The following is a 57,671-nucleotide window of genomic DNA, read 5'->3' on the forward strand; positions in this document are numbered from 1 at the left end:
CTGTTACTAATCGGTCGAGGGCATAACCAAGGAGAGCTGGAAGAAGTGGGAAATGGATGGAGAGAAAGGAACTATCCCTTGTATGTGGTTTTGAAGGTGCATGAACCTTAGTAAGAAGAGTTCGGAAAAGTGTTCCGGGCTTTTTTGTGTTTGTACGCCATGAGCGTATTTTAATAGATGAAAGCCTTGACATGCCCTGACAGTGGGAAATAGAGTAAAGGGTTCTTGTGGGAAGATATTTAGACATGATAGAGAGTTCGTTTTGTTTACGGGCTCTTTATTTATATTAAAAAAATACCTGAAATTTTAAAGAAGTTCAAAGTAAAAAATGAAATGTGAAAATGCACAAAAATAGTATTAAAAAATAATGATTTTGCACATTTATTTGCAGAAACAAAAGAAAATCATTGACTAATTGGATGAACAGATATATTGTATAAACAAAGAACAGGTTGTACATATACAATATATGTGCAAAATGAATAAAAAGAGGAGGTGTTTGTATGAAGAAGAAACACAGGCGAGCGGTTGCAGCGTCTATGGCAATGGTGTTGGCGGCAACATCAGGAGCAATGCCGGTAATGGCAAAAACAACGACAGATGAAGTGTCTGAACGTGAAACAAGAAACGCGGAACTGTCCATGAACCTGGCAACACAGGGAATGGTACTTCTGGAAAACGAGAATCACGCGCTCCCGTTGGCCAAAAAAGGCAATATTGCTCTGTTTGGAGGAGGAGCTTATGCAACGGTAAAAGGTGGCACTGGTTCGGGTGATGTCAATGAAAGGTATGTAACCAATGTTTGGGACGGATTTAAAAATGCAGGTTACAATGTGACATCAGAAGATTGGCTGAATGAATACAAAAATGTCTATGATGAAGAGACATCCGGCAGCAGCGGCGGAATGTGGGGGTCCCCGAAAGTTCCGGATACAGAGGTGACAGATGCGCAGATTGAGGCTGCAAAGGCGAACGGAACCGATACTGCAGTTTATGTGATTGCCCGCAATTCAGGTGAAGGCAGTGACCGAAAAGCAGAGGCCGGAGATTATTATCTGACGGACATTGAAAAGGCCAATATCCAGAAAATGGCGGCAAACTTTAAAAATTCAATTGTGGTTTTAAATGTTGGCGGAATCATTGATACAAATTTCTTTGATGAAACAGAGGGACTGGATTCCTTGTTCCTGATGTCACAGGCAGGTATGAGAGGTGGAGATGCTGTTGTCAAAGTATTGAACGGCGAAGTGACACCTTCCGGAAAATTGACAGATACATGGGCAGAAAACTTTGAAGATTATGCATCATCCGAAACTTTTGGCTCTGTAGACGGAAAAACTGACCAGGAAGATTATACGGATGATATTTATGTAGGATACCGTTACTTTGATACTTTCAATGTAACACCTAAATACGAATTTGGATATGGAAAATCTTATACAGACTTTGACATGGAAGTTACAGATGTAAAAGCAGATGCAGAAAATGTAGCGGTTACAGTCAAAGTTACCAATGTGGGCAATACTTATTCCGGAAAAGAAGTTGTGGAAGTTTATTTCTCAGCGCCAGATGGAGAGCTGGAAAAACCATATCAGGAACTGGCAGCATATGGAAAGACCGATGAATTGGCACCTGGAGCATCCCAGACACTGACATTGACATACAAGACAACAGAGATGTCTTCTTACTCCATGGAAAAAGCAGCTTATATCATGGAAGCGGGAGATTATGTAGTCAGAGTAGGAAACAGTTCCAGAAATACATCTGCTGAGGCAGTGATCACGCTGGATGAAACAACTACAACAGAGCAGCTGAGCAATCAGAGGATTCAGGATGAAGAGATTGAAATACTTTCCAAGGAAGGGATAACGCCATATTCCTATGAAGGTGAGGAAGAAGAGATTGCAGCGGCTGACAGGTTTACAATTTCAGCAGCAGACGTTCAGTCTGTAAATAATGCGTCTGAATATGATGACGAGAGCATCATATCTTATGTGTACGAGGACAGTGATTACGAGGCAGTAGATCAGGATGCATTTCCAAGATATACAAAAGAACCGGATGGAAGGAATAATACAAGTCCTTCTTTAAAGATTGAAAAATATGAGGAGAAAATACAGACAGTTGAAAAAACGAAAGACAATCCGACACTTCTGGATGTATATCAGGGAACAGTGAGCATGGAAGAATTCCTCGCTAGTCTGAGTCCAGAAGAGATGTCCTATATTGTAGAGGGAGTCGGCTGGGGCGGAAGTTCTGAACCAGTTATCGGGGCACAGGCAAACTCTGTAGAAGGAGCAGCTGGAGAGACGACAAGCAACTACTATGAGACGAGAAAAATTCCAAATATCGTGCTTGCAGACGGACCTGCGGGTATCCGTATTACACAGCAGTATGAAGAAAACGGAACAACGTATTACCAGTATTGTACAGCATTCCCGATCGGCACACTGATCGCACAAAGCTGGGATAAAGAGGTGGCAGAACAGTTTGGTAAAGCGGTTGGTGAGGAGATGACAGAAATGGGTGTTACAATGTGGCTGGCGCCAGGTATGAACATCCACAGAAATCCACTTTGCGGACGTAACTTTGAGTATTACTCAGAAGATCCATTGGTAGCCGGAATGACAGCAGCATCTGTGACTTCAGGCGTACAAAGTTACCCTGGAATCGGTGTGACTTTGAAACATTTTGCGGCAAACAATCAGGAGGATAACCGTAATGCAGTAAACAATACGATTACTGAGAGAGCCTTCAGAGAAATCTATCTCAAAGGTTTTGAGATTGCAGTTAAAGCGTCAAACCCGATGGGAATAATGACCTGTTATAATCTAAACAACGGATGGCCGGGAGCAGACGATTATGATCTTTGCACAGATATCCCAAGAGGAGAATGGGGATTCAATGGTCTTATTATGACAGATTGGGGCGGCGGACAGTCCACACCAGTAAACTCCATGCACGCAGGAAATGATCTGATCATGCCAGGCGGATCCTCAGTTTCCATCAGACAGGCAGTAGAGGATGTAGCTCCGACATTTGCAGAGGATGGATATGTAACAGTTACTCAGGGATGGGGCGGCTCAACAGAAAACTGGAATGATTTTGTTTTAAGTCCGGAAGGACAGACAGAAATCAAAACAGAAGTAACTGCAGAAGGAGTCAATGAAAAAGTAATGGACAAAATCAACGAAGGGACTGCTTACATTACTACAAGACAGGATGCAAGCGGAATCAAAACATATGTAAACTACATTGGCGACTATGCAGAAAACAATACATTGCCACTTGGAGATCTTCAGAAGGCAACAAGAAATATTTTGAATGTAATCTTAGACTCTACACAGTTTGAAAAAATGGGAATCGAGAATGATGTCGATGTACAGATCGGTGCATTTACAGAACATGTAGGCACAGATTTATACAATGCAGTAGAAAAATCCGATATCACTGTTCAGGACAAAGTGGTTTCCACAGCAGTTTTGGAATATGCACTGGAACTGGCAGCAAATGCGGACACAGAAGGTGTCATCAGTGCAGTTCTTGACAGATTTAACGCAGCAGTTGAAAACGGAAAAGATATACTGGAAAGAGCACAGGCTGAAGACCCGACAGTCACACAGGCAATGGTTGATCAGAGCTGGAAAGACATCATCACAATGATGCAGTATTTATCTTTCAAACAGGCGGATAAGACAGATTTGGAGAAAGTGATCGCAGCAGCAAACCTGATCGATCTTGAAAAATATCTGGAAGAAGGACAGGACGGATTTACAGCAGCGTTGGCAAAAGCAAACGAAGTTCTGGCAGATGAAGTGGCAGACCAGGATGATGTAGATGCGGCATGGCAGGCTCTTTTGACAGCAATGAGCAATCTGAGAATAAAACCAGATAAGGAAGCCTTGGAAGCATTGATTGCAAGCGTAGCCGGATTAAACGAAGAGGCATACGACGCAGCAAGCTACAGTGCAATGACGACAGCACTCGCACAGGCACAGGCAGTATATGCAGATGACCAGGCAACAGAAGAGGAAGTTGCGGCAGCAGTGACCAATCTTCAGGATGCAGTGGACGGTTTGGTTGCAAAAGCGCAGACCACAACAGCAGAGCAGAACAAGGACAATAAATCAGTGGCAAATGCAGCAGGACCATCCTCTACAGATAAAGCAGCTACAAACAGCAATACGTCAATAACAGATAAAACAACGACAAGTACAGAAAAATCTGCCAAGACAGGCGATACCACAAACACAGCAGCATTGGCAGCATTGGTAGCAATGGGATTTGTGGCAGCAGCTGGTGCAGTGCTCAGAAAGAAAAGATAAACAGCTAATCAAAATAATAAATTTATGATAGGCAGAGCGGACAATATGTCCGCTCTGTTTTTATGCCCGATTGTATAAGAAAGTAAAAAATTTATGCCGGAACTTAGAAGAAAAATAGTCAAAATTAATGATATAATCTTCTTGAATAGATAAAAATTATGCATAATAAATAAAATGCACAGTTTTCAGTGAAAAAAGTAAAAAGGAGGAAAGGTAGGATGAAGAGAAAACAAATAGCAGCCTTTATGATAACAGGGACATTGTTGTGCTCTCCGGTTCTTACGATTGCAGGCGGTATCCGCGCGTACGCTGCGGACAACCAGTTTGCCGGAGAAGAATGGTATGATCAGATTTCCACAGTGGAAGTCAACAGAGAGCCTGCACATGCGACCTTTATGCCGTATGAGTCTGCCGAGAAAGCTCTTGAATATGAAAAGACTGCGCTGGACGACAAGGATGAGAGAGATTCCGCCTACTATCAGAGCCTGAATGGAACATGGAAATTTAAATATGCAGAAAAACCGGCGGACAGAGAAAAGCAGGTTTTTGGAGAGGATGCAAAGGAGTATCAGGAAAATTGGGATACAAGCGAGTGGGACGATATCGAGGTTCCATCAAATATCCAGACGCAGAAAGATGAGAACGGAGATTTCAAGTATGATACTCCGATATACACAAACCAGACATATCCATGGGCAAACTATGAAACCGTGGAGTACCATACGAATGGACAAAACCGGCCGGTAGCGCCGACTGTGAAGAATACAGTGGGACAGTATAAGCGTACATTCACTGTGCCGGAAGATTGGGATGGGAGAGATGTTTTTGTGTCATTCCAGGGAGTGGAGTCTGCCTTCTATCTCTACATTAACGGACAAAAGGTAGGATATGCAGAGGACAGCTACACTGTGGATGAGTTCAATATTACCCCGTATTTAAAGGAAGGGGAGAATACGATCGCAGTGGAAGTGTACCGATGGTCCACGGGAAGTTATCTGGAAAATCAGGATTTTATCCGTTTAAGCGGTATTTTCAGGGACGTTTATCTGTATTCCAAGGATGATGTGGAACTTAGGGATTTCTTTGTCACAACAGATTTGGATGAGAAATATGAGGATGCTACATTGAATCTGGAGGCAAGTGTAAGAAGTTTAAATCCAGAAGTATCAGGAAAATACACTATAGAAGCACAGCTCTATGAGCAGGAAGAAGAGAAGGCAGTCTGGGAAGAGCCTTTGAGATTTGACATTGATGTGGCAGCGGGCAAAACAACACCGCAGGAAAAGGCAGATGACAAAGGGCAGACTGGATCCGGATCAAAATTGGTGGAAAATCCAAAGAAATGGTTTGCAGACACACCGAATCTTTACCGGCTTTTGATCCAATTAAAAGATGAAAATGGAAATGTTATTGAGACTGCATGTCAAAGGATTGGTTTCAGAGAAATCTCAAAAGTGGATATCAATGAGGCTGGACAGGAGCAGGCACAGATCAATGGGCAGAAACTGATGATCCGAGGTGTAAACCGTCATGAGTCTGACCTGCAGGATGGACGTGCAATTTCAAGGGAAGACATTGCCACAGATTTAAAGACTATGAAACAGTTCAATGTTAACGCTATCCGAACAGCGCATTATCCGAATAATCCTTACACATATGCACTGGCAGATGAGCTTGGACTTTACATATGCGATGAGGCAAACATTGAATCTCACAAAGGTTCATTTGAGGGAGGAGCTGACATTCCATCAGGAGAGTCTCTTTGGAACAATTCTGTGATGGACCGCACAAAGAATCTGGTGGAGAGGGACAAAAACCATGCATCCGTCATTATATGGTCACTTGGAAACGAGGCCACCTATTCTACGCATGCCATGGATGAGAACTATTGTTTCTACAATTCCACAACATGGATTCTTGAGAGAGACCCTTCAAGGCTTAGGAAATACGAAAGAGATAACCGTTATACAAAGGGGAACAGAGAAGAATCCATTGTGGACATTTATTCCTCCCAGTACTGGGGTGTCTCCAGTGTGGAAAGCCATGTGGCGAATACAGCAAACAAGGCGCCGTACATTCAGTCTGAGTATGCACACTCCATGGGAAACGGACTTGGAAACTTCAAAGAGTACTGGGATGTATTCCGCGAATATGACAATGCCCAGGGTGGATTTATATGGGACTGGATCGATCAGTCTATTGAGACAAAGATTGAAAATGTGACAACCTATTATGTGAAGAATCCGGATGGAAGTTACTCTGAAGTAAAAGGAGAACTTACGGACGGAAGAGAAAACCAGGGAAAAGCACTGGACGGACATGTATTTATCCCTCAGTCAGATGATCTCAATGCAAACAGTGATGAGCTGACTTTGGCGGCATGGGTACGGTTGGACAGATTAAACGGAACAGACCAGGCAATTATCTCAAAAGGCGATAACAGCTATAACCTAAAGATCAGTAAGGCGGGAAACAAAATTGAATTTTTCGTGGATGGCTGGTCCCAAGGAACCCTGACCGCTGATTTTCCGGAAGACAAACTTGGACAATGGATATATCTTGCGGGCACCTATAAGGATGGAAAATATACTTTGTATCTGGACGGAGAGGAGCTTGCATCCAAAGATATTCAAAAGAGCACTCCAGTGGATACTTCCGGTTATCAGATCGGAATCGGGGATGATCCTCAATATAATGGAAGAGGTTTCCAGGGGCTGATCGATAGTGTGCAGGTATTGAGGCATGCGATGACAAAAGAAGAAGTTGCCAAAGCTTATGAGGATGGTTTCTATGAGCCAGGTGCAGATGAGCTTGTATATGGAATGGACTTTACTGCTGATCAGACAAAAGAAGAAGGTACAGACTACAGGGAAGGCACCTATTTTGGATACGGCGGAGACTGGGGAGAGACTGTAACAGACAACGATTTCTGCGGAAACGGTCTTATGTATGCGGACAGGACTCCGTCACCTGAACTCTATGAAGTAAAGAAGGTGCATCAGGAAGTGTCCTTCTACGATGACGGAGAGGCAAAGGATGGAAAAGTAAGAGTTGTCAATGAATTTTTGGCGACATCTCTTTCGGAATATGATATTACATGGAAACTTCTGGAGGATGATCAGGTCCTGGCAGAAGGTGCGTTAAGTGAAGAACAGAAAAATATAGCACCTTACGAGCAGAAAGAAGTTGTTTTGGAAGGATTTCCGGAAGATCTGCAGGTAACAGGAGGATCTGACTATATTCTGGAAATGAGCGTTGCTTTAAAAGAAGACCAGAAATGGGCAGGGGATTACTCTGGACATGCAGGTGATGAAATCGCCTTTGAGCAATTGGAGTTAAAAGACACAGCAGACAAAGCTCAGCCAGCTATTGAAGTTTCAGATGATGCGCAGATCATGGCACAAGAGGAAGAAAATCTTTATACCGTTTCCGGTACACAAGGAGAGGATACCTTCACAGTGGTGTTTGACAAGGCAACAGGATATATGACAGAGTATACCGTGAATGGAGAGACTCTGCTCACAGAAGGGCCGAAACCAAATTATTTCCGGGCAAGAGTGAGCAATGACCCGAATTTTACGGACGCAATGAGAGATGCAGCCGAAAACTTTGAAGTAGCTGCATTTGAAGTGGATGAAAAAGAAAAAGTGATCAGTATCCATGTAGAGGGAACGATCTCAACCCTGGATTCACCAAACAGTATGGATTATATTATTTACGCGAACGGTGATATCGTGGTGACAAATACGTTCACTCCTGCAGCAAATGAAGCAGTTGGTGAAATTGCGAGAGTTGGTATGAAAATGACGGTTCCTGACAAATATCAGGATGTAACCTATTATGGAAGAGGACCGCATGACAACTATATTGACCGACATACCGGATCCAAGATCGGCGTTTATCGCAGTACGGTGGAGGAGATGTCTGAGGGGGCGAAGTTTACAAGACCTCAGGAATATGGAAACCGAACGGACGTCAGATGGACAGCCCTTACAGAAGGAACAAGCGGAAAAGGTATCATGATCTCAGCAAAAGATACAATGGAGACAAGCGCTTTGCACTATGATGCAGCGGATATCAATCAGGTTTGGAAAAATTTTGGACACCCATATCAGGTTCCAAGAACAGAAGATACAATTGTCACTGTGGATTATGCACAGAGAGGACTTGGAAATGCAAGCTGCGGACCGGGACCACTTGCACGGTATATCCTTGATCCGGGACAGACTTATACACACACCTTCCGCATTTCCCCGATCACAGCGGAGTGTGCCAATGAAGAAGAGTTTGTGGCAAAGAGAATGAAGACAGGAAATCAGAATGTGGACTCTACAATGCCGGTAGCTGATATCAAGATCGGCGGAATTTCCCTGGAAGGATTTACTCCATCCAAAACAGAGTACACCTACCAGATTTTAAATAAGGAAGAGCTTGTGATGCCAAAGGTAGAAGGCGTTCCGGTTTCTGAGGGGACAGAAGTGGAAGTAGTACAGCCGACAGAAGAAAACGGTTATACAGCTACTGTCAAAGCAGTTTCGCCATATGGAATTGAAAAGACCTATACGATCGTATTTGAGATCAAGGATGAGATTTATGTAAGTGACATGGAATGGCTTGTGGATGAATCCGGTTACAGTGCAAATATGAGAGATCAGTGTACATGCGGAAACGGCCTCGGTGTTTGGGTGGACGGGGTACAGACTCCGTTTGAAAAAGGAGTCGGTTCCCATGCACCGTCTGACGTGACATTCAATGTAGAGGGGATGGATGCCACAACATTTAAGGCAGTTGCCGGAATCGGTATGGAGCAAAGCGGTAATGGAAATGTCAACTTTATTGTAAAGGTGGACGGAAAAGAAGTCTTTAGAGCGGACGGCATTACATTCAAGACATCTGTACCAGTGGAAGTGGACATCACAGGAGCAAAGACGGTATCACTTGTGACAGAGACAAACGGGCCGGATTCCAATGACCATGCAGTATGGGCGGACGCAAAAATTGTCCATAAGGAAACACCTGTGGAGGAAAAACTCCGCACAGCAGTACTGGAGTATATGATCCAGCTGGCAGAGGAAATGAAAGAAGAAGGACAATTGGACGGTGTAATTCCGGTTGTAAAAGAAAGATTTGAAAAAGCACTCCAGAATGCAAAAGAGATTTTGGAGAATACCAAGAATCCGGATGGAAATGTAACGCAGGCGCAGATTGATAAAGCCGTGGAAGAGCTTTTGAAAGCAGCACAGTATCTGGAATTCAAAGGTGATAAACAAGACCTTATGAAGGTCCTGGAGCTTGCAAAAGACATTGCAGAAAGAAAGGACAACTATATTCCATCCACCTATGCTGTATTTGAAAAAGAATATGAGACAGCCGGTGAGACAGCAGCAGATGAAAATGCTCTTCAGGACGAAATTGACGAGGCGTGGAGAGGGCTTTTGGAGGCAATGGCAGGGCTTAGGCTGATCCCGGATAAGAGTGCCCTGGAAGAATTGGTGAACAAGGCGGAAACAATAGAACTGTCCTTGTACACAAAAGAAAGCCGGGAAAGATTTGAAAAGGCATTTGCCAAGGCAGCAGAAGTGCTTGCATCCACAGAAACAACCCAGGAAGAAGTGGATGAAAGCGTGAAAATGCTGCAGGCATCTGTTGACGGACTTGAGAAAAATGCAGAAAAAGCTGCATCAGCAGGAGAGCAGAAATCAGATCAACAGAAAGCAGGCAGTACGGATGCAGCAGTCCAAAATGCAGAAAAAGGGAATACGGCCACAAACGTTCAAAAATCAGCTAAGACAGGCGATAACGGAGCAGCGGTACCTTTTGTATTTGCCCTCCTGGCTCTGGCAGGTGCTGTGATGGCAGGAAAAAGGAAAAGATAGAGTAAATTTATAGAAAAGTTGGAAACGCGACGGTCTATTTTGTATAGTCCGTCGTGTTTTATGTGTAAAATATATAGAATAAGCATTAGAAAAATGTGATTATTTGTCAAATATACTGCTTATGCTTGACTTTATAATGGTAGAAATGTTAAATTTAAGTTAATTCAGTTAATCTCACAAGGGGTAAATGGAAAGCGGTTTGACTTTTCCAAGCTTACATTATATGATAGAAAAGATATCGACAGATGAAAGCTTGGGGAGTAAGAGGAAACAGAAAGGCAGGGCTTCTAATGAAAGAAAAGTTTGAAAGTGTAAATCAGGAAAAGCAGCAGCAGATGAACCGCACACTGGTCATGAATTTACTGCGGAAAAAAAGACTGTGCTCCAGAGCGGAGCTGGCAAAACTGACAGGACTTAAGAGAGCTACGATCACAAATATTATCAATGATTTTATTCAACATGATTATGTTATAGAGGATGGTATTTTAGAGGGCGAAAAAGGAAGGCGCTGTATCGGTATCAGGATCAATGGAGAAAAATACAGAATTCTTGGGATCATGATCACAAGACAGTATTACAGTATTGGGATCATGGGACTTTCCGGGGAAGTGTACGAGGAGCGCAAATATTATCTGGATGCCAGACAGAATGCTCATGAGACTATGGAAGATATCAAGCAGAAAAGCAGACAGATGCTGGAGGAATATAAACACACGGATGTGCTGGCAATCGGAATTGCGGTCCCGGGTCCGTACCGGGTGGAGGACGGGGAGGTTCTCTACATCACAAATTTGATTGGCTGGGACGGAGTGATGCTGGCAAAGGATATGAAAGAAGAATTTGATATCCCGGTTTATGTGGAAAATGATGCGAACTGTGGCGCTTACGCACAGCTTTGGTTCCGGGAGGAGGAGCTTTACAAGAACGATATCATTTACATCATAGCAGGACAAGGAGTTGGCTGCGGAATTATATCCAAAGGCGAGCTTTTGAAGGGCAATATGGGGCTGGCAGGCGAGATCGGCCATACAAGTATTAATTTTGAAGGGCCAAAATGTGAATGCGGGAACAGGGGATGTCTTGAAAAATATTGTTCCACGATCGCAGTCATGGAAAAAGTGCAGAAGAGGATTGCAAACGGGGAATACACCATGTTAAAATCAGGATGTTCCTTTGAGGACTTTAAAAATGCAGTCCGCTGCGGCGATAAGCTTGCGCTGGAGGAGTATCGGATGGCATGTGAATTTTTGGCCATTGGTGTGGTGAATATCATCAATCAGCTGAATCCGGAGTATGTCATCATTGGAGATGCGCTGGCGGAAGTGGAATCCCAGCTGATGAGGAGAGTTGTCAACAATAAGGTGAAGGAGCATATCCGCCCTGTCATTTGGGAGAAGACGCAGATTAAGATGAATGATCTGGAGTATAATCCGATTTTGATCGGTGCAGGTGTGGTGGCTGCACAGAAGGTGTTTGAGAATCCGTTTCAGTTCATCAAGGAATAATACGGATAAGGGAGTCGTAAGGGGTAATGAAGTTTGAAGAATTGCGCAGAGAACATATTGTGTTTTCCTATCAGATGAGCCCTGCCGTGGGGATCCGGGGCGAACGTGGAGGATTTTCCGTCACATTGTACGGGAATGGAAATCTTCGCTGCTGTGATTATCTGTTCGGCGAGGAAATGGACACCATGCATATTTTTAAGCTGACAAAAGAGGAGACAAAGGCAATTTACGACTGCATAGAATCATCAAAAGAACGGCTGAGAAAACTTCCGAATGAACTGAACAATGGTTCAACGGGAGGGGATTTAAATGAGTTTGTGTTTTTGGACTATGCCAAAGTGAAGGCATACAATATCCGGCCCAAGACCGCTCAGATGATGAAACAGAAGAGTTTTTCCTACTGTAGACAGTATTGGAAAAATATGAAATGTGAAGATACGATTCTGAAAACCTTTCGGGAGATTTGTCAGGTCCTGCGCAGACATAAGATAAAACTGACCTTAAAGGAGTGCAGGATGAGGCAGGATTACCGGCTGAAAGTGACGTTTCAAGAATAAAAAGGCGCCAATTGGCGTCTTTTTTGTTGTTATTCTATCGGAAATTCCTTTGGACCACCTATAGAACAAAAGTCCTCCTGGCAGTATGCAAACAAAGTGAAGAAAGTTAGATGTTTAATAAATTTTTTGTGAAAAAATATTATGAAAGTGTAAAATATTAAAGTTATTATTGACTAATTAGGTGAAAGTTAATAATATATCTGTTAGATATCTAACTAAATGGAGGTGAGTACATGGACGAAAATCCGGTACAGTTGCTGCAGCAGCTGATGCATCTGTCCGTACAAAAATCTATGAAGATGCTGGAGGAGTATAAGCTGAAACCAGGGCAGGCAGGGGTGCTGTTCCTTTTGGAAAAATATGATAATCTTTCTCAGAAAGAAATTGCGGATAAACTTGGAGTGAAACCGCCTTCCATCACCGTTGCGCTGAAAAAGATGGAGCATCAGGGCTATATTACGCGGAAGGCGGATTTTCATGACCAGAGGATTATAAGGATCCAGAAGACGGAAAAAGGAAGTGCATGTGTGGTGCACATCAAAGAGGTCGCAAGCAGGATGGAGAAGATCATGTGTAAAAACATGAGCAGGGAGGAGATACTTTTGATGAAACGGCTGCTTGTGCAGATGAGGGATAATCTTGTGAATGACAAAGAGATTGGCGGAACTTCCGCAAGGTTAGGCAATTATAAAAATTTTTAGGAGGAGTAGAATATGCGGAATTTATTCAGATTTCTGAAACCGTACGCAGGGGCAGTGGTCGGAATCCTTGTTGTTTTGTTTGTTCAGGCATTCTGTGACTTGTCTTTGCCGTCCTACACATCGGATATTGTCAATGTAGGAATTCAGCAGGGCGGGATCGATACGTCCATACCAGAGCAGATTTCCGTGAAGGACATGGAAAATTTGTTATTGTTTGTGGATGAAGACGGACAAAACACGGTTTTGGAGAACTATAAAAAAGACAGTGAAACTTATAAAGAAGATGCTTATGTTTTAAAAGAAGATGCAGAAAAGAATGAAAAGACAATGGATGAACTTTCCGGTGTACTGGGGAAACCAATGCTTTTGGTGGAGAGTCTTTCCTCCGACAGTGAGCAGAGCAGGCAGATAAAAGAGGGACTTTTGCAGGCAATGCCAAGAGGAGCGGTGTCGGGGGATGCAGATATCTTCGAGATTTTGAAAATGATGCCGGAAGAGGCAAAAGACCAGATGACTTCCGGAATGACGGAGGAGATGTCTGATATGCCGGATACTATGGTGGAACAGGCAGCCACAGTGTATATCAAGCAAGTTTACCGGAATTTGGATCTGGATACAGACCATATACAGACGATGTACATTTTAAAGACAGGTGCCAAGATGCTGGCACTGGCATTTCTGGGAATGGCAGCGAGCATCACAGTAGGGTTTATGGCATCCAAAGTTGCTGCATCCGCAGGCCGCGATATCAGAAAAAATGTTTTCACAAAGGTTGTCGGATTTTCCAATGCAGAGTTCGATAAGTTTTCCACCGCATCTTTGATCACAAGAAGCACGAATGATATCCAGCAGATCCAGCTGCTTTCCGTTATGCTTTTGAGAATGGTACTGTACGCCCCGATTTTAGGTCTTGGCGGAGTGTATAAAGTATTCAACACCAATGTGGATATGTCATGGATTCTGGCAGTGGCAGTGGGGCTGATCATTATGGTTGTACTTGTTCTCTTTGCATGCGTGATGCCAAAATTCAAGATATTGCAGACACTGGTCGACAAGCTGAACCTGGTATCTCGCGAAATATTGACAGGACTTCCGGTCATCCGTGCCTTCCACAGAGAAAAACACGAAGAAGAGCGTTTTGATTCGGCAAATAAAAATCTGATGAAGACAAATCTTTTCGTAAACCGTGCTATGACATTCATGATGCCGGTCATGATGCTGATCATGAACGGAATATCTGTTTTGATCGTGTGGACAGGTGCGCATGGAATTGACAAAGGACAGATGCAGGTTGGGGATATGATGGCATTTATCCAGTATACAATGCAGATTATCATGGCATTCCTTATGATCTGTATGATTTCTGTTATGCTGCCAAGGGCCGCTGTTGCAGCGGACCGTGTGCGCGAAGTGCTGGACAGCAAGACTGCGATCGGGGATCCGGAACGCCCGGAAAAATTTGAAGGAAATGAGAAGGGCATTCTTGTCTTTGACCATGTCTCCTTCCGGTATCCAGGGGCTGAGGAGAATGTGCTCCACGATATTTCTTTTGCAGCAAGGCCAGGGGAGACAACCGCAGTCATCGGAAGTACCGGAAGCGGGAAATCTACGCTCGTTAATCTGATACCAAGATTTTACGATGTCACGCAAGGAAAGATCACACTGGATGGAAAGGATATCCGGGACATCAGCCAGCATGATCTGAGAGAAAGGCTTGGATATGTGCCGCAAAAAGGAGTGCTCTTTTCCGGTACCATAGAGAGCAATATCCTTTACGGAAACCAGAACGGGACAAAGGAAGAGATGGAAGAGGCGGCAAAGATCGCTCAGGCAACGGAGTTCATTGAGACAAAACCAGCCAAGTATGAGGAATACATTTCACAGGGCGGCGCCAATGTCTCCGGAGGGCAGAAACAGAGGCTGTCCATTGCAAGAGCTATCGCAAAACATCCGGATGTCTTTATTTTTGATGACAGCTTTTCTGCTCTTGACTATAAGACAGATGTGACACTTCGAAAAGAGTTAAAAGAGCACACCGCAAACAGTACGGTGATCCTTGTGGCACAACGTATCAGTACGATCCTGCACGCAGAACAGATCATTGTTCTGGATGAAGGAAAAGTTGCCGGAATCGGTACTCACAGGGAGCTTTTGAATAACTGTGAAGTGTATAGACAAATCGCACTTTCTCAGCTTTCCGAGGAAGAGCTGAAAAATGACATGGAGAAAGGAAAGGAGGAGTAAAGATGGCACATCGAGGACGAAATCATGGATTTGGAGCAGGAGCCGGGATGGGCACGGGCGAAAAGGCAAAAGATTTCAAGGGGACTATACGGAAACTTTTGAAATACCTTGGCAATTATAAGATCGGCCTTGTCTTTGTCGTGTTGTTTGCGATCGGAGGAACCGTGTTCAACATTGTCGGTCCAAAGATACTTGGAAAAGCCACAACAGAGATTTTTACAGGATTGGTCGGAAAAGTGTCAGGCGGAGCCGGAATTGATTTTGAGAAGATTGGAAGGATCCTTATCTTTCTTCTTGGTCTGTATCTTATCAGTGCAGCATTTTCTTTCATACAAGGTTTCATCATGACAGGAATCACACAGAAACTGACGTACAAGTTCAGAAAAGAGCTTTCCGAGAAGATCGACCGTATGCCGATGAATTATTTTGATACGAGGACACATGGGGAAATTCTATCCCGCATCACAAATGATGTGGATACGCTCAGTCAAAGTTTGAATCAGAGTGCAACACAGCTGATCACCTCTGTGACGACCATTATCGGGGTGCTGATCATGATGCTCAGTATCAGTCCTCTGATGACAGTTGTGGCTCTTTTGATCCTTCCGATTTCCATGGGGCTGATCTCCATGGTGATCAAACGCTCTCAGAAATATTTCCGCAACCAGCAGGAATACCTGGGCCATGTGAACGGACAGGTGGAGGAAATCTACGGTGGACACAATATTGTAAAGGCATTCAACAAGGAAGAAGAAGTCATCAGGGAATTCAATGAGAAGAATGATGTTCTGTATCAGTCAGCGTGGAAATCCCAGTTTTTTTCCGGTATGATGATGCCGATCATGCAGTTTGTGGGAAATTTAGGATATGTAGGTGTTACCATTCTGGGAGGATATCTGGCCATTAAAAATACGATTGAAGTCGGAGATATCCAGTCTTTTATCCAGTATGTAAGGAACTTTACACAGCCGATCCAGCAGATTGCGCAGGTGGCAAACCTTCTGCAGTCCACAGCCGCAGCATCGGAGCGTGTGTTTGAATTTCTGGAAGAGGAAGAAGAAGACCAGACCGTGGAAAATCCGGTATCTATAGAAGGACTGGAAGGAAATGTGACATTTGAACATGTACATTTTGGATACACGCCGGATAAAATCATTATCAATGACTTCTCTGCCAAGGTAAAAGAAGGGCAGAAGATTGCCATTGTAGGGCCGACAGGCGCCGGAAAAACGACTATGATAAAATTATTGATGAGATTTTATGATGTGAACAGCGGTGCCATCAAAATTGACGGGCATGATATCCGGGACTTTGACAGAGGAGAGCTGCGCAAGATGTTTGGTATGGTTCTGCAGGATACGTGGCTGTTCCATGGAACGATCAAGGAAAATTTAAGCTACGGAAAACTGGATGCAACGGATGAGGAGATAGTGGCTGCAGCTAAGGCTGCCCATGCACACCGGTTTATTCAGACTCTTCCTGGAGGATACGACATGGAGCTCAACGAGGAGGCCAGCAACGTGTCACAAGGACAGAAACAGCTTTTGACGATCGCAAGAGCAATACTTGCGGACCCGAAGATCCTGATCCTGGATGAGGCGACAAGCTCTGTAGATACGAGAACAGAGGAGAGGATCCAAAAGGCCATGGACAATCTGATGAAGGGAAGAACAAGTTTTGTGATCGCTCACAGGCTTTCCACTATCCGGGATGCGGATATGATCCTTGTCATGAAAGACGGGGATATCGTGGAGCAGGGAAATCACGAAGAATTACTTGCAAAAGGCGGATTTTACGCAGAACTATACAATTCTCAGTTTGAGAAAGCGTCCGCATGATCAATATAGAAAAGGTGTTTCGAGGTTTCAAAATCGTACCTCGAAACACCTTTTTTCTAATGATAAATATTTTTGTTTTCGTATTTAGCTTCACTTGTCAGCTGAACACCGAGTTTTTTAAAGATTTTAACATCCACATCTGAAAGCATGACAGAAGTGTGAACCTGGCAGCCCTTCAGTTTAGGAATCTGCTCCAGTGCTTTCTGTGCAGCAGGGCTTGTAGCGGCACTCATGGAAAGCGCGATGAGTACCTCATCCGTGTGAAGTCTTGGGTTATGGCTTCCCAGATAATCTACCTTTAATTTCTGGATCGGCTCAATGGCCTCCGGAGAGATGACATGCAGTTTGTGGTCAAGTCCTGCAAGCTCTTTTAAAGCGTTCAGTACAAGGGCTGCGGATGCTCCAAGAAGATTGGAAGTCTTTCCGCGAATGATACGTCCGTCGTCAAGCTCCATGGCAGCAGCAGGACCATCAGTTTCTTTTGCATACTCAAGAGCAGCGCCCACAACTGCGCGGTCAGAGGTACTGATGTTGGCCTGTTTCATCAAAAGTTCAATCTTGAATGCCTCATCCTCTGTAGCTGTGCCCTCAGCCAGATTGTCAAGGGATGTATAGTATCTCCGGATGATCTCCTGCTTGGATGCCTCCCGGCATGCCTCATCGTCCACAATACAGTTTCCTGCCATGTTGACCCCCATATCGGTCGGAGACTTGTATGGACTCTCACCGTAAATGCGCTCAAAAATAGCGTTGAGAACAGGGAAGATTTCTACATCACGGTTGTAGTTGACCGTTGTCTTTCCGTATGCCTCCAGATGGAATGGGTCGATCATGTTGACATCATTCAAATCTGCGGTGGCTGCCTCGTAGGCAAGGTTGACAGGATGCTTGAGAGGGATATTCCAAATCGGGAATGTTTCGAATTTTGCGTATCCGGCACGTATTCCACGTTTATGCTCATGATAGAGCTGTGACAGGCAGGTCGCCATCTTTCCGCTTCCAGGACCAGGAGCAGTGATGATGACAAGCGGCCTGCTTGTCTCAATGTAGTCGTTTTTTCCGTATCCGTCATCGCTGACAATGAGCGGAATATTGGAAGGATATCCTTCGATGGAGTAGTGGATGTACACTTTCACACCCAGCTTTTCCAGTCGGGATTTAAACAGGTTGGCGCTGTTTTGACCGGTATACTGCGTGATGACCACGCTGCCCACAAACAGACCTTTTTCTGTGAAGACATCGATCAGGCGCAAAACGTCTGAGTCGTAGGTAATTCCAAGATCACCGCGCACTTTGTTTTTTTCGATATCTCCTGCGCTGATGACGATCACGATTTCCGCCTGGTCCGCCAGCTGAAGCAGCATCCGTAGCTTGCTGTCAGGCTCAAATCCAGGAAGAACTCTGGAAGCGTGGAAATCATCGAAAAGCTTTCCTCCAAACTCCAGATACAGTTTGTTGTCAAACTGATTGATTCTTTCGCGGATGTGGGCGGACTGTGTCTTTAAGTATTTTTCGTTATCAAACCCTATTTTCATATGAACCTCTCTTCCTTTTTCTTTTTATATTTTTAGTATAAACATCATACCAACCAGTATACTACAAAATAGAAGTGAATGGCTAGAGGAAAAATGACAGACATTCTTTAGAAAGCTTTAAGATTTTGTGGGTAGATTTTCACAATCTTTTTATTGATTTATACTTTTTCCCTACTTATAATAAGATAGGTAGTGATTCAAATTGAGGAGGATATAATGAGTAACAACCAGTTGAATAACAATAATAACAATAAAGATCCAAAGCGGAAGAACCGTCAAGGATGGGGAGCAGTCATTGCGACAGCACTCCTCACAGCATTGGTTGTCCTTCTTTTATACCAGTTTAGGCAGGACAGCCAGTACCAGGAAATTACATACAGCAAGTTTTTGAGTCTGGTGGATGAAGGCTTTGTGGATAAAGTTCAGCTTGACACCCAGAAAATGGAGATTCAGCTGAAGGACAATGCCTGGCTGGACAGGAAAGGAAACCTGCAGTATACGAATGATGAGAAACAGATAGCGAGAAACAAACGGAATAAAGTTACCTATTATACGGGGATCGTCAAAGACGATACACTCTCCGACAGACTTTATAAAGCAGGGGTTGAATATGGACAGAAAATTCCGGACTCCACATCTGCCATTATCCTCAATCTGCTCGTGAGCGTGGTCATTCCGTTTGCTTTGATATTCTTTGTATTCTGCTTTGCAATGAAGAGGATGTCTCAGGGCGGCGGCATGATGGGCGTTGGAAAGAGCAATGCAAAGATGTATGTGGAAAAAGAGACCGGCGTTACATTTAAAGATGTGGCAGGCGAGGATGAAGCAAAAGAGTCTTTACAGGAAGTCGTTGATTTTCTTCACAATCCGGGGAAATATACGGGTATTGGCGCAAAACTTCCGAAAGGCGCGCTGCTTGTGGGACCTCCGGGAACCGGTAAGACTCTGCTGGCAAAGGCGGTTGCGGGGGAGGCCAAGGTACCGTTCTTTTCCCTTTCCGGTTCCGCATTTGTGGAGATGTATGTCGGCGTGGGAGCATCCAGAGTGCGTGATCTGTTCAAGCAGGCGCAATCCATGGCACCTTGCATTGTCTTTATAGATGAGATTGACGCCATAGGGAAGAGCAGGGACAGCACACTGGGAGGTAATGACGAGAGAGAACAGACACTCAACCAGCTTCTGGCAGAGATGGACGGTTTTGATACAAGCAAAGGTCTTCTCCTTCTGGGAGCGACAAACCGACCTGAGATTTTGGACCCGGCGCTTTTAAGACCTGGACGTTTTGACAGGCGGATCATCGTGGACAGACCGGATCTAAAGGGACGTATCGCGATTTTGAAAGTACACGCAAAAGATGTAAAGATGGATGAGACCGTGGATTTGGAGGCAATTGCACTGGCTACATCCGGAGCTGTGGGCTCAGAGCTTGCCAATATGATCAACGAAGCAGCTATCACAGCAGTAAAACATGGGAGAAACGTGGTCTCCCAGGCAGATTTGTTTGAGGCAGTGGAAGTGGTACTTGTCGGAAAGGAAAAGAAGGACCGCATCATGAGTATGGAGGAGAGAAGAATTGTCTCCTACCATGAGGTGGGACATGCGCTTGTGAGCGCACTTCAAAAAGATTCCGAGCCGGTGCAGAAGATTACCATTGTTCCAAGGACCATGGGGGCACTTGGTTATGTGATGCAGACACCTGAGGAAGAGAAGTTCCTGAATACGAAAAAAGAGCTTGAGGCAATGCTTGTGGGACTTTTGGCAGGGCGTGCGGCTGAAGAGATCGTATTTGACACGGTCACAACAGGGGCATCCAATGATATTGAAAAAGCGACGTCCGTGGCAAGGGCTATGATCACGCAGTACGGAATGTCCGAAAAGTTCGGCCTTATCGGACTGGAATCCATTCAGAGCCGGTATCTGGACGGCAGACCAGTGCAAAACTGCGGACCTGACACAGCAGCTGAGATTGACAAAGAAGTCATGAAGATGTTAAAGAACGCCTATGAGGAGGCAAAACGTCTGTTAAGTGAAAACAGGGAGGCGCTGGATAAAATTGCCGCATTCCTCATTGAGAAGGAGACGATCACCGGAAAAGAATTCATGAAGATTTTCCGCGAAGTGAAAGGGATCGATCCGGATGAAGAAGAGAAGGAAAAAAGGATTGAGATGAAACCGGTTCCGATGAGTGAAACTGCTCCGGAAGAATCTGCCGCCTCCGGGGAGCAGCAGGCAGGAGAAGAATAGGAGCTTTTGGAAACCGAAAATCCATCACAGCAACAATAAAAAGCGTGTTTGGTATTTATCTTATAAGCTGCGAATAAAACAAAGGGCACTGCAGATTGGTTTCATGCAGTGTCCTTTTATGTATGCAAGATGCACAGGAAAAGACAGAGGGAAAACGATGGAATATTTTGATATTGAAGAAGAATTGAAAAAACTTCCCGCAAAGCCGGGAGTATATCTGATGCACGATGAAAAAGATGAAATTATCTATGTGGGAAAAGCCGTAAGCTTAAAAAATCGTGTCAGACAGTATTTCCAGTCCAGCAGGAATAAAGGTGTAAAGATTGAGCAGATGGTGACACATATTCAGAGGTTTGAATACATTGTGACTGATTCTGAGCTTGAAGCGCTTGTTTTGGAGTGTAATCTGATCAAAGAGCACAGACCAAAATACAACACCATGCTCATGGATGACAAGACATATCCGTTTATCAAAGTCACAGTTGGCGAGGCCTATCCGAGAGTCATGATGGCAAGAAGGATGGTAAAGGACAAAGCAAAATATTTTGGACCATATACAAGCGCCGGGGCAGTGAAAGATACCATTGATCTGATCCGAAAACTGTACCATATCCGCAATTGCAGCCGGAATCTTCCAAGGGATATCGGAAAGGAAAGACCATGTCTGAATTACCATATCAAGCAGTGCTATGCCCCGTGCCAAGGATATATTTCGCAGGAAAAATATCAGGAGTCTGTCCAGGAAGTACTCCATTTTCTTAACGGGAATTATGACGGAATTTTAAAGGATCTGGAGGAGAATATGATGGCAGCATCCGAGGCAATGGAATATGAAAAAGCGATCGAGTACAGAGAGCTTTTGAACAGTGTGCGCCAGATTGCCCAGAAACAAAAAATCACAAACAGCAGCGGAGAGGACCGGGATGTACTTGCTCTGGCCATGGACCGGGAAGACGCAGTGGTGCAGGTGTTTTTTATCCGCGGAGGAAGACTCATTGGCCGGGACCATTTTTATATGCGGCGCCAGAACGGAGATGATAAAAGGGAGATCCTGACAAATTTTATCAAGCAGTTTTATGCGGGAACCCCATATATTCCGGCGCAGATCATGCTGCCTTTAGAGGTGGACGACAGGGACCTTTTGGAGGAATGGCTTGGCAAAAAAAGAGGACATAAAGTGTCCATTGTGATTCCCAAAAAGGGGGAAAAAGAAAAACTTGTAGAGCTTGCTCAGAAAAATGCAGCCATTGTCCTCAACACGGACAAGGAAAGATTAAAAAGGGAGGAAGGACGCACTATCGGAGCGGTCAAGGAGATAGGGAAACTCCTGGGGATTGAGGGAATCAAGAGAATGGAGGCGTACGACATCTCCAACACAAATGGATTTGAGTCAGTGGGATCTATGATCGTGTATGAGAACGGAAAGCCAAAGAGGAACGATTACCGCAAGTTTAAAATCAAAAGCGTGCAGGGGCCGGACGACTATGCGAGTATGGAGGAAGTGCTCACAAGAAGATTTTCCCATGGACTAAGGGAGAGAGAAGAAGGAGAGAAAAACGGACATTTCAATGTATTTCCGGACCTTATCATGATGGACGGAGGGAAAGGTCAGGTCAATATTGCCAAAAAAGTATTGGATAATCTGAAACTGCAGATTCCGGTGTGCGGTATGGTAAAGGATGACAGCCACAGAACAAGGGGGCTGTACTACGAGAATAAAGAGATACCGATCGAGCGTACCTCCGAAGGCTTTCGGCTTATCACAAGAATACAGGATGAGGCACACCGGTTCGCAATCGAGTATCACAGAAAACTCCGGGGCGAGGGTCAAGTTCGGTCTGTCCTGGAGGAAATCAAAGGCGTTGGGCCTGCAAGAAGGAAAGACTTGATGCGGAACTTCAAAAGCCTGGAGGAAATCAAAAATGCAAGTGTGGAAGACCTGAAAAAACTGCCGACAATGAATGAAAAATCTGCCAATGAAGTATACAATTATTTTCATTGATGTTATAATAAATGCAGTATGTGCATTGCATATTGGAGCAGTAAAGGAGGACAGGTTATGAACTGTGCAGATGGCGTAGCAATGAAAAAACTTGTGGAAAAAATGAATTTAAAGAACATGACGCCTGAAATTGACTTGGAAGACAAACAGATTCAGGTGCCGGACATCAACAGGCCGGCTTTGCAGCTGACCGGATTTTTTGAGCACTTTGAATCAGACCGTGTACAGATTATCGGATATGTGGAATATGCATTTCTTCAAAGAATGCAGCAGGAGAAAAAGGAAAAGATGTACGATAAACTTCTTTCATATGGGATTCCGTGCATTATTTTCAGCAGAAGTATGCAGCCGGATGAAATCCTTCTGAAAAAAGCAGTGGAGAGAAATATTCCGATTTTCCAGACAGAGAAACCAACTTCCGCGTTTTTGGCGGAGATCATCCGGTGGCTGAATGTAGAGCTTGCCCCATGCATTTCTATTCACGGGGTATTGGTAGATGTTTACGGTGTCGGAGTGCTGATCATGGGCGAGAGTGGAATCGGAAAGAGTGAGGCGGCTCTTGAGCTTATCAAGCGCGGTCACCGTCTTGTGACGGACGATGTGGTGGAAATACGAAAAGTCAGCGATGACACTTTGGTTGGAACAGCACCGGATATCACAAGGCATCTGATCGAGCTTAGGGGCATCGGAATTGTTGATGTAAAGACTTTGTTCGGTGTGCAGAGCGTTAAGGAAACCCAGACCATTGATCTGGTGATCACGCTGGAAGAGTGGGACAAAGAAAGAGAATATGACCGTCTTGGCCTGTCGGAGGAGTACACAGAATTCCTTGGAAACAAAGTCGTATGTCATAATATACCGATCCGCCCAGGAAGAAATCTGGCTATCATTGTAGAGTCAGCGTCTGTCAACCACAGACAGAAACAGATGGGCTACAACGCGGCGGAAGAATTGTACAGAAGAGTGCAGGCAAATCTTGCAAAGAAATAGGAGGAAGAGTGATGAATTATTGTTTTGGAGTTGACATCGGAGGGACAACTATCAAGATGGGATTGTTCCAATTTAACGGAGAAGTGATTGACAAATGGGAGATCAAGACAAGAGTGGAAAATGAAGGAGCAGCTATTCTTCCGGATATTGCGGCATCTGTAAAGGAAAAGATGGAAAAGTATAAGCTGGAAAAAGAGAATGTTCTTGGAATTGGAGTTGGCGTTCCGGCACCGGTTTCTGAAAATGGAATTGTGAACGGAAGTGCAAATCTTGGATGGAAATATAAAGAAGTGAAACATGAGCTGGAAGAGTACACAGACATCAATGTAAAAGTGGGAAATGATGCGAATGTAGCTGCTCTTGGCGAAATGTGGAAGGGCGGTGGCCTTGGAAATAAAAACATGGTCATGGTCACGCTGGGCACTGGTGTTGGCGGCGGAATCATCATTGACGGAAAAATTCTCGGGGGAGCACACGGTGCAGGCGGAGAAATCGGCCATATATGTGTGAATTATGAGGAAGAAGAAAAATGCGGATGCGGCAACAGAGGATGTCTGGAGCAATATGCATCTGCAACAGGAATCACAAGGCTCGCCAATATGCGCCTGAAAAAAGATGATAATCCGTCTAAGTTGAGAGAGACAGAAGTCAGCGCCAAAACAGTGTTTGATGCAGTAAAAGAAGGAGATGCCCTTGCCATTGAAGTGGCGGAAGAGTTTGGAAAATATCTGGGCTATGCGCTTGCCAATATTGCTGTTTTGACAGATCCTTCTGTTATCGTTATCGGAGGAGGAGTTTCAAAGGCAGGAGAGATTTTGTTGACTTTTGTGGAGAAATATTTCAGACAGAGAGTATTTTTTGCAAATGAATCTGTGAAGTTTGCACTTGCGCAGCTTGGAAACGATGCAGGAATTTGCGGAGCCGCAAAACTTGTATTAAATTAAAAACTGTCTATAAAAAAATCACTGTGGACATTTTCCACAGTGATTTTTTTATTTTCTAATGCGTTCCCGTGCCGCTGCTGTCTGTATTATTGTTGTTTTCTGAGTTGTTCTGAGAATTTCCTGAGGAAGGATTCCCGGAGGTATTGTTTTGTGAATGTCCGGATCCGGATGTTGTTGGGCCCTGTTCAGATGAAGAGCCGGATCCGTTTTCCTCCCCATTTTTCTTATCGTCCTTTTCAGAGTCTTTTTTATTTGTATTTTTATTGGAAGAACGATGTCCGCTGCATGTATCAGGTATGGTTCCTGTTGCAAAATATTCTGTTTTGGATGGACAGCTGCTCGTTGCGAGTTCTCCGGTAATCGTGCAGACATTTCTCTTTTCAACAGATGCAGGCATCTCAAAGTCTTTGTGAGGAAGATCTTTATGGATCCGGTCCATAATAGATTTCCAGATTTTGAGATGGAAAGTGCTGTTGGTCAAAGGTTTGTTGTCGTCATAGCCAGCCCACACAGAGCAGGTGTAGTAAGGAGTAAATCCGGAAAACCAGATATCCACATCAGAAGTAGTGGTACCGGTTTTGCCTGAAACCGGCATGCCGCCGTCCAGTTTTGCGCGGCGTCCTGTACCATTGGAACCAGTCACCACATCCTCCATGGCATTGGTCAGAAGCGCTGCCGTGGACTCCTTGATCACAGTTTTTGTCGTAGGATTAGTCTCATTGTCAAGAAGCACTTCCCCGTCGTGATTTAAAACTTTTGTGTACAGAATTGGTTTCGTGTACACCCCGCTATTTGCAATGGCTGCATAGGCTGCCGTCATCTCAATATTGTAAACACCATCGGTGAGCCCCCCCAGAGCCAGAGGCTGATTGATATCAGAGAAAATTTCACCTTGGCGTTCATCGCTGCGGACCAAAGTGGAAAATCCGAATTTTTCCAAATATTCAAATCCAAGTTCCGGCGTAATATCGGTCAGTGTTTTTACTGCAATAATATTTGCGGATTGTTCAATTGCGGAACGAACGCTCATGTTGCCTTTATAGGAATTCCCCCACCAGTTTTTGACAGGAGTTCCGTTTTTGTAAGAATAAGGCTCGTCTTTTATCATAGTTGCCAGTGTGTAATCTTTCACATCCAGAGCGGGTGCATAGGTGGAAAGAATCTTAAAACAGGAACCAGGCTGACGTTTTGATTCTGTGGCGCGATTGTAGCTGCGGCTGCTTGTCTTCTCTCCACGGCCTCCGGTCAACGCTTTCACATGACCGGTATACTGATCCATAACAACAACGGATGCCTGCGGCTGAGGAGTCAGGGTGATAACCTCTCCAAGTACTTCATCGCCATCTTTTACGACCGTGGATTTCCACTCTTCGATCATCGCCCGCGCCTTGTCCTCAGAACTGAACACCAGCCCGTATTTGTCCCCATGGATATCTTTCACATATTTTTTTATGTCAGCCTGACTGTAGTTTATGGTCTCACCATTTGATTTTTTAACAGTGAGGGCATAGGATAGTCCGACCTCCTTCAAAGAAGGATAGTTGCTGTCATTGGAGAGCTCTTCATCGCAGATTTTCTGCATTTGTGCGTCCTGTGTTGCGAAGATAGAAAGACCTCCGCTGTAGACAGCATTGTGCGCTTGTGTCTCCGTATAACCAAGCTGCTCACAAAGATCATCCATCACCTGGTTGGAGAGTGCATCAATAAAGTAGGAATATGGAGATTCCTCCTGAATTTCCGTGTTCACGGTCTGGATTCTGGCGTACACGTCATCTGCAAGAGCCTCATTGAGCTCTTCCTCGGAAATGTATCCTTCCTCATACATGGAATTGAGTACTTTACGTCTGCGCTCAGCATTTTTCTCCGGGTTGGTAATTGGATTGTATTTCCCCGGATTCTGGGTAATGGCTGCGATGGCAGCGCATTCGGACAGATTCAGATCGGAGACATCTTTATTAAAGTAGCGCATGGAAGCGGACTGTACTCCGAGTGTGTTCTGACCAAGGTTTATGGTGTTCATATAATTTTCAAGGATTTCCTCTTTGCTCATCTGTTTTTCAATTTTTAATGCAAGATACTGTTCCTGAATCTTACGCTCCAGACTGTCCCAGAAAGTCTGTTCGTCCACAAAGTTCGGAAATACATTGTTTTTGATCAACTGCTGTGTGATTGTGCTCGCACCCTCAGAAAAGTTACCTTGGGTGATACCTACAAATGCTGCGCGGAGAATTCCATGCAGATCCACGCCATTGTGGCTGTAGAAACGGGAATCTTCAATTGCAACGAATGCATTTTGTAAATCCTTGGGAATTTCGTCAATGGTCTTGTAGATTCGGTTGGAACCCGATTCCACAAAACGCTGGATCTCTTCATTGTCCTGATTGTATACAATGGAGGCGAATCCCTCAGGTTTTACGCTCGCCGGGGTGATATCCGGTGCATCATCAATGATTTTTTTCAAAAAAAGACCGCCAGTGACTCCTCCTGCAACAAAAAGAATGAGGAAAGTGACTAAAATTACCTTAAGAGCACGGACTCCCCTTCGTTTCTTTTTCATTGTTGATTTTGAAGTAATGACACGTTGTTTTTTTGCCGCGCTTTTTTTGCCATAATTCATGGACAGTTACCTCCTTTATACCACGCTATTATAGCAAAGAACAGTTTTGAAATAAAGCGGAATTTAAAAACTTCACAGAGTCTGTGGGAAATCTTAAGAAAATGTTGAGAAAAAGGGAAGGTTCCTGGTATAGTAATAGCAGAGAAAGGATGTAAATATATGGAGAATCGACAAGAATACAAAACCGTCTTCTTTGGAGGCGAAGATGAGATCATAGAAAAGAAATCCCGCTTTATCGCAACTGTGAGGCAGGTTTCTTCCGAGGAGGAGGCCATTGCGTTCATTGAAGAGATGCGCAAAAAATACTGGAATGCCACACACAATTGTTTCGCCTATGTCATCGGAAAGCATGCACAGATTCAAAGATGCAGCGATGACGGGGAACCTCAGGGCACGGCAGGAAAACCGATGCTGGATGTCTTACTTGGGGAGGAGATAAAAAATGCAGCAGTTGTGGTGACAAGATATTTTGGGGGAACATTGCTTGGCACAGGAGGACTTGTGAGGGCCTATTCCAAAGCCACACAAGCTGGCCTGCAGGCAAGTTGTGTTATTACAAAGACGCCGGGATGCAGACTGAACATCCGCACAGACTACACGGGATTTGGAAAAATACAGTATGTCTGCGGGCAGCGAAAACTTCATATTGTGGACACCCAATACACGGATGAAGTGCTGTTGTCCGTTCTTGTACCGGAAGAAATGCTTGGAAACGTGGAGTCAGAGATCACGGAAAAGACAAACGGACAGGCAAAAATGGAGAGGGAAACATTCTGTTATTTTGCAGAGGTGTACAAAGAAATACGCATATTTGAGGATTAAAATATTAATAATATATTACATTCCTTCCGTTTTCTTGAAATCACTTTTCTGTACTGTTAAGATAGAAGTATCAGAATCCATACATTTGTACGCGAGGAAAGGGAGGATGGTTATGAACAGTGAGTTGATCAAAGAATTAAAACATGTAAAGGTCTGCCTTGTGAGAAAAGAGCTCAAAGGGGAAGAATGGGAGGAGCGTCAGCAGGTGCTGCAGAAACTGGAGGATGCGGTCTCATATTTGAATGACTGCACTGCAAAGGAGATTGAATTCTAATGATACAGGCACTGGTATTTGATATGGACGGTCTCATCTTCGATTCAGAGAGGATTGTTCAGAAATCCTGGCAGCTGACAGGTGAAGAGCTTGGTCTTCCAGATATGGGAAAAGTCATCTACCGCACACTTGGATTCAACAGAAAAAGACGGATGGAGTTTTTTCGTGCACATATTTCGCCGGATTTTCCCGAAGAGGAGTTTGCCAGGAAGACGAGAATGTACTTTAGAAAACTGGTGGAAAAAGACGGAGTTCCGGTGAAGAAAGGAATCCGAGGTCTTCTCGGGTATGCAAAGAAGAACGGTTATAAGCTGGCGGTTGCTACTTCCTCCAGCGAGGACTATGCGAAGGAGCTGTTTTTAAAGGCAGGACTGTATATGTATTTCGATACGTTCGTGTACGGGACAATGGTCAAAAACAGCAAGCCGGATCCGGAATGTTACCTTTTGGCATGTAAGGAACTTGAGGTAAATCCAAAGGATGCAGTGGCGCTTGAGGATGCGCCCTCCGGTATTTTGGCTGCCCATGCAGCGGGAATGAGGACGATCGTGATACCGGATCTTGTGGAGCCGCCAAAGGAGTTGGATAAATTGATATGGCATGTGTGCAGGGACGCAGAAGAAGCGCTGATCTTACTGGAAAAAGAAAAAGGGATTGCCCGGTAGTGGGGAATAAGTTATAATAATAAAAAGGAGATGAGCGTATGGATAAAAAGAGAGCGTTTGCGTACATTAACAACTATCAGAAACAAAATTACGACCGTATCACGATTCTTGTTCCCAAAGGGCGGAAGGAAGAATTGACAAAGATATCCAAAGAAAACGGATATCGGACACTGACAGAGTTTATCAATACATGCGTGAAAGAAAAACTGGAAAGAATGGAAGAAGAAAAGTAAGGGGTTACGGCCGTCACATGGATATGTGGCGGTATTTTTATACCATTTTATAAGAAGAATTTATGATGTTCTGGAATGGATGGTGGGAACAGATGCAGATAGATGGAATACAAAAATTGACACTTTTGGATTACCCTGGATATACAGCCTGTACAATTTTTTTGGGAGGCTGTAATTTTCGGTGCCCATTCTGCCACAATGCATCCCTTGTGTACTGGAATGGGCAGCGGGCGGCTATGCGGGAAGATGAGTTTTTTGCATTTTTGGAAAAGCGAAGAGGTATCCTGGACGGTGTTTGTATTTCCGGCGGGGAGCCTATGATGCACCCGCACACAGAATCTTTGATCAGGAGAATCAAAGAAAATGGATACCTTGTAAAACTGGACACGAACGGCAGTTTTCCGGAGAAACTCGGGAAATTTTTGAATGAAAGACTTTTGGATTATGTGGCCATGGATATCAAGAACTCAAAAGAAAAATACAGAAAAACAGCCGGTGCTGCAGATTTGGATCTGGGAAGGATAGAGGAGAGCAGAGGGATTATCATGGATTCAAAAATATCGTACGAATTTCGAACAACGCTTGTAAAGGAACTTCATCAGATGGAGGATGTGGAGGAGATGGCAAGGTGGATAGCCGGAGCAGATGCATGGTATCTGCAGGAGTTTGTTGATTCCGGGGATGTATTGATGGAAGGCTTGCACGCACACTCAAAAGAATGGATGGAGAAGGCGGCTGCCCTGGCTGCTCCTTATGTAGAATGTGTGGAGATAAGAGGAGTGGAATAAAACAAAATATTGTATATAATAAATGTAAAAACAACTATATGTTGTAATTGCGCATTGACATGGGGAGAAATCGGGTGATACAATGGAACTACGGATTTGGACGAAAGGGGTGCGGGAAATCATGTATCAGGTAAGAAAAAGAGATGGTAAGATTGTAGAATTTGATTTAAAAAAAATAGGAACAGCGATCATGAGAGCATTTGAGGCGCAGGGAAAGCAGTTCCATCCAAGTATCATTGATATGCTGGCACTGAAAGTCACAGCGGATTTTGAACCAAAGATCAAAGAGGCTCTAATCGCAGTGGAGGATATTCAGGACAGCGTGGAGAATATGCTCGTGCAGGCAGGGTATGCGGATGTGGCAAAAGGGTATATCCTGTACCGGAAACAAAGGGAAAAGATCCGGAACATGAAATCTACCTTGCTGGATTATAAGGAGATCGTGGACAATTATGTGAAGGCGTCAGACTGGAGAGTAAAGGAAAATTCCACAGTCACCTACTCTGTCGGAGGATTGATATTGAGCAACTCCGGTGCCATTACAGCAAATTACTGGCTGTCGGAAGTATACGATGAGGAGATTGCGGATGCGCACAGAAATGCCGATATTCATATCCATGACCTGTCTATGCTTACCGGATACTGTGCCGGCTGGTCTTTAAAGCAGCTCATCCAGGAAGGGCTTGGAGGGATTCCCGGAAAAATTACATCCTCCCCTGCAAAGCATCTCTCCACACTTTGCAATCAAATGGTCAATTTTTTAGGAATTATGCAGAATGAGTGGGCAGGTGCACAGGCATTTTCTTCTTTTGACACATATCTTGCTCCATTTGTTAAGGCAGATGACCTTACATATGAGCAGGTGAAAAAGTGCATTGAATCGTTCATCTATGGAGTGAATACACCTAGCAGGTGGGGGACACAGGCACCGTTTTCCAATATTACCCTTGACTGGACAGTGCCCGATGATCTGACAAAGCTCCCTGCGATCGTGGGCGGGAAAGAGATGGACTTTACATATGGTGACTGTAAGGAAGAGATGGATATGGTGAACAAAGCGTTCATTGAAATTATGATAGAGGGAGATGCCAATGGAAGAGGTTTTCAGTATCCGATTCCTACTTATTCTATTACAAAAGATTTTGACTGGTCTGAGAGTGAAAATAACCGCCTGCTCTTTGAAATGACGGCAAAGTATGGGACTCCATATTTTTCCAATTACATCAACAGTGACATGGAGCCCAGCGATATCCGCAGTATGTGCTGCAGGTTGAGGCTGGATTTGCGAGAACTGCGGAAAAAATCAGGGGGATTTTTTGGCAGCGGTGAGAGCACCGGGTCTATCGGGGTTGTGACGATCAATATGCCAAGGATTGCCTACTTGTCCGGCAGCGAAGAAGAATTTTACCACAGACTGGACAGGATGATGGACATCTGTGCGCGATCCCTCAATGTAAAAAGGACGATCATTTCAAGGCTTTTGGAGGAAGGACTCTACCCGTACACAAAACGGTATCTTGGCTCCTTTGATAATCATTTCTCCACCATCGGGCTTGTGGGGATGAATGAGGCAGGTCTCAACGCGTGCTGGATAAGGAAGGACATGACGCATGAAGAGACTTGGCAGTTTACAAAGCAGGTGTTGAATCATATGAGGGAGAGGCTGGCGGATTATCAGGAAGAATATAAAGATTTATTCAATCTGGAGGCAACACCGGCGGAGTCTGCAACATACCGTCTGGCAAAACACGATGTGGAGCAGTTTCCGGATATTATCACTGCGGCGAGGGATGGGGGGACGCCTTATTATACGAACAGTTCCCATCTGCCTGTTGGTTACACAGAAGACATGTTTGCGGCTCTGGACATCCAGGATGAGTTTCAGACACTGTACACGTCAGGCACAGTCTTCCACGCATTCCTCGGAGAAAAACTTCCAAATTGGAAATCTGCAGCAGTTCTTGTGCGGAAGATTGCACAGAATTATAAGCTGCCTTACTACACCATCTCTCCAACTTACTCGGTGTGCAGGGAGCACGGATATCTTTCCGGAGAACAGTACGTCTGTCCGCATTGTGGGCAGAACACAGAGGTGTACAGCAGGATAACCGGATATTACAGACCGGTCCAGAACTGGAATGATGGAAAGATACAGGAGTTCAGGGAAAGAAAGGTATATCGGCCACAGGAGGCGTTCTGTAAAAAGACAAAGGCTATGTTGTTTACGACAAAGCGCTGTCCAAATTGCAAAGCTGCAAAAAGATTTCTCGATGAGGCAGGTATTTTGTACCGTGTGGTGGATGCTGAGGAGGAGAAAGACCTTGCAGGCAAGTATCTCATCCGCCAGGCACCGACATTGATCGTTTCATCGGAAGAGCATATTCAGAAAATAGGAAATCTTTCTAATATAAAACTGTTTGCTGGGAACTATAAGAAGGAACACTGTGATTTGGTTACAGAAGAGATGTAGGCTTGTGCGTATAATAGAAACAGAAAATGGAAATCAAAGGAGGAATCCCCATGTATGATATAGGAATCATCGGAGCCGGGACTGCGGGGATGACCGCAGCGATCTACGGACTCCGTGCAGGAAAAAGTGTGTTGCTGATAGAGGAGGGGGCAGTCGGTGGACAGATCGTTGTCTCACCTCATGTGGAAAATTATCCGGGCATTGCGTCCATGAGCGGGAGTGAATTTGCGAACAATCTTCTGGAGCAGGCTATGAATCTGGGTGCAGGGACGCGGTTTACAGCTGTGAAAGCAATACGTAATGAAAAGGACAAAAAAGTAATCGTGAGTGATGAGGGTGAAATCCCGTGCAAAACAGTCATCATTGCAACCGGAGCAAAACATCGTCATCTTGGAGTCAAAAGAGAAGAAGAGTTTGTCGGTGCAGGGGTATCCTATTGTGCAGTGTGTGACGGTGCGTTCTTTAAAGGAATGGATACTGCTGTTGTGGGCGGCGGAAACACAGCGCTTCAGGATGCGATTTTTCTTTCATCCTATTGCAGGAGGGTATACCTTATTCACAGAAGGGATGCCTTCAGAGGGGAGGAACACCTGGTTTCCACACTGAAAGCAAAGGAAAATGTGGAGTTTGTTCTGGACAGTGTTGTGGAGGAATTGAAAGGAGACGACCTTCTAGAGGGAGTCAAGATTAAGAACGTGAAAACAGGAGAGGAAAGGGAACTCTCAGTGGAAGGGATTTTTGTGGCCATTGGTCAGGCGCCTTCCAACGATAGGTTCGCAGATGTGGTAAAACTGGATGGAGCAGGATATGTGTTGGCCAGTGAGGACTGTCATACGTCTGCAAACGGTATTTTTACCGCAGGAGACTGCAGGACAAAGGAAGTCAGACAGCTCACCACAGCAGCGGCGGACGGCGCAGTGGCAGCCATTGCTGCCAGTCAGTATATTGACAGGTATTATAAATAGAGGATATAGAAGAAAAAAGGACTGCTGCCCGGCAGTCCTTTTTGTGTTTTTTGTTTTTACATGGATGTAAAGTTTTCGCGTAAATTTATTTTTGGCACTTCCATCGGATAATCGTTGTTGAAACATGCCATACAAAGAGGAAGTCCTCCGACCATTTCCTGCAAATCCTCGATTTTCATATATCCAAGGGAGTCCGCGCCGATGAGCTCGCAAATTTCTTCCGGAGTGTGTTTGTAGGCGATAAGTTGTTTGTTGGATGGCACATCAGTTCCAAAATAACAAGGATACAAAAACGGTGGAGAGCTTACACGCACATGTACTTCTTTCGCTCCGGCCTGTTTCATCATGGTGATCAGATTTGCCATGGTTGTACCCCTTACGATTGAATCATCCACCAGCACGATACGTTTTCCGCGCACAACGGATTCCAGCACACTCAACTTGATTTTTACACTTGATTCCCGTTCTTCCTGCGTTGGTTTGATGAAGGTCCTTCCGATATAGCTGTTTTTGTGAAAGGCAAGAGCAAATGGGATACCGGACTCCTCTGAATATCCTTTTGCTGCGGCAAGCCCGGAATCCGGAACGCCAACAACAAGGTCTGCGTCCACAGGGTAGGATTTGGCGAGCGCGGCGCCGCCCCGGATTCTGGAATCATAGACGCTGATACCGTCAATCTTGCTGTCCAGCCTTGCAAAATAGATGTATTCAAAAATACAGTGGGCTTTCTTTTCCTGCTGCAGCTCAAGGTTGGAATGAATGCCGCTCTTTGTGATGGTTAAGATCTCGCCCGGATGGATATCCCGGATAAAATCTGCACCAACAGCCGAAAGAGCGCAGCTTTCCGATGCTACAATATAGGTATTATCCCTTTTTCCAAGACAGAGCGGTTTTAAACCGAATGGATCTCTGACCGCGATCAATTTTCTCGGGCTCATGATGACAAGCGCATAGCCTCCCTTGATTTGTTTTGCTGTCTTGAGTACGGCTTCTTCCACAGTTTTGGAATTGATGCGTTCTCTGGCAATGGAGTAGGCAATGACCTCTGAGTCTATGGTTGTCTGGAAGATTGCTCCAGAATATTCCTGCTTGTGGCGCAAGTCCAGCGCATTGACAAGATTGCCGTTGTGTGCAAGTGCCAAAGTTCCTTTGATATAATTCAAAACGAGAGGTTGGGCGTTTTCCAAAGTGGTCGCGCCGGAAGTGGAGTAACGCACATGTCCCACTCCGATATTTCCCTTAAGTTTTCTCAAGTCGCTTTCCTTAAATACTTCATTAACAAGGCCAAGTCCTTTATAGGAATTTACCACACCTTTTGGTCCGTAGGTGTCTGAGACTGCAATTCCGCATGATTCCTGTCCACGGTGCTGAAGGGCAGAAAGTCCGTAGTAAATGGATGAACCCACGTTGTGGCCGTCCAGGTCATAGATACCGAAGACGCCGCATTCCTCTTTTAAACCAGTTTCATAAGCGTTGTATTCCTGCATAGTAAACCTTCCTTTTATTTTAAATTTTATGGATGTTGCTCATTTGCTACTTTGTAATATTAGCAGTTCAAAAAAAAATTGTAAAGGTAAGATTGTGCAAAAAATTGCAAAGGAAAATTTTTTAAAATAATTGTGTACAAATGAAACAAGAGCAGTTAAAATAGAACATTAGAAGAAAGGAATAAAGGTGATGAGATGAAAGCTTTTCTAATATTGGAAGATGGCCAAGTATATACCGGGACAAGCGTAGGTTCCACAAGAGAAATTATCAGTGAGATTGTATTCAATACATCCATGACAGGATATCTGGAAGTAATGACCGACCCTTCATATGCAGGGCAGGCAGTAGCGATGACCTATCCAATGATTGGGAATTACGGAATCTGTTATGAAGACATGGAGTCCAAAAATCCGTGGGTGAGCGGATTTATTGTAAAAGAGTTTTCCGGGATCCCAAGTAATTTCAGAAGTGTAGATTCCATCCATAACTTTTTGAAAAAATACGATATTCCAGGAATAGCAGGTGTAGATACACGTTCTCTTACAAGAATTTTAAGAGAGAACGGAACGGTCAACGGTATGATTACCACAAATGAAAACTATAACCTGGAAGAAATTCTCCCAAAACTAAAGGCGTATAAGACCGGAAAAGTCGTGGAGATGGTTACTTGCAAGGAAAAAGAGGTGTACCCGGGAGACGGGCCGAAAGTAGCGGTCATGGATTTTGGGGTGAAGGACAATATCATTCAGTCTCTCAGAAAAAGAGGATGTCATGTAACGGTATACCCGGCACTTACGCCGGCAAAGGAGATTTTTGCGGACAAGCCGGATGGTATTATGCTCACAAATGGACCGGGAGACCCGAAGGAATGTACTTCCATCATTGAGGAACTTAAGAAAATATATAATTCCGATATTCCGGTGTTTGCAATCTGTCTTGGACATCAGCTGATGGCACTGGCGGCGGGGGCAGATACACATAAAATGAAATACGGCCACCGCGGCGGAAACCATTCTGTAAAAGATTTGAGTACAGGCAGATGTTATGTCTCCTCTCAGAATCACGGCTATGTGGTTGACACGGACAATTTGGATCCAAAGATTGCAGTCCCATCTTTTATCAATGTCAATGACAAGACAAACGAAGGACTTGCTTACACAGGAAAGAATATCTATACGGTTCAGTTTCATCCGGAGGCTTGCCCGGGACCGGAGGACACAGGATTTTTGTTTGACCGTTTTGTAAAGGTGATGAATGAAGTAAAAGTGAATGAATAGACAGAAGAAAAACAGGTGCAGAAAAAAAGATATCTGCACCTGTTTTTGGGTATGATACCAATATAGTATGCACAGGAGGAAGAGAGTAGAATATGAATATTATCATTCCATTCGTCGGAGGTCTTGGAATGTTCATCTATGGGATGCAGATTATGGCGCAGGGGCTGGAAAATGCGGCCGGAAACAGGATGAAATCCCTTCTTGAGGCGTTGACGAAAAATAAATTTTTTGGAGTATTGCTGGGGGCGGTGATCACTGCTGTGATTCAAAGTTCTTCGGCAACCACAGTCATGGTTGTAGGATTTGTAAATGCAGGGATCATGAACCTGTCACAGGCGATGGGCGTTATCATGGGCGCAAACGTGGGAACTACAGTTACAGGATGGCTTGTGTCCAGTGTGGAGTGGGCAAAATTTTTAAGTCCGGCAAACCTGGCTCCGATCGCCATTATGGCAGGTGTCATTTTGATGATGGCCGGAAAAAGGCATTCTTCCAAGGATGTGTCCAGCATTATCATTGGATTTGGAATTCTGTTTGTAGGTATCACGACTATGTCATCTGCAGTGGAGCCTCTGAAGGATTCTGCAGTGTTCCGGGACGTGTTTGTGACACTTGGAACTAATCCCTTCCTTGGAATTCTTGCAGGAGCTGTGGTTACTGCGATCATTCAGAGTTCCTCTGCGTCTGTCGGAATCCTTCAGAGTCTTGCGGCAGCAGGGCTTGTGCCGTTCAGTGCAGCTATTTATATTATCATGGGGCAGAACATTGGTACTTGTGTGACGGCAATGCTTTCCAGTGTTGGGGCAAAGAAAAACGCCAAAGTGGCTGCAAGAATGCATCTTTTGTTCAACATTATCGGGACAGTGATATTCAGCGTGGTTGCCATTATTATTTTCAAAGTTGCATTTCCGCATCTTGGGGAAGGAATGATCACACAGACGCAGATCAGTGCCGCACATACAATTTTCAATATCGGCACAACTTTGATTCTTTTTCCAGTATCAAACTGGATCATTGTACTGGCAAAGAAACTTAGCAGAGTGGAAGAGGAAGAAAATACTGTGCACAGAGCCGTACATTTGGATGAGAGAATGTTGGAGACTCCGGGTCTTGCCCTGCAGTCAACAGTGAGTGAGACTGCCCGTATGGGTGAGCTTGTGAAAAATTCCCTGCACTGTGCAAAAGATGTCATTTTCTCCCTGGACAAAAAGCAAATTCAGACGATCAAAGAAGAGGAGGACATGGTGGACAGGATGTGTGAAGAGATCACAGAGTACACAGTCAAACTCTCAGCAATGACGCTCAGCGAAAAAGAGAATAAACAGGCATCCAGTCTCCTTCAGATCCTTTCCGATATGGAGAGGGTGGGGGATTACTGTGAGAATTTTGCCGAGTTTGCCGAAACGCTTGCTCAAATTGAGTCTGATTTTACAAGGACAGCCAAAGAACAGTTAAAAAGTATGATGGAAGTGTGCGTGAAAAGTTATGATCTTGCGCTGGAAGCGTTTAAAAACAAAGACCGTTCTTGCGCCTTTAAAGTAATTGAGGAGGAGACAAGAGCAGACGATTTGGAGATTACCATGCGCGCCGGTCATATGGAAAGACTGGTAAACAATGAGTGCAGTACGCAGGCGGGCGTTGTTTTTTTGGATGCTTTGGTTTGTATGGAGCGCGTATCAGACCACTCCAGAAATATAGCGGAGGAAATTCTACAGCAGACAAGTTAAAGCGGAAATCAGACAAATAAAATACTCCCCTCCACAGAACAGGTTTTATTGACTTCCTGTTCTGTGGAGGGGAGTATCTTTATTCTTCGATAATCTGGATCTCCAGATAGTCGAAGTCAATGTTGTCCACAAAATTATCTCCGGAAAACCGGGTCTTGTCATGTCTTTTAAACTCATCGATATTGGCATCCAGCCAGATTGGCTTGCTCAGGTCAAATTCATAACAGATTTTTTCAAGGGCAAGAAAAATTTTGTGAGTGCGTGTCTCATTGCTGTCATCACAGACAACGAAATCCTTTACCATGCGGTTGTCTTTCCATATTTTTCCCCATAAGCGGAACAAATGAATCCCTCCTTCGCGATCGGACGTGATCAAACAGTAGTATTATAGCAGGGGAAAGAGGAAAAGACAAATTCAAAATACCTTGCTCTTGATTTTTTGCGTTCATCTGTGGTACAATCGAAAAGCTGACAAGACATCTGTAATAAAACGTGTAAAGGAGTCAGAGATGAAAAGATTAAAAAAATGGGCAAATCATGTATTGATTGACGGATTGAGCGGCATGGCACAGGGGTTGTTTGCCACGCTCATCATTGGAACGATTATCCAGCAGATAGGTACATTTGCGGGGGGAGATTTGGGGAACCTGATATTTTTGACAGGAAAAGTTGCCGCAGCCATGACCGGTGCGGGGATTGGAGTCGGAGTGGCGTGCAGATTCCAGGCCCCGCCTCTTGTGGTCATTTCAGCAGCGATAGCTGGAATGTCAGGGGCTTTTGCAAGCCAGATACTGAATGGGACCGTGCTGATGGAAGGAGCCATTGTGCTGTCCGGACCAGGGGAGCCCTTGGGAGCATTTCTTGCAGCCTATGTGGGTATTGAAATCGGGAAACTGGTGTCAGGAAAGACAAAGGTGGATATTTTGGTGACGCCTCTTATCGTCATTGGATCCGGCGCTTGTGTAGGACTTACTGTGGGGCCTCCGATTTCTGCATTCATGCAGTGGCTGGGGTCCTTGATCAATTGGGGAACAGAGCAGCAGCCGCTCCTGATGGGGATCATTGTCTCTGTGCTCATGGGCATGATCCTCACTCTGCCTATCAGTTCTGCGGCTCTTGGGGTGATTTTAAACCTGTCCGGGCTTGCCGCAGGTGCAGCTACAGTCGGATGCTGCTGTAATATGGTCGGGTTTGCGGTCGCGAGTTACCGGGAAAACAAAATAGGCGGACTTCTTGCGCAGGGCATAGGTACATCCATGCTGCAAGTTCCCAATATTGTGAGAAAACCGATCATCTGGCTCCCGGCCATACTCTCAAGCGCCATACTTGGCCCGATTGGTACTTTGGTGTTTCATATGACAAACAATGCCACGGGCTCGGGGATGGGGACCGCGGGCCTGGTAGGCCCGATCATGACTTGGCAGACCATGGTGGGAGCAGAAGGGGCAGCCGTTGTTCTGATAAAGATCCTGCTCATCCAGTTTATCCTTCCGGCGATCGTCACACTGTTTATATCAGAAATTATGAGGAAAAGAAATTGGATTCAATTCGGGGACATGAAACTGGACTGTTAGTGGTCTGTTAAATCTTAAAAAAGCATGAAAACTGTGATTTTTAAAGCTGCATATGCTATAATAAAAGTATGTGGGCGAGGTCTGCATCTTTGATTAAATGCGCATAAAAGGAGTGAAACCAATGGAGGCAGCGATTAAAAATTACGAGGATGTTGACAGTTGGAAGACCATTATGTTTCTTTACAACGCAGCTTTGAAAGAAGTAGAGACAAAGCTGGAAATTTTGAATGAAGAATTCAAACATGTTCATCGTTATAATCCGATAGAGTACATTAAGACCCGTATCAAGTCTCCGGAAAGTATAGTAAAAAAATTAAAAAGGAACGGGCATGAGACGTCCATTGAGAATATGGTCCGATATGTCAACGATATTGCAGGAGTCAGGCTCATCTGTTCGTTCACATCAGATATCTACCGTCTTGCGGAGATGATAGGAAATCAAAGTGATCTGAAAGTTCTGTCTATCAAGGATTATATTAAAAATCCAAAAAACAGTGGATATAAAAGTTACCATATGCTTGTGTCTGTGCCGATATTTCTTTCAGACAGTGTTGTGGATACGAAAGTGGAGATTCAGATCCGGACGATTGCAATGGATTTCTGGGCCAGCCTGGAGCACAAGATTTATTATAAATTTGAGGGAAATGCACCGGAGTATATCAGCAGAGATTTGAAAGAATGTGCTTTGATGGTTTCAGAGCTGGATGAAAGGATGCTGTCCCTTAACGAGGCGATACGGTCTTGTCTGGAACAACAGGAAAGTGGAGAATGGCGTCAGGATGACGATGATGACGAGAGAAAAGAGAAAAGCGCAGCAGCGCATAACAAGTAGAAAGGAGTTCCCTTTTTGGGAACTCCTTTTTGAACTTATTATTGAAATTCAGGTTCGATCAATCCATAAGAATTGTCTTTTCTTTTGTAAACCACATTAACTTCATCGGTCTCTGCATTACAGAATACAAAGAAGTTGTGTCCAAGCAAATCCATCTGTACACATGCATCTTCCGGGAACATTGGCTTGATGCCAAAACGTTTGGTGCGGACGATGCGGATTTCATCTTCCGGGAGATCACTTTCTTCCGGTTCCAAAAACGCGGAAGTAAACGGACCTTCTTCGTGATGTTTTGCAGTCAATTTTGTCTTATGCTTGCGGAGCTGTCTTTCGATGACCTCCTCAACAAGGTCGATGGAAACGTACATGTCGCTGCTTACCTGCTCAGAACGGATGATCGTACCCTTTACAGGGATTGTGACCTCGATTTTCTGGCGGTCCTTTTCTACGCTTAAGGTTACAATGATTTCTGTCTCAGGAGTGAAATAGCGTTCCAGCTTTCCTAATTTCTTTTCGATGGTTGACCTTAATCCAGGTGTTACCTCGATATTTTTTCCACTAATGATAAAATTCATAAGCTCAACTCCTTTTCTATTAAGTTAGGATTATTATAACATACTTGTCCATCAGCGTACAGCAAAAAGAGCTTTTGTTTATATAATTTTCACAAAATCATTTTTGAAGTCTGGTAAAACAAAATGGATAGATCACGAGTACCCAGAGAACCAGAACAAAGTAGGATAGCATTTCCAGGGCAAGATTTTCTGCGCCTATAAGCCCGAACCCCAGTTTGATGACAAGTGCGCCCAAAAGGCCCAGAAATAATTTCAGGAGTTGTTTTGGGATGGAGGAGCAGTAGATTCCGAAATCAATGTAGGTGCGCTCGAGATAAAATCCTGCTGCAAATCCTGCCCCTGCACCGGCTGCTTTAAGGCAATCCGATGCAAACTCATAGGCCAGGATGCCTTTGGAAAATAACAGCCAGGCGTAGAGAGCAGTCAGAAAGGAGAAAAGGGCGAGCGCAAGGGAAATTTTTGGCGTATGTTTTTGACTTAGCAGGATGTCCTGAAAACGGAATACAAGACATGCAGCCAGAAGGGAGAGCGCCATGGAGATCCAGACGTCTTTTGGCGTGTGTACGCCAAGATACATCTTGGAAAATCCAACAAGGAAAAACATCAGCATGTAAAAAATGCGTAAGTACATTTTTTGCGTCCGGATAGCCAGAGGAGCAAACAGTGAGGCAGCCCCCTGCGTGTGGCCGCTTGGGAAAGAGTAACCGCTTGCACTGGGAATGGCGCTATCCACTGCGGAAAAATCAGGATCAAGTACCCAAGGCCTTGGAACGCGGAAAGTGATTTTGAGCGTCTGTACCGCAAGACCTGCTGTAAAATAGACAAAACCTACAAGGTAGGCAAAGCGTTTGTCAACGCACCAGTACAGGGCACAGATGATGAGGAGAATAAAAAGTTCTTCTCCAAAAAGTGTGATAAACTGGAAAAACCGTTCCCCGAACGGGGAACGGACCTCTTCCAGCAGACGTAAAAAATCCATTATTTATTCTGACTCCTTTTTCTCATTTTTGGGTCCAGTATTTTTTTGCGGATACGAAGAGACTTAGGGGTAACTTCCAAAAGTTCATCCGTTTCAATGAAGTCAAGTGCTTCTTCCAGGCTTAAAATACGGGGCGGTGTTAGTTTCAGAGCTTCATCTGCGCTGGAAGAGCGGGTGTTGGTCAGATGTTTGGTCTTGCATACATTGATTTCAATGTCATCGGTCTTTGCGTTCTGCCCCACTACCATACCGGAGTAAACTTTTTCTCCAGGGCCTATAAATAGCGTACCCCGGTCCTGAGCGCTGAAAAGACCATATGTGACGGATTCTCCGGTCTCAAATGCGATGAGGGATCCCTGCTTGCGGTAGGAGATGTCCCCTTTGTAAGGAGCATATCCATCGAAACTTGTGTTGAGGATTCCGTTTCCTTTTGTGTCAGTTAAAAACTCTCCACGGTAGCCGATCAAGCCTCTGGAAGGAATGGAAAATTCCAGACGTGTGTAACCGCCGTTTGACATGCCCATGTTGCGCAGTTCACCTTTGCGCTGGCTCAGCTTATCGATGACTGTTCCGGTAAATTCTTCCGGAACATCGATGTATGCAAGTTCCATTGGCTCCAAAAGCTTTCCGTTTTCATCCTTTTTATAAAGAACTTCAGCCTTGCTGACTGCAAATTCATACCCTTCTCTGCGCATGTTTTCGATGAGCACGGACAAATGGAGTTCCCCGCGGCCGCTGACTTTGAAACTGTCGGTGTTGTCGGACTCCTCCACGCGCAGGCTGACATCTGTGTTCAATTCCCGGAACAGCCTTTCGCGCAGGTGCCTGGAAGTGACAAATTTTCCTTCCTGACCGGCAAACGGGCTGTCGTTTACGACAAACTGCATGGCTATAGTAGGCTCGGAGATTTTCTGGAATGGAATCGGTACTGGATTTTCCAGGGAGCAGAGCGTGTCTCCGATAGAAATATCTGCGATACCGGAGATGGCAACAATGGAGCCGATTCCGGCTTCTTTTACTTCTACTTTGTTAAGGCCGTCAAATTCATAAAGTTTGCTGATTTTGACTTTGCGCTGTTTGTCAGGATCATGATGGTTGACAACAACGACATCCTGGTTGACGCAGATGGTGCCGTTGTCCACTTTTCCAACGCCGATTCTCCCCACATATTCGTTGTAGTCAATGGTGCTGATCAACACCTGGGTTCCGGCATCCGGGTCCCCTTCAGGTGCCGGGATATAGTCGAGAATAGTGTCAAAAAGCGGAATCATGTTCTTTGGATCATCGCTAAGGTCCAAAAGGGCCACACCGGATTTTGCGGATGCGTATACAAACGGACAGTCCAGCTGTTCGTCCGAGGCATCCAAATCCATGAAAAGTTCCAGCACTTCGTCAATGACTTCATCAGGTCTTGCCTCAGGACGGTCGATCTTGTTGATGCAGACAATGACAGGCAGTTTCAATTCCAGAGCTTTTCTCAGAACAAACTTTGTCTGAGGCATTGGGCCTTCAAATGCGTCCACGACAAGGATCACACCATTTACCATCTTTAAGACACGCTCTACTTCTCCGCCAAAATCAGCGTGTCCGGGGGTATCGATAATGTTGATCTTTGTACCTTTATAGGAGATAGCAGTGTTTTTGGAGAGGATCGTGATACCTCTTTCACGTTCAATGGCATTGGAATCCATGACGCGTTCAGCGACCTCCTGATTTTCACGGAACACGCCGCTTTGCTTGAGCAGTTCGTCCACCAGAGTGGTTTTTCCGTGGTCTACATGGGCGATAATGGCGATATTGCGGATATCTTCACGTATTGTTTTCATATTTTCAAGTCCTTTTCTACTATTTCTTTCTACCTATATTAAGCGGCTTTTGCCGCAACGAATATAGTGTATCACATTTTTTAAAATTTACAAGTTTTAGTTCTAAATGAAGTTCCTGGTTCATAAACTAAGTAGTGACTAAAAAATACGACGAAGAGGAAGGGAGAATAAATTCATGTCGGATAAGATTATTGCAAACAACCAGGTAACCATTATGGGAGAGATTGCGACAGGCTTCACATTCAGCCATGAGGTTTTTGGAGAAGGGTTTTATATGGTGGATGTACTTGTGAAACGTCTGAGCAATTCAGATGACAGAATACCATTGATGATCTCAGAGAGGCTGATTGATGTCAAGCAGGATTACACAGGGTGTTATATAATGGCAAGCGGACAGTTCCGCTCCTACAATCGCCATGAGGAACAGAAGAATCATCTTGTGCTCTCCGTATTTGTCAGGGAGATTGAGTTTATTGACGAGGAACTGGACGGAGCGAAGACGAATACCATTCTTTTAGACGGGTACATATGTAAAAAACCAGTCTACCGCAAGACACCTCTTGGAAGAGAAATTGCGGATCTGCTCTTGGCTGTAAACCGGCCGTATGGGAAATCGGACTACATACCATGTATCTGCTGGGGAAGAAATGCAAGATTTGCCTCTGGTTTTGAAGTGGGGGAACATGTACAGATTTTAGGAAGAATTCAGAGCAGAGAATATATAAAGAAAATTACGGAGACAGAGACCGAAAAAAGGACGGCATACGAGGTTTCCGTGAGCAAACTGGAATGTATGGAAGATTGACAGATAGTTCTATAAATGTTAAAATCAAACGATAAAGAAAGAGAAAGTAAGGAGGATTACAATGGCAGTTTTTACTGGAGCAGGCGTAGCGATCATCACTCCATTTCATGAGGATGGAAGTATCAATTATGATAAACTGGATGAGCTGATAGACTATCATTGTGAAAACGGGACGGATAGTATCATTATCTGTGGGACAACGGGAGAGTCCGCCACAATGACAGAGGAGGAGCACATAGACTGCATCAAACATACAATCGATTACACAAGGAAACGGATTCCTGTAATTGCCGGAACCGGTTCCAATTCCACAGCGACAGCGATTCAGATGTCAAAGGAGGCGTCCGAGTACGGGGCGGATGGTCTTCTGATTGTGACTCCTTATTACAATAAAGCGACTCAGCAGGGATTGTTTGAACATTACAAAGCTGTTGCAGATGAGGTGACAGCGCCGATCATTGTTTACAGTGTGGCAAGCAGAACCGGATGCAATGTGGAGGCAGCCACCATGGCCCGCATGGTAAAGGAGATCGACAATATTGTGGGAATCAAGGAGGCATCCGGAAATATTTCTCAGGTTGCAGATATCATGAATCTGACAGACGGAAACATTGACCTGTATTCCGGAAATGACGATCAGATTGTTCCGCTTTTGTCACTTGGCGGAAAGGGTGTGATTTCTGTGCTTGCAAATATTGCGCCAAAAGAGACGCATGACATCTGTGAACTTTTCTTCAAGGGGGATGTAAAAGGCAGCTGTGCTCTGCAGTTGAAGGCATTGCCGCTGATTCACAAACTGTTCTGCGAAGTGAATCCGATCCCTGTGAAAATGGCGGCTAATCTTATGGGAATGGAAGTCGGAGGTCTTCGCATGCCTTTGACAGAGCTTACAAAAGAACATACCGAACAGCTTGCGCAGGCGATGCGTGACTTTGGAATTCAGTTAGAAAAATAGGTTAAAGTACGACCGAAGGAGATAAATATGATAAAGATGATTATGCACGGCTGCAATGGTCATATGGGACAGACGATCACAAAGCTGGCAAAAGAAGACAGCGCAATTGAAATTGTCGCAGGCGTGGACAGCTATACGGGGGTGACGAATGAGTACCCTGTGTTTGAAAGTATTGAGACATGTGATGTACAGGCAGATGTGGTTGTCGATTTTTCCAATGCAGGAGCAGTGGATGGACTTTTAGAGTACTGCGAAAAGAAAGGTATTCCTGTAGTACTTTGCACCACAGGACTTTCCGATGGGCAGCTTGAAATGGTGCAGAAGACATCAAAAAATGTAGCAATACTGCGCTCAGCGAACATGTCTCTTGGAATCAATATGCTTTTGAAACTTTTAAAAGAGGCGGCAGGGATTCTTGCACCGGCAGGATTTGATATTGAGCTTGTGGAGAGACACCATAATCAGAAATTGGATGCACCAAGCGGTACAGCGCTGGCGCTTGCGGACTCGGTGAATGAGGCACTTGACAATGCATATACATATGTGTATGACAGAAGTAAAGTGCGTCAAAAACGTGATAAAAAGGAGATTGGCATCTCTGCAGTGCGCGGGGGAACCATTGTCGGGGATCACGAAGTGATCTTTGCAGGAGCTGACGAGGTAGTGGAATTTAAACATACCGCATATTCAAAAGCAGTTTTTGGAAAAGGCGCCCTGGAAGCAGCAAAGTTTTTGGCAGGAAAGCAGCCTGGGCTTTACGATATGAGCGATGTGATTCAATTTTAAAAAAGCGTATATTTTTTTCCGATTCTGTAAACAGTAGTAGCAGATACTTTTATAGAAAGGAAGAATCGCTATGAAACAATGGAAAAAAGCAGCAGTACTTTTGTTGTGCGTTGGAATGCTTGGCGTATTATCCGGCTGCGGCGATAAGGCTGACAACGGCGACTATATGAATGGTGCCACAAGCGGAGAGGATACCACAAACCGCAATGACAACGGCAATGCAGGTGATGACCTGAAAGACATGGCCGATGATGCGGGGGATGCCGTGAAGGATGGGGTTCGTGATGTGGAAGAAGGCGCTGAGGATATCAAGGACAACGTAGAAGATGACATGAACAATGACGCAGACAATCAGAGTAATCATGTAGCAAAATAAAAAAAGGACAGCGTGCCGGCAAAAGCCGACACGTTGTCTTTGTTTTTTGTCAGGGGATGGGAATAGCTTTGCGGGTTTTGAAGGGTATGGAATGCAGGACCTGCGTTGACAACCTCCGGTAATCATGATATGTTTGAAAAAGAATGAAAAATGGAGGCGGAAGATTGAAATGAGGATTGGATTTATTGGATGCGGTAATATGGCAGGCGCTATGATCGGTGGAATTATTAAGAACGGGTGTGTAAAACCTGAGGAAATCATCGGTTCCAATGCCACGCAAAAAGGGCGTGAGAGGACCAAGGAAACATACGGCATAGAGATTGCAAAAAATAATGTTCAGGTGGCAATGGAGTCGGACGTTGTATTCTTATCTGTGAAACCGCAGTTTTATGAGCAGGTTATTGAAGAGATCAGTTCCAGTATCAAAGAAGAACAGATCATTGTTGCGATTGCACCGGGAAAGACGCTGGAATGGCTGGAAGAGAAGTTTGGAAAGAAAGTAAAACTTGTGCGCTCCATGCCAAATACTCCGGCACTTGTAGGAGAGGGGATGACAGCTGTGTGTGTAAATGAGCAGGTGTCAGAGAAGGAACTGGAGATGGTGTGCAGGATCATGGAAAGTTTCGGAAAAGTGGAGGTGATCCCTGAGCGGCTCATGGATGCAGTCGTGGCAGTCAGCGGAAGTTCACCGGCTTACATATTTATGTTCATTGAGGCTATGGCGGATGCGGCTGTTATGTGCGGGATGCCAAGGATGCAGGCGTACAAATTTGCTGCTCAGGCAGTACTTGGCAGTGCCAAAATGGTGCTTGAGACAGGTATGCATCCGGGGGAATTAAAAGATATGGTCTGCTCACCTGCCGGCACAACGATCCAGGCAGTCAGAAAGCTTGAGGAGAAGGGACTGCGCAGTGCAGTGATCGAGGCCATGAAAACATGTGCGGATGTCTCAAAAGGCATGTGATAGGAAGAGCAAATGTTTTGACAGTCAAAGGAAATGATGGTATATTGAATAATATTTGATAGTAAGGAGAGAGCAAAAACATGACAAATCCAGTAGTTACAATTACAATGGAAAACGGGGATGTGATAAAGGCAGAACTGTACCCTGAAATTGCACCGAACACTGTGAAAAATTTTGTTTCCCTCGTAAAAAATGGATTTTACGATGGACTGATCTTCCACCGGGTGATCCGTGGCTTTATGATCCAGGGGGGATGCCCGGATGGAAATGGAATGGGAGGTCCGGGATATCAAATTAAGGGAGAGTTTGCCCAGAATGGTTTTGCAAATGATCTGAAACATGAGCCGGGCGTACTTTCCATGGCAAGGGCCATGCATCCGGACTCTGCAGGAAGCCAGTTCTTCATTATGCACGAGGCAGCACCGCACCTTGACGGAGCATACGCTGCATTTGGCAAGGTTGTGGAAGGAATGGATATCGTAAATAAGATTGCAGAGACTGCGACGGACTACAGCGACCGTCCGCTGGAAGTACAGAGGATGAAGAGCGTAACCGTAGACACATTCGGTGAAGACTATGAGGAGCCGGAAAAACAGTAGAAAACAATGCCGCAGCAAAACTCAGCGCTGCGGTGTTTTTGTATATGGAGGAGAAAGGAATGCATTTTAGACCATGTATTGATATACATAATGGGGCCATCAAGCAGATTGTCGGAGGCACGCTAAAGGATGGGCAGGACAAAGCAGACACAAATTTTGTCTCCGGGTATGGCGCTGCCTATTACGCTGCCCTGTACCGGGCGGACGGACTGAAAGGGGGACATGTGATCTTGCTCAACGCGAAAGATTCCCCCTATTACAATGCGTCAAGGATGCAGGCTTTACAGGCGCTGAGCATCTATCCGGGAGGTCTTCAGATCGGTGGGGGAATTACGGATGAGAATGCAGCCAATTACATTCTCCTTGGCGCGAGTCATGTGATCGTGACCTCTTTTGTTTTCCGAAATGGACAGATCATGTGGGAGAATCTGGAGAAACTGAAAAAAGCAGTTGGAAAAGAGCACATTGTACTTGACTTAAGCTGCAGGAAAAAAGAGGGAAAGTATTATATTGTGACAGATCGATGGCAGACATTTACCGATGTGGTGCTCACCCACAAGGTGCTGGATGAGCTTTCCGGCTACTGCGATGAGTTTCTTGTACATGGTGTTGACGTGGAGGGAAAGGGAGCTGGTATGGAAGAAGACCTTGTAAGAATGCTTGCGTCATGGAGAGGAATACCGATCACCTACGCAGGAGGCCTCCATTCCCTTGAGGAGATAGAGCGGTTTCAAGAATTTAGTGAAGGACGGCTTGATTTTACGGTTGGCAGTGGTCTGGATCTGTTTGGCGGGTCTGTTCCTTATGAGACGGTAAAAGAGATGTGAATTTGTTGAGAAGAGTTTGTGAACACTGCATAAATGTATTGAACAAAAGTGAAGTTGGTGTTAAAATAATGAGCAGAGTTTACTTAGTCTGTAGGAGATTTCGTTCCGCTTTTAGAGGGATGTGGGCAGGCTAGAAGGTAAAAACAGACAAGGAGTTAGGTATGAGCTTTATAGAAAAAATATTTGGAACACACAGCCAGCACGAGCTGAAGAGAATTTATCCGATCGTGGATTATATTGAATCTCTGGAGCCAAAGATGCAGGCACTATCCGACGAAGAGTTGAGGGATAAAACAAGAGAATATAAAGAAAGACTGGAAAACGGTGAAACTCTGGACGATATTCTTCCAGAGGCGTTTGCGACAGTGAGAGAGGCAGCAGTCCGTGTCCTTGGGATGAGACACTTCCGCGTACAGCTGATCGGTGGTATTATCCTCCATCAGGGACGTATTGCGGAGATGAAGACTGGTGAGGGTAAGACATTAGTTTCCACTCTTCCGGCCTATCTGAATGCATTGGAAGGAAAGGGTGTGCACATTGTCACAGTCAATGATTACCTGGCAAAGCGTGACGCGGAATGGATGGGAAAAGTCCATGAATTTTTGGGCCTCACTGTCGGAGTGGTCTTAAATGACATGGATAATGACGAGAGAAGAAAACAGTATGAATGTGACATTACATACGTGACAAACAATGAGCTCGGATTTGATTATCTGAGAGATAACATGGTCATCTACAAAGAGCAGCTTGTGCAGAGGGGCCTGCATTATGCCATCATCGATGAGGTTGACTCTGTGCTGATTGATGAGGCGAGAACGCCGCTCATCATTTCCGGACAGAGTGGAAAGTCAACCAAACTGTATGAGATGTGTGATATTCTGGCAAGACAGCTGGAAAAAGGAGAGGCAAGCGGCGAGTTTACAAAGATGAACGCCATTATGGGCGAGGATATTGAAGAGACCGGAGATTTCATTGTCAACGAAAAGGAAAAGAACATCAACCTGACAGAAGACGGTGTGAAGAAGGTTGAGCAGTTCTTCCATATTGAAAACCTTGCAGACCCGGAAAATTTGGAGATCCAGCACAATATTATTTTGGCCCTGCGTGCGCATAACCTGATGTTCCGCGACAAAGACTACGTGGTGACGGACGATGATGAGGTTATGATCGTAGACGAGTTTACCGGACGTATCATGCCGGGACGCCGTTATTCAGACGGACTTCATCAGGCGATTGAGGCAAAAGAGCATGTAAAAGTAAAACGTGAGAGCAAGACCCTGGCTACGATCACTTTCCAGAACTTGTTCAATAAGTTTGATAAAAAGGCAGGTATGACCGGTACTGCTCTGACAGAGGAAAAAGAGTTCCGTGACATCTACGGCATGGACGTTGTGGAGATTCCGACAAACAAACCAGTGCAGAGACAGGATTTGGACGATGCTGTGTACAAGACAAAAGAAGAGAAATACAAAGCAGTTGCGGATGAGGTCGAGCGCGCCCATGCGACAGGCCAGCCGGTATTGGTAGGTACGATCACCATCGAGATTTCCGAGCTGCTCAGCAAGATGCTCAAAAAACGTGGCATCAAGCACAATGTACTGAACGCGAAGTTTCATGAAAAAGAGGCGGAGATCGTTGCGCAGGCAGGTCAGCACGGTGCAGTGACCATTGCGACCAACATGGCCGGACGTGGTACGGATATTAAGCTGGACGATGAGGCGAGAGAGGCCGGTGGTCTGAAGATCATCGGTACAGAGCGCCACGAGTCCAGACGTATTGACAATCAGCTGCGCGGCCGTGCAGGACGTCAGGGTGATCCGGGAGAGTCCAGATTCTATATTTCTCTGGAGGACGATCTGATGCGTCTGTTTGGCTCTGAGCGTTTGATGAATGTATTTAATACCCTTGGGGTGGAGGATGGAGAGCAGATTGAGCACAAAATGCTTTCCAGTGCTATTGAAAAAGCACAGAAGAAGATTGAGAGTAACAACTTTGGAATCCGTAAAAACCTGCTCGACTATGACCAGGTTATGAATGAGCAAAGAGAGATCATCTATGAGGAGAGAAGACGTGTGCTCGACGGGGAGAGCATGAGAGATTCCATCTACCATATGCTGGCAGATTACGTGGAGAATGCAGTGGATAAGATCGCTGCTGAAAACAGTGAGTACGATGAGTGGGATTTGAAGAGCCTGAACTTAGATCTTTTGAATGTCATTCCTACGATTGATCCTGTGACTGAGGATGATGTAAAAGATAAGAATGTCAAGGAGCTCAAACATCTTCTGAAAGAGCGTGCGACAAAAGCATACGAGATGAAAGAGTCTGAGTTCCCGGAACCAGAGCATTTAAGGGAAGTGGAGCGCGTGGTGCTTCTGAAGGTGATCGACGCAAAATGGATGGACCATATCGACGACATGGATCAGCTGCGCCAGGGTATTGGCCTGCAGGCTTATGGCCAGAGAGATCCAAAAGTCGAGTATAAAATGCTTGGCTACGATATGTTCGGTGAGATGACCAATGCGATCGCCCATGACACGATTGGTACACTCTTCCGCGTACAGATGGAGCAAAAGGTGGAGAGAGAGCAGGTGGCAAAAGTGACGGGTACGAACAAAGACGAGAGCGCTGCCCGTGCCCCTAAAAAACGCGAAGAGAAGAAGATTTATCCGAACGATCCATGCCCGTGCGGAAGCGGAAAGAAATATAAACAGTGCTGTGGAAGGAACGCAAGCTGATAGAAATCGATAGAAAGAAATAAAAATAAAGGGGTGTGACAGACCAGAGCTGCCACACCTTTTTGAGTAGAGAGGTGAGAATTAATGGTTGAATTAGACCAGTTTAAAAGTGTGATCAGCAGTTATGAGGAGCCATTAGAGGAAATGAGGGGATCTCTTTGACCTGGCTGGCAAGGAAAAACGGGTAGAAGAACTGGAAAAGAAAATGGAGGAGCCAGATTTTTGGGATGAGCCCGAGGAATCCCAGAAGGTGATGAAAGAGCTCAAAGGCTTAAAAGATGTCCTGGACACAGCAGGACAGATCCGGCAGGCGTACGAGGACATTCAGCTGCTCATAGAGATGGCATATGAGGAGGAAGATGAAGGTCTGGTGCCAGAGATCAGGGATGAGTTGGAAGGGTTTGAGAAGAAGTTTGATGATCTTAGGATCCAGACACTGCTTCACGGAGAGTACGACAGGGACAATGCGATCGTGACGCTGCACGCGGGGGCAGGAGGCACAGAGTCGTGCGACTGGGCAGGAATGCTCTACCGCATGTACACCAGGTGGGCGGAAAAGAGAGGATTTTCTGTGGAAGTGCTGGATTTCCTGGACGGGGATGTGGCAGGTATCAAGGCTGTGACATTTCAGGTAAACGGAGAAAATGCTTACGGATATTTGAAATCGGAAAAAGGTGTTCACAGACTTGTGAGGATTTCTCCTTTCAATGCCGCGGGTAAAAGACAGACCTCGTTTGCATCCTGCGATGTCCTTCCGGATATTGAGGAGGACATTGACATTGAGATCAACGAAGATGAGCTGAAGATCGACACCTACCGGTCCAGCGGTGCAGGAGGACAGCATGTCAATAAGACATCCTCCGCAATCCGTATCACCCACCTTCCTACCGGAATCGTGGTGCAGTGCCAGAATGAGCGCTCTCAGCATAACAATAGAGAAAAAGCTCTGCAGATGCTCAAGGCAAAGCTCTATCTTTTGAAACAGCAGGAGCAGGCAGACAAGGTCTCGGATATCCGGGGAGAAGTAAAAGAGATTGGCTTTGGCAATCAGATCCGCTCCTATGTGATGCAGCCGTATACGTTGGTAAAGGATCACAGGACAAATGTGGAGAGCGGCAATGTACAGGCTGTGCTGGATGGAGAGCTGGACTTGTTTATCAATGCATATTTGAAATATATCAGCAAGAAATAGTTGCTGTAACGGAAAAGCTGTGATAATATTCTTTGTATGACGCACAAATGTAGTCTGTAAACGGACTCGATGGGAGGAATACAAAGTGGAGCAGAATAAATATTATGTTGTGAAGAAAAATGCCCTGCCGGAAGTGCTTTTAAAAGTGGTTGAGGCAAAAAGACTCCTTGATTCCGGGAAAGTGAACACTGTCCAGGAGGCAGTGGAGTTGACAGGAATCAGCAGAAGTTCTTTTTATAAGTACAAAGAGGACATTTTTCCATTTCATGAGACAGAAAAAGGACAGACCGTGACTCTTGTCATCCAGCTGGATGACAAGCCGGGGGTGCTTGCAGATATTTTGAACAAAATTGCGCAGTATCGGGCAAATATCCTGACAATCCATCAGAGTATTCCCCTCAACGGAATTGCGACATTGACGTTGAGCCTGGAAGTGATGTCGACCACAGGAAATATTTCCGATATGGTGGATGAGATGGAGCGGCAAAACGAAATACATTATCTGAAGATTGTAGGCAGGGGGTAGGATGAAATGGTGAATATAGCAGTATTAGGATATGGTACAGTAGGTTCTGGTGTGGTGGAAGTCATTCATACAAACGGAAAACTCATCAATCAGAGAGTGGGCGATGAGATAAAGATCAAGAAAGTTCTGGATATCCGAGATTTTCCAGGTGAGCCGGTACAGGATCTGATCACACATGATTTTGAGGAAATTCTAGGCGACGAGGAGATCAAAATCGTGGTGGAGGTCATGGGAGGCATTGAGCCGGCATACACTTTCGTGAAACGAAGCCTTCTGGCGGGAAAAAGCGTTGCAACTTCCAACAAAGCGCTTGTCGCTGCGCATGGGCCGGAACTTTTGGCTATTGCAAAGGAAAAAAATATTAATTTCCTTTTTGAGGCGAGCGTAGGGGGAGGCATTCCGATCATACGCGCACTGAATTCCTCCATGACAGCTGACGAGATTGAGGAGATCACAGGAATTTTAAATGGCACGACAAACTATATGCTGACAAAGATGTTTTACGAGGGTGCAGATTATGATGACGTGTTAAAGGAAGCTCAGGAGAACGGGTATGCGGAGCGAAACCCGGAGTCTGATGTGGAAGGATATGATTCCTGCAGAAAGATTGCAATCCTCTCCTCACTTATTTCCGGACAGCATGTGGATTTCCAGGATATCTACACAGAGGGGATTACAAAAATTACAGCTGAGGATATGAAATATGCAAAAGAGATGGGAATGACCATTAAACTTTTGGCATCCAGCAAAAGAGACAGAGGAAAGCTGTACGCTCTCGTGGCACCGTTCCTGCTTACTCCGGAAAATCCGCTTTACAGTGTAAACGGAGTGTTCAATGCTATTTTTGTGAAGGGAAATGTGCTCGGCGATGCGATGTTCTATGGAAGCGGCGCTGGAAAACTTCCAACAGCGAGCGCAGTTGTGGCAGATGTTGTTGAGGCGGCAAAAAATCTGAAACGCAATGTGATGACCATGTGGAAAAGCGAGAAACTGGAAATTGAAGACAAGGCAGATGCCATTCGTCATTTCTTTGTCCGGATGAGCGGGGAAAAGGAAGAATGGAAAGAGAAAGTAGAGGAGGTCTTCGGAGAGGTAAAATTTGTGAAAGCAGATGGCTTGGAGGGCGAGTTCGCCTTTGTCACAGCGGCGATGATGGAAGGCGCGTACGATGCATGCGCGAAAAAGTTTGAGAATATCATACATATGATACGATTTAAAAGCTGAGAGGTTTAGGGAAAAGAAAGCGGGTGGATGAATGAAGTATATAGTAGTTTTGGCAGACGGAATGGCAGGAGAACCTTTAAAAGAACTTGGAGGAAAGACCACGATGGAGGCTGCCAGAAAGCCGTATATGGACAGCATGGCCGGGGTGTCGGAGCTTGGGATGGCTTATATGGTTCCAAAAGGAATGAGTCCTGGCAGTGATACGGCAAACCTTTCCGTACTCGGGTACGATCCAAAGGTATACTATTCAGGTCGTTCTCCTTTGGAGGCTTTAAGCATTGGTGTTCCGATGAAGAGTACAGATGTTTCTTTTCGGTGCAATCTCGTCACGGTATCCGAAGAACAGAAGGAGTACCAAGAAAAAGTGATCATTGACCACAGTTCAGACGAAATCAGCACGGAAGATGCAAAAATACTTTTGGAGGATTTGAAAAAAGGTCTTAAAGGAGAAGGGTATCATTTTTATGCGGGAACAAGCTACAGACATTTGCTTATCTGGGAAAATGGGCAGCTTGTGGAGCTGACTCCTCCGCACGATATACTGGGAAAGACAATTGGGGGGTACCTTCCAAAGGATGAAGTGCTTTTGGAAATGATGGAGAAGAGTTATGCAATTCTTTCACAACACCCAATCAACAAGACTAGAAAGGCCAACGGGTTAAATCCGGCAAATTCCGCCTGGTTTTGGGGAGCAGGAACAAGACCGGCTTTGGACAGCTTTGAGGAAAAGACAGGGCTTAAAGGAGCTATGATCTCAGCAGTGGACCTTTTAAAAGGCATCGCAGTGGGAGCTGGGCTCACCAATATCCTTGTGCCGGGAGCAAACGGAGGGCTGGATACCAATTACGAAGGCAAGGCGGATGCAGCAGTAAAAGCGCTTTTGCGGGAAAATTATGACTTTGTCTATGTTCATATAGAAGCACCGGATGAGATGGGACACCAGGGCAGCATTCAGAAAAAGATCAAGGCCATTGAAAATATTGACGGACAGATTATCGGAAGAATACGGGAAAGACTTGACAAATCTGCCGAAGAATATAGAATGTTAGTGTTGCCGGACCATCCGACACCGATTGCCAGACGCACGCATACGATGGACCCGGTACCATATTTGCTTTTTGACAGCAAAAAGGCAGTGGAGGGGCAGAGTGCGTACCAGGAAAACACTGCCAATAAAACAGGAACAGTATGGGAGGACGGATATCGTCTGATGGAACATTTACTGTCCCGCTAGGAGGAGACAATGCTGATAGTAAAAAAGTTTGGCGGAACTTCCGTGGCAAACAAAGAAAGAATTTTTAACGTGGCGAAACGCTGTATTGAGGATTACAAAAAAGGGCATGATGTAGTTGTCGTGCTGTCAGCAATGGGAGATACGACAGATGAACTTTTAAGCCTTGCCAATGACATCAATCCGAATGCTCCGAAAAGAGAACTGGATATGCTGCTCACCACAGGAGAGCAGACATCTGTGGCTTTGATGGCCATGGCGATGAACGCGCTGGATGTACCGGCGGTATCGCTCAATGCTTTTCAGGTCATGATGCATTCCACATCAAAATATGGAAATTCCAGATTTAAGCGCGTGGATACGGAGCGGATCCGCCATGAGCTGGATTCCAGAAAGATCGTTATCGTAACCGGATTCCAGGCAGTAAACAAATATGATGATTACACAACACTTGGCCGGGGTGGATCTGACACCACGGCAGTGGCACTGGCTGCAGTGCTGCACGCGGATTTGTGTGAAATCTTTACAGATGTGGACGGAGTATATACTGCGGATCCCCGTATTGTAAAGGATGCAAGGAAACTTTCACAGATCACTTATGATGAGATGCTGGAACTGGCGTCCCACGGGGCGAAGGTACTGCACAACCGTTCCGTTGAAATGGCGAAGAAATACAGAGTGCCTCTTGTCGTCCGCTCCAGTCTGAACAATAACGAAGGAACCGTTGTCAAGGAGGGTGCAAAAATGGAAAAAATGCTCATAAGCGGAGTGACAGCTGACAAAAATATTGCGAGAATCTCAGTGATTGGGATTAAAGACAGGCCGGGAACAGCATTCCGTATTTTCAATACACTGTCAAAGAATAAAATCAATATTGACATTATTCTGCAGTCTATCGGGCGCGAGGGTACAAAGGATATCACATTTACTGTGTCCCAGGACGATTTAAAAGAGACGTTGGATGTACTGGAAAGGGAAAAGGAAGATTTGACCATCCAGGAAATTAAATACGATGAAGATGTCGCAAAGATTTCTATCGTAGGTGCGGGAATGATGACAAATCCGGGTGTTGCGGCTACAATGTTTGAGTCTTTGTATAATTGTGGAATCAATATCAACATGATTTCCACATCGGAGATCCGCATTACTGTGTTGATCCGTGAAAATGATGCAGAAAAAGCTGTGATCGCAGTGCACGATGGATTCGGGCTTGCGGATTAAACATAAAAAAGAACAAGGAGGTTTCCTGTTTTGGAATGAGACCAAACTCAGGGAAACCTCCTTTTTGTGTGGCGAGCGCAAAGTGCAGAGCCTCTCATGAGTGAGAGGAAGGGGAGCTTAGCTGGGCTTGCCACTTTGTTATATGGATCATATTGCTGTTGTGATAACGCGGATCAAAGGTGACGTCATCTCCAAACCAGGAAGGGGGCTCAAAAGAGAGAGCGCTCTCTTTGTTCGGGAATTCCACCTCCAGAAGCTTCAGAGGAGCGTGCGGAGGCAAAAAGACGTCGAGCTCAGCTGTAAGGCCGTTATCCAGGGGAATCCGATAGCGTGTCTTTTTGATCAGACATCCAT

43 protein-coding genes (1 of these 43 running past the window's edge) are annotated in these 57,671 nt (G+C 45.0%); 35 read left to right on the forward strand and 8 right to left on the reverse strand.

The window, feature by feature from the left end:
- The first annotated feature begins 503 nt into the window (after positions 1-503).
- The 7 genes from B5F18_RS06590 (at position 504) to B5F18_RS06620 (ending at position 17,046) form a co-directional block, all read left to right on the forward strand.
- Positions 504-4,325, forward strand: coding sequence for a glycoside hydrolase family 3 protein (locus B5F18_RS06590; protein ID WP_087156886.1), 3,822 nt, complete (start codon positions 504-506; stop codon positions 4,323-4,325).
- Between the two features lie 218 nt (positions 4,326-4,543).
- Positions 4,544-10,201, forward strand: a complete 5,658-nt coding sequence (locus B5F18_RS06595; protein ID WP_087156887.1) for a glycoside hydrolase family 2 TIM barrel-domain containing protein — start codon at positions 4,544-4,546, stop codon at positions 10,199-10,201.
- Positions 10,202-10,491: 290 nt separating this feature from the next.
- Positions 10,492-11,706: an ROK family transcriptional regulator gene (locus tag B5F18_RS06600; protein ID WP_162607555.1), complete on the forward strand. Its 1,215-nt coding sequence runs from the start codon at positions 10,492-10,494 to the stop codon at positions 11,704-11,706.
- A 26-nt stretch (positions 11,707-11,732) separates the two neighbouring features.
- Positions 11,733-12,263, forward strand: a complete 531-nt coding sequence (locus B5F18_RS06605; protein ID WP_087156889.1) for a hypothetical protein — start codon at positions 11,733-11,735, stop codon at positions 12,261-12,263.
- Positions 12,264-12,496: 233 nt separating this feature from the next.
- Positions 12,497-12,964, forward strand: coding sequence for a MarR family winged helix-turn-helix transcriptional regulator (locus B5F18_RS06610; protein ID WP_087156890.1), 468 nt, complete (start codon positions 12,497-12,499; stop codon positions 12,962-12,964).
- A 12-nt stretch (positions 12,965-12,976) separates the two neighbouring features.
- Positions 12,977-15,208, forward strand: a complete 2,232-nt coding sequence (locus B5F18_RS06615) for an ABC transporter ATP-binding protein (RefSeq protein ID WP_087156891.1) — start codon at positions 12,977-12,979, stop codon at positions 15,206-15,208.
- Between the two features lie 2 nt (positions 15,209-15,210).
- Positions 15,211-17,046, forward strand: coding sequence for an ABC transporter ATP-binding protein (locus B5F18_RS06620; RefSeq protein ID WP_087156892.1), 1,836 nt, complete (start codon positions 15,211-15,213; stop codon positions 17,044-17,046).
- Positions 17,047-17,102: 56 nt separating this feature from the next.
- Here the strand turns inward: B5F18_RS06620 and B5F18_RS06625 are convergent, their stop codons facing one another.
- Positions 17,103-18,581: a DUF1846 domain-containing protein gene (locus B5F18_RS06625; protein WP_087156893.1), complete on the reverse strand. Its 1,479-nt coding sequence runs from the start codon at positions 18,579-18,581 to the stop codon at positions 17,103-17,105.
- Between the two features lie 216 nt (positions 18,582-18,797).
- On the opposite strand from B5F18_RS06625, the gene ftsH reads away from it, so the two are divergent.
- From ftsH to B5F18_RS06645, 4 genes are all read left to right on the forward strand, one after another.
- Positions 18,798-20,825 (forward strand): ATP-dependent zinc metalloprotease FtsH, encoded by a 2,028-nt coding sequence (ftsH, locus tag B5F18_RS06630; RefSeq protein WP_087156894.1) that lies wholly within the window; start codon positions 18,798-18,800, stop codon positions 20,823-20,825.
- A gap of 157 nt (positions 20,826-20,982) precedes the next feature.
- Positions 20,983-22,827, forward strand: a complete 1,845-nt coding sequence (uvrC, locus tag B5F18_RS06635) for an excinuclease ABC subunit UvrC (protein ID WP_087156967.1) — start codon at positions 20,983-20,985, stop codon at positions 22,825-22,827.
- Positions 22,828-22,884: 57 nt separating this feature from the next.
- A complete protein-coding gene (gene hprK, locus B5F18_RS06640; protein WP_087156895.1) occupies positions 22,885-23,817 on the forward strand; it encodes an HPr(Ser) kinase/phosphatase in 933 nt (310 codons plus the stop codon).
- Between the two features lie 11 nt (positions 23,818-23,828).
- The gene (locus tag B5F18_RS06645) at positions 23,829-24,761 is read left to right on the forward strand and encodes an ROK family glucokinase (RefSeq protein ID WP_087156896.1); all 933 of its coding nucleotides are present in this window, start codon (positions 23,829-23,831) and stop codon (positions 24,759-24,761) included.
- Positions 24,762-24,816: 55 nt separating this feature from the next.
- On the opposite strand, the gene B5F18_RS06650 is transcribed toward B5F18_RS06645, so the two are convergent.
- Positions 24,817-27,378 (reverse strand): transglycosylase domain-containing protein, encoded by a 2,562-nt coding sequence (locus B5F18_RS06650; RefSeq protein ID WP_087156897.1) that lies wholly within the window; start codon positions 27,376-27,378, stop codon positions 24,817-24,819.
- 159 nt (positions 27,379-27,537) lie between these two features.
- Here B5F18_RS06650 and B5F18_RS06655 point away from each other — a divergent pair, with 159 nt between their 5' ends.
- The 7 genes from B5F18_RS06655 (at position 27,538) to trxB (ending at position 33,595) form a co-directional block, all read left to right on the forward strand.
- Positions 27,538-28,200 (forward strand): YigZ family protein, encoded by a 663-nt coding sequence (locus tag B5F18_RS06655; protein WP_087156898.1) that lies wholly within the window; start codon positions 27,538-27,540, stop codon positions 28,198-28,200.
- Positions 28,201-28,312: 112 nt separating this feature from the next.
- Positions 28,313-28,474, forward strand: coding sequence for a hypothetical protein (locus B5F18_RS12595; RefSeq protein ID WP_204217093.1), 162 nt, complete (start codon positions 28,313-28,315; stop codon positions 28,472-28,474).
- Entirely contained in the window at positions 28,474-29,139 is a 666-nt protein-coding gene (locus tag B5F18_RS06660; protein ID WP_087156899.1) for an HAD family hydrolase, read from the forward strand. Before B5F18_RS12595 ends, B5F18_RS06660 begins: the two co-directional genes overlap by 1 nt.
- Positions 29,140-29,177: 38 nt before the next feature.
- Complete coding sequence (locus tag B5F18_RS06665) at positions 29,178-29,372, forward strand: hypothetical protein (RefSeq protein WP_087156900.1); 195 nt, start codon at positions 29,178-29,180, stop codon at positions 29,370-29,372.
- Between the two features lie 62 nt (positions 29,373-29,434).
- Positions 29,435-30,160, forward strand: a complete 726-nt coding sequence (locus B5F18_RS06670; protein ID WP_242955818.1) for an anaerobic ribonucleoside-triphosphate reductase activating protein — start codon at positions 29,435-29,437, stop codon at positions 30,158-30,160.
- A 121-nt stretch (positions 30,161-30,281) separates the two neighbouring features.
- Positions 30,282-32,630, forward strand: coding sequence for a ribonucleoside triphosphate reductase (locus B5F18_RS06675; RefSeq protein WP_087156969.1), 2,349 nt, complete (start codon positions 30,282-30,284; stop codon positions 32,628-32,630).
- 50 nt (positions 32,631-32,680) lie between these two features.
- Positions 32,681-33,595 carry a thioredoxin-disulfide reductase gene (trxB, locus tag B5F18_RS06680; RefSeq protein ID WP_087156901.1) on the forward strand — a complete coding sequence of 305 codons (915 nt, stop codon included), beginning with the start codon at positions 32,681-32,683 and terminating at the stop codon, positions 33,593-33,595.
- Positions 33,596-33,651: 56 nt separating this feature from the next.
- Here trxB and purF read toward each other — a convergent pair whose 3' ends face one another.
- Entirely contained in the window at positions 33,652-35,082 is a 1,431-nt protein-coding gene (purF, locus tag B5F18_RS06685) for an amidophosphoribosyltransferase (protein WP_087156902.1), read from the reverse strand.
- A gap of 195 nt (positions 35,083-35,277) precedes the next feature.
- On the opposite strand from purF, the gene B5F18_RS06690 reads away from it, so the two are divergent.
- On the forward strand, positions 35,278-36,360 hold the full coding sequence (locus B5F18_RS06690) for a carbamoyl phosphate synthase small subunit (protein WP_087156903.1): 1,083 nt from the start codon (positions 35,278-35,280) through the stop codon (positions 36,358-36,360).
- Positions 36,361-36,452: 92 nt separating this feature from the next.
- A complete protein-coding gene (locus B5F18_RS06695) occupies positions 36,453-38,087 on the forward strand; it encodes a Na/Pi cotransporter family protein (RefSeq protein WP_087156904.1) in 1,635 nt (544 codons plus the stop codon).
- Positions 38,088-38,166: 79 nt separating this feature from the next.
- On the opposite strand, the gene B5F18_RS06700 is transcribed toward B5F18_RS06695, so the two are convergent.
- Positions 38,167-38,430: a hypothetical protein gene (locus B5F18_RS06700; RefSeq protein ID WP_087156905.1), complete on the reverse strand. Its 264-nt coding sequence runs from the start codon at positions 38,428-38,430 to the stop codon at positions 38,167-38,169.
- 166 nt (positions 38,431-38,596) lie between these two features.
- Here B5F18_RS06700 and B5F18_RS06705 point away from each other — a divergent pair, with 166 nt between their 5' ends.
- Positions 38,597-39,661: a PTS transporter subunit IIC gene (locus B5F18_RS06705; protein WP_087156906.1), complete on the forward strand. Its 1,065-nt coding sequence runs from the start codon at positions 38,597-38,599 to the stop codon at positions 39,659-39,661.
- A 121-nt stretch (positions 39,662-39,782) separates the two neighbouring features.
- Complete coding sequence (locus tag B5F18_RS06710) at positions 39,783-40,493, forward strand: GTP pyrophosphokinase (protein ID WP_087156907.1); 711 nt, start codon at positions 39,783-39,785, stop codon at positions 40,491-40,493.
- Positions 40,494-40,531: 38 nt separating this feature from the next.
- Here the strand turns inward: B5F18_RS06710 and hpf are convergent, their stop codons facing one another.
- From hpf to typA, 3 genes are all read right to left on the reverse strand, one after another.
- Positions 40,532-41,068, reverse strand: a complete 537-nt coding sequence (gene hpf / locus B5F18_RS06715) for a ribosome hibernation-promoting factor, HPF/YfiA family (RefSeq protein ID WP_087156908.1) — start codon at positions 41,066-41,068, stop codon at positions 40,532-40,534.
- Between the two features lie 97 nt (positions 41,069-41,165).
- Entirely contained in the window at positions 41,166-42,047 is an 882-nt protein-coding gene (locus B5F18_RS06720) for a phosphatase PAP2 family protein (RefSeq protein WP_087156909.1), read from the reverse strand.
- Positions 42,047-43,873 (reverse strand): translational GTPase TypA, encoded by a 1,827-nt coding sequence (gene typA / locus B5F18_RS06725; protein ID WP_087156910.1) that lies wholly within the window; start codon positions 43,871-43,873, stop codon positions 42,047-42,049. The genes B5F18_RS06720 and typA overlap by 1 nt, the downstream gene beginning before the upstream one ends.
- 175 nt (positions 43,874-44,048) lie before the next feature.
- On the opposite strand from typA, the gene B5F18_RS06730 reads away from it, so the two are divergent.
- The 13 genes from B5F18_RS06730 to B5F18_RS06790 all read left to right on the forward strand — a co-directional run bounded on the left by B5F18_RS06730 (position 44,049) and on the right by B5F18_RS06790 (position 57,317).
- The gene (locus tag B5F18_RS06730) at positions 44,049-44,678 is read left to right on the forward strand and encodes a single-stranded DNA-binding protein (protein WP_087156911.1); all 630 of its coding nucleotides are present in this window, start codon (positions 44,049-44,051) and stop codon (positions 44,676-44,678) included.
- Between the two features lie 61 nt (positions 44,679-44,739).
- Positions 44,740-45,633 (forward strand): 4-hydroxy-tetrahydrodipicolinate synthase, encoded by an 894-nt coding sequence (gene dapA / locus B5F18_RS06735; RefSeq protein ID WP_087156912.1) that lies wholly within the window; start codon positions 44,740-44,742, stop codon positions 45,631-45,633.
- 27 nt (positions 45,634-45,660) lie between these two features.
- Complete coding sequence (gene dapB, locus B5F18_RS06740) at positions 45,661-46,419, forward strand: 4-hydroxy-tetrahydrodipicolinate reductase (RefSeq protein ID WP_087156913.1); 759 nt, start codon at positions 45,661-45,663, stop codon at positions 46,417-46,419.
- Between the two features lie 70 nt (positions 46,420-46,489).
- Complete coding sequence (locus B5F18_RS06745; protein WP_087156914.1) at positions 46,490-46,795, forward strand: hypothetical protein; 306 nt, start codon at positions 46,490-46,492, stop codon at positions 46,793-46,795.
- A gap of 169 nt (positions 46,796-46,964) precedes the next feature.
- Complete coding sequence (proC, locus tag B5F18_RS06750) at positions 46,965-47,759, forward strand: pyrroline-5-carboxylate reductase (RefSeq protein WP_087156915.1); 795 nt, start codon at positions 46,965-46,967, stop codon at positions 47,757-47,759.
- Positions 47,760-47,839: 80 nt separating this feature from the next.
- Complete coding sequence (locus B5F18_RS06755) at positions 47,840-48,358, forward strand: peptidylprolyl isomerase (RefSeq protein ID WP_087156916.1); 519 nt, start codon at positions 47,840-47,842, stop codon at positions 48,356-48,358.
- Between the two features lie 59 nt (positions 48,359-48,417).
- The gene (gene hisA, locus B5F18_RS06760) at positions 48,418-49,185 is read left to right on the forward strand and encodes a phosphoribosylformimino-5-aminoimidazole carboxamide ribotide isomerase (RefSeq protein ID WP_087156917.1); all 768 of its coding nucleotides are present in this window, start codon (positions 48,418-48,420) and stop codon (positions 49,183-49,185) included.
- 161 nt (positions 49,186-49,346) lie between these two features.
- Positions 49,347-51,923 (forward strand): preprotein translocase subunit SecA, encoded by a 2,577-nt coding sequence (secA, locus tag B5F18_RS06765; protein WP_087156918.1) that lies wholly within the window; start codon positions 49,347-49,349, stop codon positions 51,921-51,923.
- A gap of 84 nt (positions 51,924-52,007) precedes the next feature.
- A protein-coding gene (gene prfB / locus B5F18_RS06770) for a peptide chain release factor 2 (RefSeq protein WP_143468381.1) occupies positions 52,008-53,115 on the forward strand; the annotation gives its coding sequence in 2 pieces (ribosomal slippage) (positions 52,008-52,082 and positions 52,084-53,115; 1,107 coding nt in all).
- Positions 53,116-53,200: 85 nt separating this feature from the next.
- The gene (locus B5F18_RS06775; protein ID WP_087156920.1) at positions 53,201-53,641 is read left to right on the forward strand and encodes an ACT domain-containing protein; all 441 of its coding nucleotides are present in this window, start codon (positions 53,201-53,203) and stop codon (positions 53,639-53,641) included.
- 6 nt (positions 53,642-53,647) lie between these two features.
- Positions 53,648-54,865 carry a homoserine dehydrogenase gene (locus B5F18_RS06780; RefSeq protein ID WP_087156921.1) on the forward strand — a complete coding sequence of 406 codons (1,218 nt, stop codon included), beginning with the start codon at positions 53,648-53,650 and terminating at the stop codon, positions 54,863-54,865.
- 31 nt (positions 54,866-54,896) lie between these two features.
- Entirely contained in the window at positions 54,897-56,099 is a 1,203-nt protein-coding gene (locus B5F18_RS06785) for a cofactor-independent phosphoglycerate mutase (RefSeq protein ID WP_087156922.1), read from the forward strand.
- Positions 56,100-56,108: 9 nt separating this feature from the next.
- Positions 56,109-57,317 carry an aspartate kinase gene (locus B5F18_RS06790; RefSeq protein WP_087156923.1) on the forward strand — a complete coding sequence of 403 codons (1,209 nt, stop codon included), beginning with the start codon at positions 56,109-56,111 and terminating at the stop codon, positions 57,315-57,317.
- 94 nt (positions 57,318-57,411) lie between these two features.
- Here B5F18_RS06790 and B5F18_RS06795 read toward each other — a convergent pair whose 3' ends face one another.
- Positions 57,412-57,671, reverse strand: the 3' portion of a protein-coding gene (locus tag B5F18_RS06795) for a CYTH domain-containing protein (protein ID WP_087156924.1). The gene runs 226 nt beyond the window's last position; only the last 260 of its 486 coding nucleotides appear in the window; its start codon lies beyond the right edge, outside the window — the gene reads right to left on this strand; the stop codon is at positions 57,412-57,414.

Source organism: Lachnoclostridium sp. An181, from assembly GCF_002160325.1.
Taxonomy (GTDB): Bacteria; Bacillota; Clostridia; order Lachnospirales; family Lachnospiraceae; genus An181.

Coding starts and splice junctions, on each gene's coding strand:
- B5F18_RS06590 (WP_087156886.1), top strand. CDS start 504: ATGAAGAAGAAACACAGGCGAGCGGTTGCAGCGTCTATGGCAATGGTG.
- B5F18_RS06690 (WP_087156903.1), top strand. CDS start 35,278: ATGAAAGCTTTTCTAATATTGGAAGATGGCCAAGTATATACCGGGACA.
- hprK (WP_087156895.1), top strand. CDS start 22,885: ATGAACTGTGCAGATGGCGTAGCAATGAAAAAACTTGTGGAAAAAATG.
- B5F18_RS06695 (WP_087156904.1), top strand. CDS start 36,453: ATGAATATTATCATTCCATTCGTCGGAGGTCTTGGAATGTTCATCTAT.
- B5F18_RS06660 (WP_087156899.1), top strand. CDS start 28,474: ATGATACAGGCACTGGTATTTGATATGGACGGTCTCATCTTCGATTCA.
- B5F18_RS06785 (WP_087156922.1), top strand. CDS start 54,897: ATGAAGTATATAGTAGTTTTGGCAGACGGAATGGCAGGAGAACCTTTA.
- B5F18_RS06610 (WP_087156890.1), top strand. CDS start 12,497: ATGGACGAAAATCCGGTACAGTTGCTGCAGCAGCTGATGCATCTGTCC.
- purF (WP_087156902.1), bottom strand. CDS start 35,082: ATGCAGGAATACAACGCTTATGAAACTGGTTTAAAAGAGGAATGCGGC.
- B5F18_RS06745 (WP_087156914.1), top strand. CDS start 46,490: ATGAAACAATGGAAAAAAGCAGCAGTACTTTTGTTGTGCGTTGGAATG.
- trxB (WP_087156901.1), top strand. CDS start 32,681: ATGTATGATATAGGAATCATCGGAGCCGGGACTGCGGGGATGACCGCA.
- hpf (WP_087156908.1), bottom strand. CDS start 41,068: ATGAATTTTATCATTAGTGGAAAAAATATCGAGGTAACACCTGGATTA.
- hisA (WP_087156917.1), top strand. CDS start 48,418: ATGCATTTTAGACCATGTATTGATATACATAATGGGGCCATCAAGCAG.
- ftsH (WP_087156894.1), top strand. CDS start 18,798: ATGAGTAACAACCAGTTGAATAACAATAATAACAATAAAGATCCAAAG.
- B5F18_RS06705 (WP_087156906.1), top strand. CDS start 38,597: ATGAAAAGATTAAAAAAATGGGCAAATCATGTATTGATTGACGGATTG.
- B5F18_RS06605 (WP_087156889.1), top strand. CDS start 11,733: ATGAAGTTTGAAGAATTGCGCAGAGAACATATTGTGTTTTCCTATCAG.
- B5F18_RS06650 (WP_087156897.1), bottom strand. CDS start 27,378: ATGAATTATGGCAAAAAAAGCGCGGCAAAAAAACAACGTGTCATTACT.
- secA (WP_087156918.1), top strand. CDS start 49,347: ATGAGCTTTATAGAAAAAATATTTGGAACACACAGCCAGCACGAGCTG.
- B5F18_RS06755 (WP_087156916.1), top strand. CDS start 47,840: ATGACAAATCCAGTAGTTACAATTACAATGGAAAACGGGGATGTGATA.
- B5F18_RS06730 (WP_087156911.1), top strand. CDS start 44,049: ATGTCGGATAAGATTATTGCAAACAACCAGGTAACCATTATGGGAGAG.
- B5F18_RS06670 (WP_242955818.1), top strand. CDS start 29,435: ATGATGTTCTGGAATGGATGGTGGGAACAGATGCAGATAGATGGAATA.
- B5F18_RS06675 (WP_087156969.1), top strand. CDS start 30,282: ATGTATCAGGTAAGAAAAAGAGATGGTAAGATTGTAGAATTTGATTTA.
- B5F18_RS06600 (WP_162607555.1), top strand. CDS start 10,492: ATGAAAGAAAAGTTTGAAAGTGTAAATCAGGAAAAGCAGCAGCAGATG.
- B5F18_RS06625 (WP_087156893.1), bottom strand. CDS start 18,581: ATGAAAATAGGGTTTGATAACGAAAAATACTTAAAGACACAGTCCGCC.
- B5F18_RS06595 (WP_087156887.1), top strand. CDS start 4,544: ATGAAGAGAAAACAAATAGCAGCCTTTATGATAACAGGGACATTGTTG.
- B5F18_RS06780 (WP_087156921.1), top strand. CDS start 53,648: ATGGTGAATATAGCAGTATTAGGATATGGTACAGTAGGTTCTGGTGTG.
- B5F18_RS12595 (WP_204217093.1), top strand. CDS start 28,313: ATGAACAGTGAGTTGATCAAAGAATTAAAACATGTAAAGGTCTGCCTT.
- uvrC (WP_087156967.1), top strand. CDS start 20,983: ATGGAATATTTTGATATTGAAGAAGAATTGAAAAAACTTCCCGCAAAG.
- proC (WP_087156915.1), top strand. CDS start 46,965: ATGAGGATTGGATTTATTGGATGCGGTAATATGGCAGGCGCTATGATC.
- B5F18_RS06710 (WP_087156907.1), top strand. CDS start 39,783: ATGGAGGCAGCGATTAAAAATTACGAGGATGTTGACAGTTGGAAGACC.
- B5F18_RS06665 (WP_087156900.1), top strand. CDS start 29,178: ATGGATAAAAAGAGAGCGTTTGCGTACATTAACAACTATCAGAAACAA.
- B5F18_RS06620 (WP_087156892.1), top strand. CDS start 15,211: ATGGCACATCGAGGACGAAATCATGGATTTGGAGCAGGAGCCGGGATG.
- typA (WP_087156910.1), bottom strand. CDS start 43,873: ATGAAAACAATACGTGAAGATATCCGCAATATCGCCATTATCGCCCAT.
- B5F18_RS06790 (WP_087156923.1), top strand. CDS start 56,109: ATGCTGATAGTAAAAAAGTTTGGCGGAACTTCCGTGGCAAACAAAGAA.
- B5F18_RS06645 (WP_087156896.1), top strand. CDS start 23,829: ATGAATTATTGTTTTGGAGTTGACATCGGAGGGACAACTATCAAGATG.
- B5F18_RS06615 (WP_087156891.1), top strand. CDS start 12,977: ATGCGGAATTTATTCAGATTTCTGAAACCGTACGCAGGGGCAGTGGTC.
- dapA (WP_087156912.1), top strand. CDS start 44,740: ATGGCAGTTTTTACTGGAGCAGGCGTAGCGATCATCACTCCATTTCAT.
- dapB (WP_087156913.1), top strand. CDS start 45,661: ATGATAAAGATGATTATGCACGGCTGCAATGGTCATATGGGACAGACG.
- B5F18_RS06720 (WP_087156909.1), bottom strand. CDS start 42,047: ATGGATTTTTTACGTCTGCTGGAAGAGGTCCGTTCCCCGTTCGGGGAA.
- B5F18_RS06655 (WP_087156898.1), top strand. CDS start 27,538: ATGGAGAATCGACAAGAATACAAAACCGTCTTCTTTGGAGGCGAAGAT.